This is a genomic window from Nonlabens dokdonensis DSW-6 (genome assembly GCF_000332115.1).
In the GTDB taxonomy this organism is placed as follows: Bacteria; Bacteroidota; Bacteroidia; order Flavobacteriales; family Flavobacteriaceae; genus Nonlabens; species Nonlabens dokdonensis.
The window spans coordinates 173,015-230,685 of sequence record NC_020156.1; the positions used below are offsets into that span (position 1 = coordinate 173,015).

Sequence of the window (57,671 nt, forward strand, 5' to 3'; positions counted from 1 at the left end):
CGCAGACGGTGTCTGATTTAGAACACTTACTTGATATTCCTTACACAAGTAAAAAAAGCTCTCCATATCTTTGACTTGCATTTTTGAAGGTACTATCAATTTTCCTGCATAAATTAAAGCTCCCCATAACTCCCATACACTAAAATCAAATACATAGGAATGGAATAATGTCCATGTATCTTGAGAATTAAATTTAAATTGATTTTCAGAACTAGTGAACAGCCTCATAACATTGGAATGAAGTTGCATTACTCCTTTAGGTTTCCCTGTGGTTCCTGAGGTATAAATTACATAAGCTAAATCTGTTGAAGTACTATACCTTGTCAAGTTTGAACTATCCTCATCCTTGTAAAAAGGAGCTGATAAATCTATATAAACAACTCTATCCTCTGGTAAGCTAGTAGATCTATCTTTAAATACCCCGCGTTGACTCAATACCAATGCCGCCTCTGTATCCTCTAATATATAATCGATCCTATCTTGGGGATAATCTGGGTCTATTGGTACATAAGCACCGCCTGCCTTTAAGACCCCCAAAATTCCTATGATCATCTCCAAACTCCTATCCAAACATAAAAGCTATCAAAGTATCGGGCTTTAAATCATTACCCGTTCTTTCCTTATAACTGCTTCGTATATGCCTGGCTAACTCATTACTACGCTCATTTAGCTCATTATAGGTTAACTCTTTATCCTCATAAACTAAAGCTATATTATCAGGCACATTTTCTACCTGAGATTCAAACATCTCATATATCGTCTTATCCCTTGGGTAATCCACATCGGTAGAATTCCATTGATGAACAAGTTGCTGGTATTCTTTTTCTCCTAACAAACTTATGGTCGCATAAGATTCCTCTGGACAAGATACTAACTGATCTAATAAATGAATATAATGCTCTATTAGCCTAACTATGGTTTCTTGTTTAAACAAACTCGTAGCATAACTAATCTGACCTACAAACTCTTCTCCTCCGTCATCTATAAAAATTGATAAATCAAATTTCTCTACACTATAAGAATCTGATAAATCATAAGGCTTCAAAAAATTATTTGATGACCCTGAAACTTGAAATTCTCCTCCAAAACTCTGTACTCCAAACATCACCTGAAAAATAGGATGTCGTGAAGAATCTCGAACTACATCCAATTCATCTATCAAACTCTCAAATGGTAAATCTTGATGCAATTGTGCTCCTACCTGATCCTTGTGTACAAAATCTATCAAAGATTCAAAACTCTGTGAGTCAGTTAAACGTGTACGATTCACTTGTGTATTAACAAAAAAACCAATCAAATCTCTAGTTTGTCTATGATGCCTATTCGCTGTAACACTACCTGTAACTATATCTTCTTGACCTGTATATTTACCCAATAGTATATTGATACTACTCAACAATACACTATTCATCGTAACACCACGTAACTTCGCTAAACGACGAAGCTTGCCACTCAAACCCTTGCTCAACGTAAACTCTTCTGACGACCCCTTATAATCTATTGTTGTTGGTCTTGCATAATCTGTTGGAAAATTCAAAGGCTGATAACCTGATAATTTATCCTTCCAATAACTTAATTGTTCTTCTAATACTGACCCCGTTAAATACTCGCGTTGCCATACAGCATAATCCTTATATTGTATCTCTAAATCTGGTAATCTAAAGCCTAAATCCTCACTCAAATAAGCTACATAATATGCTGAAAAATCACGTTGGAAAATCTCCAAAGACCAACCGTCTCCAGCTATATGATGAACATTAATTAATAAAAGTGTTTTTCCTAATGAAGCTACCTTGTATAATTTAACCTTTATTGGATATTCTTTACTTAAATTAAAAGGACTATTTATATCATCCTTTATTAATCGCTCATAGTCTGAATCTAATCCCAAACTTACTTCTTCTATTGCTAAAGGATAATCACAAACCTTTTGAATACCCTCATTATTCTCATCCTGAATAAGCGTACTACGCAAAACCTCATGCCTATTTATAACTTGTTGTAAACAATACTTTATACCGCCTAAATCTGCTTCATCTCCAACCTCAAATATAGATGGTATATGATAAGCATTAGTGCCTCCTTCATAGTGTTCTACAAACCATAAACGCTCCTGTGCATAGCTAAGAGGATAATTAGTTGAAATTTTATCTCTAAAAATTAATGTCTTTTGGAATTTTTCTTCCGAAAAAATATAATTATCCTTGAGAATTGTAATTATCTCATCCTTATTCCCTATAATGAAATTATCTACTTCTTCACTTTGAAAATTTAAAGGAGCTGAAAATTTTATCTTTTCTTTTTCTAACCAGATCGCTCCGTTATCAAATTTTAATTTTTCAAAAAAAACATATATGTCGTTATTCATTTTAATACTATTAAATTTGTAAGTCTGTTAACTTCTATAATTAAAAATTAATCTTAGCTAAAGAGGTTAAAATGCTAAAATTCCTTTATAATATTATTATTATCAACTCGAGTGATTAAGAAATTTTCTATTAACTCAGATATAGTAACATATTCAAAAATATCTGATACTTGAATATCTTTATGCGAAAACTCACTCATCCTATGAGACAGGGTAATACACAATATAGAATCACCACCTATTTTGAAAAAATCATCCGTAATTCCTACCCGCTCCAATCCTAATACTTCCTCCCATATTCTACACAAAGCCTTCTCTGTTTCTGTCGTTGGAGCTACATACAAATCATTAAGTGATCCAAACTCAACATCTGATAATGCTTTCTTATCCAACTTCCCATTAATTGTTAATGGAAAATTATCCATTTTGATTAGACTGCTAGGAACCATATATTCAGGCAAAGCTTTCGATAGTTCTTCTATAATAAATTCTTCTGATAGTTCGATATCTGGTTCTTCTAAAATATAATACCCTATTAAATGCTTACTAGTATTTGAATCTTTCACACTTTCTTTCACTAAAACACAACTCCGAGTTATCCCTTCAATACTCCTTAAAGCATACTCTATCTCGCCCAACTCAATGCGATACCCTCGTATCTTGACCTGATCGTCATTCCTACCTATATACTCTAAATTACCATCTGATAACCACCTAACTAAATCCCCTGTCCTATATAACCGCGTATACCCCTTCTCCCTATCTTCATCAGTAGCAAATGGATTTTCTATAAAACGCTCTTCTGTTAAATTTGGATTGTTCAAATAACCCCTTGACAAACCTGCACCCCCAATATATAACTCGCCTATAACTCCGATAGGAACTACTTGCTTGAATTTGTCTAATACGTAAACCCTAGTGTTGCTTATTGGTGAGCCTATAGAAACAGATTCATTATCGATTAACGAATCCTTATTAAAATCAATCTTATACAAAGTTGCATCTACGGTAAATTCAGTAGGTCCGTACGTATTTATAATTGAAATATCTTTGGAAATATTCTTATCTAAGAAATTAGATATAATACTAGGAGAGAGATTTTCTCCTCCAATATTTATAAATTTTAATTTTGAATTTTCGTAATTATTAAAAGGTAATATTAGATGTGAAAATAAAGTAGGAGTCATTTCAAACACCTCTATTTCATTCGCTATTAAATAATCATTAAATAGTGAAGGGTTTAATATCCGGTCCTTTGATAAAACATGTAAAGTATGACCAAATAAAATCGTATTAAATATTTGTTGAACTGAAAAATCAAAATTATAATTTGATACTAATGCAACTTGAGGATTAACAGACAATTGAGCATATTGTTTGTTATGAAAATTTATCAAGTTATTCACCCCTTTATTCTCAACCATTACTCCTTTAGGTTTTCCTGTGGTTCCTGAGGTATAAATTACATAAATTAAATCTGTTGAAGTACTATACCTTGTCAAGTTTGAACTATCCTCATCCTTGTAAAAAGGAGCTGATAAATCTATATAAACAACTCTACCCTCTGGTAAGCTAGTAGATCTATCTTTAAATACCCCGCGTTGACTCAATACCAATGCCGCCTCTGTATCCTCTAATATATAATCGATCCTATCTTGGGGATAATCTGGGTCTATTGGTACATAAGCACCGCCTGCCTTTAAGACCCCCAAAATTCCTATGATCATCTCCAAACTCCTATCCAAACATAAAGCTATCAAAGTATCGGGCTTTAAATCATTACCCGTTCTTTCCTTATAACTGCTTCGTATATGCCTGGCTAACTCATTACTACGCTCATTTAGCTCATTATAGGTTAACTCTTTATCCTCATAAACTAAAGCTATATTATCAGGCACATTTTCTACCTGAGATTCAAACATCTCATATATCGTCTTATCCCTTGGGTAATCCACATCGGTAGAATTCCATTGATGAATCACCTGATCGTACTCCGATGAATTCAATAAACTTATCTTACTATGTAACTGATCTGGTGTATTGATAACCTGATCAAGAATATCTTCTAGTCGGACTAAATGGCTATTGGCCTTCTCTTCTGTTAAATAATCACCATCATACTGTAACTCGATCGTAAGGACATCGCTATATTCATAAACCGTAATATTCAATGGATAATCTGATTTCTGAATAGCCCCACGCGTACTAAGCTTTGAAACTTCACTTGATGTTCCCTTGGGCATAGGGTAATTTTGGAAAATAAATAAACTATGAAATAATCGACCTTCTCCTTTTTGAAGTTTTGATAAGTCTGCAAAACTATTCGAATTCAATCCTGTGATCTGTTTTTGAATGTCGTGCAATTGTGATAGAATGCTATTGTCATTATCCCAATTTACAACCAAAGGTAATGTGTTGATAAACAAACCAACACTCTCTTCTATCCCTTCAATTGGTAAATCCCTACCCGATACAGTAGTCCCAACAATACTATGAGGTGAACTACTATACACTTGTAATAATTTATGCCAGATAAACTGTACAATAACATTTATAGTAACCCCTTCTCGCTGACTAAAACTCTTTAACTCCTCATAAACTGACCCTTTAATCTCTATTGCATTAGAACCCGGATTACCAACTATTCGATAACTTGTAAGGTCTATGGGATTACTCAATAAAGCATTTATATCATTGGCACCTTCTACTTCTGATAAGATCCCATCCCAGTAATTAGAAACAACAGACTTATGCGTATATATATACTCTTGAGTCTCTAAATAAGCAACATCTTCTTTAACGTCTATCGAATCCCCTACTATTAATGACTCATAATAACTATCCAAACTTTTCAACAGGGCAGGGCCACTCCAACCATCTCCAATACTATGATGATCTGTTTTTAATATCGTATATAAAGTCTCTGATTGCTTAATAATATGTAACCTAAAAAGACTTGGCTTGGTTAAATCAAAACCATGCCCCCTATCTAATAATTGGATAGACTTGATCTTTTCGTCTCTAGCTAACTGTGTCTTTAACTCACTAATGTCATGTAACTCATACTCCAAATCACCTCGATTATATACAACTTGGACTAGCTCCTCTTCCCAATTAAATGATGTCCTCAAAATAGGGTACTTCCTTATACAATACTCCCAAGCCTGTAGATACTTATCCACATCTAACTCATCATGGTAATCTAACAATAGCTGTACGCGATAGGCATCGTCATCTGGCTGGCTTATTGCATGATAGATAAACCCTTGTTGCAAGCTACTGGCAGGATAAATACCTGATATACTATTTTGAGTGCTACTTGCCGCTACTTGTAAATCATCTAATAAAGACTGACTAAGATCAACTGACTCAAAATCACTAGAAGTATAAAGACTTCCTGACTCAGCTAAACTTTCCTTACAATGATCTATAATGCTTATCAAATGTCTTTTAAAGTTTTTTCCAAAGTCTTCCGTAGCTATAGTCCCTAATTTACTATCTATTCGAAAACCTAACCTCCCTTTTTGAACCCCTCCGTTGATGTTTAAGATATTATGGTCCGTATTCAGAGAATCCACTTGTGAACCACTATCCTCCGAAGTAATAACATCCCAGTCCCTTAACTCTTCCCCAACTTCAAATTGACCTAAGTAATTAAAACTGATTGGTGCCAAATCACTAAAAGCACATGTACTATTACCTGATACTGCAAACGAACCAAAGCCTATTCCCTTATTAGGAACACGATGTAAAGTATCCTTTATAAACTGAATACTGCCCCTCAAGCTGTCCTTGAGCTCTAATTTAACAGGAAATATACTTGTAAACCAACCCAATGTATGACTATGGTCTATAGCAGGATCTATTGGCTCCCTTCCATGGCCCTCTAATGTTATCCCTTGGATATCTAATCCGTTGACATCTTTTAAAGCATATCCTAAAGCAGTTAACAATAAATCATTAATCTCTGTATAATAAGCTGTGGATATATCCTGCAATAAAATACGAGTAGTAGATTCTTCTAAATCAAAATAAAATGTACTTTGACTGGTGCCCAAAACCAACTGACTATAATCGGGAATACCCTTGAACCTAGATTCCCAATACAAACCCTCTTCAGGGGTGTCTTTAGCATAGTTCCTTATTCTAGAAACCCATTGACGATAACTGCTGCCTTTTTGACCTAAGGAATCCCCTAAATATAGACGCTTTAAATCATCCGCTAGAATACGCCAACTAACACCATCAACAAGCATATGATGCAAAGCAAAATAAATACGAGCACTACCATCTTCATAACCATGTAAATAACCAACCCGAAATAAAGGACCAGATTCTAAATCAAAATCACTTTGCCATTTAGTAAGTTCTAAATGAATCGCTTCTGCACTTAATAAACTAACATCTAAAGTCTTTAACTCTGGTATTAATACCTCTGATTCATAACGCTGATTTAACTCAAATGAATCGTCTTTAAAATCATAACAGACTCGAAGCATATCATGATGAGAAACCAAAACATCTAATATTGATCCCAACTTAATCACATCTAGTTCTGGTGTACGAACTAAAAAACTTTGATTCCAATGATTTGGAGAGACTAATAAATTAGCATTAGTACGCTCTAAAAACCATTGCTGAATCGGTAATAAAGAAAAATCCCCTTCCAATATCCCTTGCTCTTGCTCAACCATATCGTCTAGATCCTTCGATTCTATCCTTACAATTAGCCTTGATATGCTCCTACTCTCAAAAATATCACGAACATTACAACTCAATCCTATTTGTCGAATACGACTTGATACCTGAATACTTAATATAGAATCTCCTCCTATCCTGAAAAAATCATCCGTAATTCCTACCCGATCTAATCCTAATACTTCCTCCCATATTCTACACAAAACCTTCTCTGTTTCTGTCGTTGGAGCTACATACAAATCATCTGAAACGGTAAATTCTGGAGCTGGTAATCCTTTCTTATCCAACTTTCCATTAATCGTCAATGGAAAACTATCCATCTTAACTAAACTACTAGGAATCATATAATCTGGTAAGGCCAAAGATAGTGACTCTAATATAGATTCCTCTGATAGAGCTACATCTGAGACGTCTAATACATAATACCCTACTAAATACTTAATTGTTCCTGTTTCTGTTTCGCGCCCTTTGGCTATAACACAACTCTGAGTGATTCCTTCAATACTCCTTAAAGCATACTCTATCTCGCCCAACTCAATGCGATACCCTCGTATCTTGACCTGATCGTCATTCCTACCTATATACTCTAAATTACCATCTGATAACCACCTAACTAAATCCCCTGTCCTATATAACCGCGTATACCCCTTCTCCCTATCTTCATCAGTAGCAAATGGATTTTCTATAAAACGCTCTTCTGTTAAATTTGGATTGTTCAAATAACCCCTTGACAAACCTGCACCCCCAATATATAACTCGCCTATAACTCCGATAGGAACTACTTGCTTGAATTTATCTAATACGTAAACCCTAGTGTTGCTTATTGGTGAGCCTATATTAGTGTTTAAATCTTCTAGTAAATAATTATAGATTGTAGTACAAACTGTATTTTCAGTAGGGCCATACGCATTAATTAAAGTCCTTCCAACACTCCATTTTTTCATTACATCTGATGATGTTATTTCTCCAGCAACAATTAATGTTTTTAAATTAAACTGTTTTTTATACTTCATTACTCCTAATAAAGCTGGAGGTATTGTTGCAATGGTTATTTGATGTCTTTCTATATAATCACTTAATAATTGAGTGTCTTCTTTTACATTCTTAGATGCTATTAAAAGACTTGAACCAAAAGATAAAGCACTAAAAATTTCACATACAGAAGCATCAAAAACTAAAGATGCATATTGTAAAACTCTAGAGTTTTTGTCTAACTTAAATGTATCTTTTCGTGTAAAAACTAAATTATTTACCCCTTCATGCTCAACCATTACTCCTTTAGGTTTCCCTGTAGTTCCTGAGGTATAAATTACATAAGCTAAATCTGTTGGACGACTATACCTCGGTAAATTAGATGGTTGCTCTTTCTGGTAGAAGCCTTCAATCAAATCTATATAAACAACTCTATCCTCTGGTAAGCTAGTAGATCTATCTTTAAATACCCCGCGTTGACTCAATATCAATGCCGCCTCTGTATCCTCTAATATATAATCGATCCTATCTTGGGGATAATCTTGGTCTATTGGTACATAAGCACCGCCTGCCTTTAAGACCCCCAAAATTCCTATGATCATCTCCAAACTCCTATCCAAACATAAAGCTATCAAAGTATCGGGCTTTAAATCATTACCCGTTCTTTCCTTATAACTGCTTCGTATATGCCTGGCTAACTCATTACTACGCTCATTTAGCTCATTATAGGTTAACTCTTTATCCTCATAAACTAAAGCTATATTATCAGGCACATTTTCTACCTGAGATTCAAACATCTCATATATCGTCTTATCCCTTGGGTAATCCACATCGGTAGAATTCCATTGATGAATCACCTGATCGTACTCCGATGAATTCAATAAACTTATCTTACTATGTAACTGATCTGGTGTATTGATAACCTGATCAAGAATATCTTCTAGTCGGACTAAATGGCTATTGGCCTTCTCTTCTGTTAAATAATCACCATCATACTGTAACTCGATCGTAAGGACATCGCTATATTCATAAGCTTTAATACTCAATGGATAATCCACCTTCTCTATAGCATCACGAATACTAAGCTTTGAAACTTCACTTGATGTTCCCTTGGGCATAGGGTAATTTTCGAAAACAAATAAACTATGAAATAATCGACCTTCTCCTTTTTGAAGTTTTGATAAGTCTGCAAAACTATTCGAATTCAATCCTGTGATCTGTTTTTGAATGTCGTGCAATTGTGATAGAATGCTATTGTCATTATCCCAATTTACAACCAAAGGTAATGTGTTGATAAACAAACCAACACTCTCTTCTATCCCTTCAATTGGTAAATCCCTACCCGATACAGTAGTCCCAACAATACTATGAGGTGAACTACTATACACTTGTAATAATTTATGCCAGATAAACTGTACAATAACATTTATAGTAACCCCTTCTCGCTGACTAAAACTCTTTAACTCCTCATAAACTGACCCTTTAATCTCTATTGCATTAGAACCCGGATTACCAACTATTCGATAACTTGTAAGGTCTATGGGATTACTCAATAAAGCATTTATATCATTGGCACCTTCTACTTCTGATAAGATCCCATCCCAGTAATTAGAAACAACAGACTTATGCGTATATATATACTCTTGAGTCTCTAAATAAGCAACATCTTCTTTAACGTCTATCGAATCCCCTACTATTAATGACTCATAATAACTATCCAAACTTTTCAACAGGGCAGGGCCACTCCAACCATCTCCAATACTATGATGATCTGTTTTTAATATCGTATATAAAGTCTCTGATTGCTTAATAATATGTAACCTAAAAAGACTTGGCTTGGTTAAATCAAAACCATGCCCCCTATCTAATAATTGGATAGACTTGATCTTTTCGTCTCTAGCTAACTGTGTCTTTAACTCACTAATGTCATGTAACTCATACTCCAAATCACCTCGATTATATACAACTTGGACTAGCTCCTCTTCCCAATTAAATGATGTCCTCAAAATAGGGTACTTCCTTATACAATACTCCCAAGCCTGTAGATACTTATCCACATCTAACTCATCATGGTAATCTAACAATAGCTGTACGCGATAGGCATCGTCATCTGGCTGGCTTATTGCATGATAGATAAACCCTTGTTGCAAGCTACTGGCAGGATAAATACCTGATATACTATTTTGAGTGCTACTTGCCGCTACTTGTAAATCATCTAATAAAGACTGACTAAGATCAACTGACTCAAAATCACTAGAAGTATAAAGACTTCCTGACTCAGCTAAACTTTCCTTACAATGATCTATAATGCTTATCAAATGTCTTTTAAAGTTTTTTCCAAAGTCTTCCGTAGCTATAGTCCCTAATTTACTATCTATTCGAAAACCTAACCTCCCTTTTTGAACCCCTCCGTTGATGTTTAAGATATTATGGTCCGTATTCAGAGAATCCACTTGTGAACCACTATCCTCCGAAGTAATAACATCCCAGTCCCTTAACTCTTCCCCAACTTCAAATTGACCTAAGTAATTAAAACTGATTGGTGCCAAATCACTAAAAGCACATGTACTATTACCTGATACTGCAAACGAACCAAAGCCTATTCCCTTATTAGGAACACGATGTAAAGTATCCTTTATAAACTGAATACTGCCCCTCAAGCTGTCCTTGAGCTCTAATTTAACAGGAAATATACTTGTAAACCAACCCAATGTATGACTATGGTCTATAGCAGGATCTATTGGCTCCCTTCCATGGCCCTCTAATGTTATCCCTTGGATATCTAATCCGTTGACATCTTTTAAAGCATATCCTAAAGCAGTTAACAATAAATCATTAATCTCTGTATAATAAGCTGTGGATATATCCTGCAATAAAATACGAGTAGTAGATTCTTCTAAATCAAAATAAAATGTACTTTGACTGGTGCCCAAAACCAACTGACTATAATCGGGAATACCCTTGAACCTAGATTCCCAATACAAACCCTCTTCAGGGGTGTCTTTAGCATAGTTCCTTATTCTAGAAACCCATTGACGATAACTGCTGCCTTTTTGACCTAAGGAATCCCCTAAATATAGACGCTTTAAATCATCCGCTAGAATACGCCAACTAACACCATCAACAAGCATATGATGCAAAGCAAAATAAATACGAGCACTACCATCTTCATAACCATGTAAATAACCAACCCGAAATAAAGGACCAGATTCTAAATCAAAATCACTTTGCCATTTAGTAAGTTCTAAATGAATCGCTTCTGCACTTAATAAACTAACATCTAAAGTCTTTAACTCTGGTATTAATACCTCTGATTCATAACGCTGATTTAACTCAAATGAATCGTCTTTAAAATCATAACAGACTCGAAGCATATCATGATGAGAAACCAAAACATCTAATATTGATCCCAACTTAATCACATCTAGTTCTGGTGTACGAACTAAAAAACTTTGATTCCAATGATTTGGAGAGACTAATAAATTAGCATTAGTACGCTCTAAAAACCATTGCTGAATCGGTAATAAAGAAAAATCCCCTTCCAATATCCCTTGCTCTTGCTCAACCATATCGTCTAGATCCTTCGATTCTATCCTTACAATTAGCCTTGATATGCTCCTACTCTCAAAAATATCACGAACATTACAACTCAATCCTATTTGTCGAATACGACTTGATACCTGAATACTTAATATAGAATCTCCTCCTATCCTGAAAAAATCATCCGTAATTCCTACCCGATCTAATCCTAATACTTCCTCCCATATTCTACACAAAACCTTCTCTGTTTCTGTCGTTGGAGCTACATACAAATCATCTGAAACGGTAAATTCTGGAGCTGGTAATCCTTTCTTATCCAACTTTCCATTAATCGTCAATGGAAAACTATCCATCTTAACTAAACTACTAGGAATCATATAATCTGGTAAGGCCAAAGATAGTGACTCTAATATAGATTCCTCTGATAGAGCTACATCTGAGACGTCTAATACATAATACCCTACTAAATACTTAATTGTTCCTGTTTCTGTTTCGCGCCCTTTGGCTATAACACAACTCTGAGTGATTCCTTCCAATACTCCTTAAAGCATACTCTATCTCGCCCAACTCAATGCGATACCCTCGTATCTTGACCTGATCGTCATTCCTACCTATATACTCTAAATTACCATCTGATAACCACCTAACTAAATCCCCTGTCCTATATAACCGCGTATACCCCTTCTCCCTATCTTCATCAGTAGCAAATGGATTTTCTATAAAACGCTCTTCTGTTAAATTTGGATTGTTCAAATAACCCCTTGACAAACCTGCACCCCCAATATATAACTCGCCTATAACTCCGATAGGAACTACTTGCTTGAATTTATCTAATACGTAAACCCTAGTGTTGCTTATTGGTGAGCCTATATTAGTGTTTAAATCTTCTAGTAAATAATTATAGATTGTAGTACAAACTGTATTTTCAGTAGGGCCATACGCATTAATTAAAGTCCTTCCAACACTCCATTTTTTCATTACATCTGATGATGTTATTTCTCCAGCAACAATTAATGTTTTTAAATTAAACTGTTTTTTATACTTCATTACTCCTAATAAAGCTGGAGGTATTGTTGCAATGGTTATTTGATGTCTTTCTATATAATCACTTAATAATTGAGTGTCTTCTTTTACATTCTTAGATGCTATTAAAAGACTTGAACCAAAAGATAAAGCACTAAAAATTTCCCATACAGAGGCATCAAAAACTAAAGATGCATATTGTAAAACTTTAAAGTTTGTATCTAGTTTAAACGCTTCTTTCTGCATAAAAACTAGATTGACAACACTACTATGCTCAACCATTACTCCTTTAGGTTTCCCTGTGGTTCCTGAGGTATAAATTACATAAGCTAAATCTGTTGGACGACTATACCTCGGTAAATTAGATGGTTGCTCTTTCTGGTAGAAGCCTTCAATCAAATCTATATAAACAACTCTATCCTCTGGTAAGCTAGTAGATCTATCTTTAAATACCCCGCGTTGACTCAATACCAATGCCGCCTCTGTATCCTCTAATATATAATCGATCCTATCTTGGGGATAATCTGGGTCTATTGGTACATAAGCACCGCCTGCCTTTAAGACCCCCAAAATTCCTATGATCATCTCCAAACTCCTATCCAAACATAAAGCTATCAAAGTATCGGGCTTTAAATCATTACCCGTTCTTTCCTTATAACTGCTTCGTATATGCCTGGCTAACTCATTACTACGCTCATTTAGCTCATTATAGGTTAACTCTTTATCCTCATAAACTAAAGCTATATTATCAGGCACATTTTCTACCTGAGATTCAAACATCTCATATATCGTCTTATCCCTTGGGTAATCCACATCGGTAGAATTCCATTGATGAATCACCTGATCGTACTCCGATGAATTCAATAAACTTATCTTACTATGTAACTGATCTGGTGTATTGATAACCTGATCAAGAATATCTTCTAGTCGGACTAAATGGCTATTGGCCTTCTCTTCTGTTAAATAATCACCATCATACTGTAACTCGATCGTAAGGACATCGCTATATTCATAAGCTTTAATACTCAATGGATAATCCACCTTCTCTATAGCATCACGAATACTAAGCTTTGAAACTTCACTTGATGTTCCCTTGGGCATAGGGTAGTTCTCAAAACCAAATAAACTATGAAATAATCGACCCTCTCCTTTTTGAAGTTTTGATAAGTCTGCAAAACTATTCGAATTCAATCCTGTGATCTGTTTTTGAATGTCGTGCAATTGTGATAGAATGCTATTGTCATTATCCCAATTTACAACCAAAGGTAATGTGTTGATAAACAAACCAACACTCTCTTCTATCCCTTCAATTGGTAAATCCCTACCCGATACAGTAGTCCCAACAATACTATGAGGTGAACTACTATACACTTGTAATAATTTATGCCAGATAAACTGTACAATAACATTTATAGTAACCCCTTCTCGCTGACTAAAACTCTTTAACTCCTCATAAACTGACCCTTTAATCTCTATTGCATTAGAACCCGGATTACCAACTATTCGATAACTTGTAAGGTCTATGGGATTACTCAATAAAGCATTTATATCATTGGCACCTTCTACTTCTGATAAGATCCCATCCCAGTAATTAGAAACAACAGACTTATGCGTATATATATACTCTTGAGTCTCTAAATAAGCAACATCTTCTTTAACGTCTATCGAATCCCCTACTATTAATGACTCATAATAACTATCCAAACTTTTCAACAGGGCAGGGCCACTCCAACCATCTCCAATACTATGATGATCTGTTTTTAATATCGTATATAAAGTCTCTGATTGCTTAATAATATGTAACCTAAAAAGACTTGGCTTGGTTAAATCAAAACCATGCCCCCTATCTAATAATTGGATAGACTTGATCTTTTCGTCTCTAGCTAACTGTGTCTTTAACTCACTAATGTCATGTAACTCATACTCCAAATCACCTCGATTATATACAACTTGGACTAGCTCCTCTTCCCAATTAAATGATGTCCTCAAAATAGGGTACTTCCTTATACAATACTCCCAAGCCTGTAGATACTTATCCACATCTAACTCATCATGGTAATCTAACAATAGCTGTACGCGATAGGCATCGTCATCTGGCTGGCTTATTGCATGATAGATAAACCCTTGTTGCAAGCTACTGGCAGGATAAATACCTGATATACTGTTTTTCATTTTTTTATTTTTTTATTTAAGATTGTAATCGATCTAATAAAGACTGACTAAGATCAACTGACTCAAAATCACTAGAAGTATAAAGACTTCCTGACTCAGCTAAACTTTCCTTACAATGATCTATAATGCTTATCAAATGTCTTTTAAAGTTTTTTCCAAAGTCTTCCGTGGCTATAGTCCCTAATTTACTATCTATTCGAAAACCTAACCTCCCTTTTTGAACCCCTCCGTTGATGTTTAAGATATTATGGTCCGTATTCAGAGAATCCACTTGTGAACCACTATCCTCCGAAGTAATAACATCCCAGTCCCTTAACTCTTCCCCAACTTCAAATTGACCTAAGTAATTAAAACTGATTGGTGCCAAATCACTAAAAGCACATGTACTATTACCTGATACTGCAAACGAACCAAAGCCTATTCCCTTATTAGGAACACGATGTAAAGTATCCTTTATAAACTGAATACTGCCCCTCAAGCTGTCCTTGAGCTCTAATTTAACAGGAAATATACTTGTAAACCAACCCAATGTATGACTATGGTCTATAGCAGGATCTATTGGCTCCCTTCCATGGCCCTCTAATGTTATCCCTTGGATATCTAATCCGTTGACATCTTTTAAAGCATATCCCAAAGCAGTTAACAATAAATCATTAATCTCTGTATAATAAGCTGTGGATATATCCTGCAATAAAATACGAGTAGTAGATTCTTCTAAATCAAAATAAAATGTACTTTGACTGGTGCCCAAAACCAACTGACTATAATCGGGAATACCCTTGAACCTAGATTCCCAATACAAACCCCTCTTCAGGGGTGTCTTTAGCATAGTTCCTTATTCTAGAAACCCATTGACGATAACTGCTGCCTTTTTGACCTAAGGAATCCCCTAAATATAGACGCTTTAAATCATCCGCTAGAATACGCCAACTAACACCATCAACAAGCATATGATGCAAAGCAAAATAAATACGAGCACTACCATCTTCATAACCATGTAAATAACCAACCCGAAATAAAGGACCAGATTCTAAATCAAAATCACTTTGCCATTTAGTAAGTTCTAAATGAATCGCTTCTGCACTTAATAAACTAACATCTAAAGTCTTTAACTCTGGTATTAATACCTCTGATTCATAACGCTGATTTAACTCAAATGAATCGTCTTTAAAATCATAACAGACTCGAAGCATATCATGATGAGAAACCAAAACATCTAATATTGATCCCAACTTAATCACATCTAGTTCTGGTGTACGAACTAAAAAACTTTGATTCCAATGATTTGGAGAGACTAATAAATTAGCATTAGTACGCTCTAAAAACCATTGCTGAATCGGTAATAAAGAAAAATCCCCTTCCAATATCCCTTGCTCTTGCTCAACCATATCGTCTAGATCCTTCGATTCTATCCTTACAATTAGCCTTGATATGCTCCTACTCTCAAAAATATCACGAACATTACAACTCAATCCTATTTGTCGAATACGACTTGATACCTGAATACTTAATATAGAATCTCCTCCTATCCTGAAAAAATCATCCGTAATTCCTACCCGATCTAATCCTAATACTTCCTCCCATATTCTACACAAAACCTTCTCTGTTTCTGTCGTTGGAGCTACATACAAATCATCTGAAACGGTAAATTCTGGAGCTGGTAATCCTTTCTTATCCAACTTTCCATTAATCGTCAATGGAAAACTATCCATCTTAACTAAACTACTAGGAATCATATAATCTGGTAAGGCCAAAGATAGTGACTCTAATATAGATTCCTCTGATAGAGCTACATCTGAGACGTCTAATACATAATACCCTACTAAATACTTAATTGTTCCTGTTTCTGTTTCGCGCCCTTTGGCTATAACACAACTCTGAGTGATTCCTTCAATACTCCTTAAAGCATACTCTATCTCGCCCAACTCAATGCGATACCCTCGTATCTTGACCTGATCGTCATTCCTACCTATATACTCTAAATTACCATCTGATAACCACCTAACTAAATCCCCTGTCCTATATAACCGCGTATACCCCTTCTCCCTATCTTCATCAGTAGCAAATGGATTTTCTATAAAACGCTCTTCTGTTAAATTTGGATTGTTCAAATAACCCCTAGACAAACCTGCACCCCCAATATATAACTCGCCTATAACTCCGATAGGAACTACTTGCTTGAATTTGTCTAATACGTATGCTCTTTTGTTATTGATTAACCTCCCTATGGTATTAATTTTAGAGTTTTTATTCATTTCATAATAAGAACTTCCAACAATAGCTTCAGTTGGACCATACTCATTTATCAAATCTACATCTGAAGATATATTTAGAACTTTAGCATCTGCTAATTCACCAGAGATTATAAGTGTATCTAATACCTCCAAATTATTCATTGTAACTAATAAAGCAGGTGGAATATAAGCTATATGAATATTATAATCTTTATATATCTTACTAGATAATCTATTATTAGTATTCGTAATAATTAAAGTGTTTGAAAAGCATAATGCACCAAACACACATGATATTGAGGTATCAAAAGCATAAGAATGTAATAGATAAAATCTTTTCTTATTTGGTCTTTTTAAAAACTTATATTGAGAGTGAAGATAGTTAACAACTCCATCATTATCAACCATTACTCCTTTAGGTTTCCCTGTGGTTCCTGAGGTATAAATTACATAAGCTAAATCTGTTGGACGACTATACCTCGGTAAATTAGATGGTTGCTCTTTCTGGTAGAAGCCTTCAATCAAATCTATATAAACAACTCTATCCTCTGGTAAGCTAGTAGATCTATCTTTAAATACCCCGCGTTGACTCAATACCAATGCCGCCTCTGTATCCTCTAATATATAATCGATCCTATCTTGGGGATAATCTGGGTCTATTGGTACATAAGCACCGCCTGCCTTTAAGACCCCCAAAATTCCTATGATCATCTCCAAACTCCTATCCAAACATAAAGCTATCAAAGTATCGGGCTTTAAATCATTACCCGTTCTTTCCCTATAACTGCTTCGTATATGCCTGGCTAACTCATTACTACGCTCATTTAGCTCATTATAGGTTAACTCTTTATCCTCATAAACTAAAGCTATATTATCAGGCACATTTTCTACCTGAGATTCAAACATCTCATATATCGTCTTATCCCTTGGGTAATCCACATCGGTAGAATTCCATTCAAACAACAATTTATTTTGCTCACCCAGTGTCAAGTAATTAATGGTTCCAACTTCCTTTTCTGGAAAAGTCAAAACCTCGGATAACAAACTCTTATAATGAGATATAAATCCTTGAATTACATCTCTATCATATACATCTGAATTATAATCAATATTTAATAATAAATAATCACCAATCTCCTTAAAGGTAATATCAATATCGACTTTAGACATAATGAAGCCTTTATCTGATATTTGATTAACTTTTTCTTCTTCTAATTTATGACCAGTATCTTCTTCAAAAATATTTTCAATAGTTAACATAACATCAAAAATTGCATTTCGACTAATGTCTCTGGTTAAATTTAAATCCCTTACCAATTTATCAAATGGGTAACTCTGATATGAATATGCTTCTAATGTTGATTCTTTTATTTTTTTAAAAAAATCAATAAAACTCTCTTTAGGATCTACTTGATTTCTTAATACTAATGTATTTACATAAAATCCTATTTGATTTTCTAAATCAATATTCTCTCTTCCCGAAATAGGGGTTCCAATTATAATATCTTCTTCATTGGTATAGCGGTATAATAAAATTTTACATACAGCAAGTACTCCCATAAACAAGCTAGCATTATTCTCGTTACAAAAGCCTCTTAGCTGCTTAGTTGTTTCAGATGAAATATAAGTCTCTAAACTATTTCCTTTATAAGACATTATGCTAGGCCTTATCTTTGTACTTGGCAGATTAAGTATAGCTAATCCTCCTGATAATTTATCTAACCAGTATGCTTTATCAAATTGTAAAATTCCATTCGTTAATTGATTCGTTTGCCAAACAGCATAATCTTTATACTGTATTCTAAGTTTTGACAAAACGGGTGTATTACCTTTCTGAAGAGTCTGATAAAAGTTCATAACATCTTTAGAAAACACTTTAATTGATGATATATCTCCTATGATGTGATGAAAATTAAAATAAAAGATGAACTTATCTTCTGACAACTGAAGTAAACATGTCCTAATAAGTGGGCCTTTCTCTAAATCGAAAGGTAAATAAGAATCTTCTTTTATATATTTTTCTGCAAGCTCTTTATTATTATCATCCTTTCTATAATCCTTGTATTGCAATTTAAAATTGAAATCTTCTTTTGATAGTATTTTCTGGTTAACTTCACTATCATTATTCTGTATAAATACAGTTCGCAATATTTCATGTCGTTCAATTGTTAAATTTATTGCTTTTTCAAAATCATTTACATTATAATAACCTTCTAACAAAATGTTATTGGGAACATTATAAGCAATTGAACCATCTTCTAATTGGCTTAATACCCATATTCTCTTTTGAGATGAAGATAAAGGATATACACTACTAGTTGAGCTTACATTTTGTATAAACTGATTTCTCGTTTTTTGAAACTCATTTTTTCTTAAATAATTAATTAAGTTTTTCTTATTCTCTTTTATTTCCTTTATAAGATTATCTGACAAATTGGATTGCTCAAATTTTAACTTTAGATTTTCTCCATCTAAAGAAATATGAATTTTCTCTTTTTGTAATTTTTCAAGTAATTCCTTCATGACAAACTCTGCTTAGTCTTACACTTTATATCGATAACTCATTCATTCCTGTACTTTCTTCAGATAACCATTTCTTTTGATCAATTAATTTAGCTATCTTAAACACTGTACTATTTGTAAACAATTCTTGAACTGAGAGGCTTACATCAAATTTTTTTTCTATGCTTTGAAGTGTTCTAATTCCTTTTAATGAATCTCCTCCGAGTTCAAAAAAATCATCATTAATTCCAATACTATCAATTCCAAAAAGACCTTCCCACATTTTAGCCAGTACTTTTTCTGTTTCGGTTATTGCTTCAGCATAACCTATTGAGAGTTTAGGTCGTTCAATTTTAAACTCATCATTATTATTTTCTTCTTTTATAGATTTGTTTATTTCTTCTATGGCACTATCAAAATCCCTTACAGATATAAGAATTTGATTAACATTCATAAATAAAGATTTTTCAAAGACAGAAACTAGTTCTTCTCCGTTTATATATCGATCATCGGTAGAAACTATACCATCAAAATTAATTGTCATCCAATTTTTTAAATCATTTGCCCTTGATAAAATAAAAGTATCCATAAAATGATTAGCAGCAGAATAAGCTCCATATGTCAATCCGCCAAGTATAGTAGAGAGGCTCGATATAGCTCTAACAAACTTCATGTCTTGTTCTTTGAATATTTCATAGAGATTTAAAATACCTTTTCCTTTAGAATCAAATTGATTATTAAAAGACGCTTTATCGGTTTTATAAATAGTTTTATAAGATGTAATATCTGTATTTCCAGCGGCATGAATTATTCCTGTGATATTCCCATGTTCATTCTGCCATTGATCTATTTCCTTTGATAATAAATCAAAATCAGAAACATCACATTTACTATAAGCTACACTTCCATAAGTTTCTAAAGTATGTAACCGTTTTAACGCTTCAGCAGAAACATTTGATAAACTTTTTCTTCCAGTTAATAATATAGTTGCATTATAAGTTTTCATTAAATATTCTGCCAAAATAAAACCGACATAACCCAAACCTCCTGTAATTAAAACATTTAATTCACTTAATAAATTTGTATCTAATTCATCAATATTTTCAATACTAATATTATTATAACTAGTACTCCAACGTTTGTTATTTCTATATGAAACTTTGGTATCACTTTCATTATGTATTATTTCCTTATAAACAGAAGAAATCAAATTGTCATTCACAGATGTTTCATCAAAATCTATGAAGCTTGAAAAAACATTAGTGTTTTCTTGTGCTAAAACATTTAATAAACTATAAGATGCAGCAGTTTCTGTACTAAGATTATATGTATTTACGATATTAAGCTCATTACTAGAGAAATAAACAATTTTTTTCCTGGTCTCTGAATCTACAATATTCAGTGTTTTTACAATTATTAAAATATTTTTGACATTTGCTGAGGAATCAAAAATGTCTTTATCATAATGGTTCTTTTCATTTATAAAAGTATTTGAAGCTATACTCCAATTATATAACAATACATCAATTTCGAATTTCGTAGTCCTTAAATGCTCTTCAAGTAAATCATAGTCTTCTGAAATATTAGTATTTATCTCAATTTGTGAACTATCATTAATCTTAAAATGATTGCCTTGAATGACTTCAATGACATTTTTCCCTTCTTTAATTAATTTCTCTTTTAATAAATGGGAAAAATCATCTGCATTTGAGAACATAATATAATTCTCTTTTTTCACTGTTAATGGTTTTGTTTCCTGTAAAAATGTTTGTTTCCAACCTGGAAGATAAAACCACTCTGAAACTTCTCTTTTATGTTCTGTTATTAAATGTCCTTTACCATTTAATGCATTATAAGGATCTACTTTAAATGGAAATGAATAGCTTTCAAAAGGATAGGTTGGTATTGATAATTTTCTTCTTTTTATGTTTCCGTAGTATATTTCCCAATTTATTTCAATACCATTATTCCAGAGTATTCCAAAAGTACTTAAGAGATGCTCATAATCATTAACATTTTTTTTAATGTGTCTAACAGAGTTAACAATAACATGATTTTGTTTAAGGTTTTTTGCAGATTGTCTACAAAGTGTTGCTAATGTATTTCCTGGTCCAATTTCTATAAAAACGAATTTATTGAGTTTAAGAAGGTTATTTATTCCTTTATGAAATTCTACAGTTTGAAGTAAATGTTTAATCCAATATTTAGGTGAAGTAACTTCATTAACTTCTATAAGGTTGCCTGTTACATTAGAAATAAAAGGAATAGAAGGTTTTGAGAAATTAACTAAGTTCAATTCATTAAGGTATTCATCAACAATTTCGTTCATCATTTCAGAATGAAAAGCATGTGATGTTTTTAAAATAATACTAGTAATGTTTTTTTTATCTAATTTTTTCTTGTGGGATTCAATAATTTCTTTTGTTCCTGAGACTACAAATGAACTAGAAGAGTTAATTGCTGCTACAGAAGTTTGTTTCAATATGTCATGATCAAATGTATCATAAGATTGATGAATACTTAACATACTTCCATGGGGAACTTTACTCATTAGATCCGCTCTTCTTGATATTAAACGAAGTCCCTCTTCAAAAGTAAATACATTACTTATACATGCAGCTGCATATTCCCCTAAACTATGGCCAATCATGTATTCTGGTTTTATTCCATAAGCCATTAATTGTTTCGCTAAGGCATATTCAAATAAGAACAATAATGGTTGTGTATATTTAGTATTATTTATTTTATTCTTATCCTCTTCTGAATTTCCAAATAAGATTTTTCTATAATCTTCTTTGGAATGCTCAAGTAAAAAATCAAACCCTTTATCCATTATATTTCTAAATGTAGGCTCTTCTTCATACAATTGTTTCCCCATCGATAAATACTGACTTCCTTGACCAGAAAACATAAAAACAATTTGTTTATCGTTTTCTAACTTATCTTTAACTAGGTCTTCATTGAATAGCTTATCAATAGCTTCATTACGATCTTTACAAACTATAAACCCTCTGTAATCCAAGTGTTTCCTACCTGTTTGAAGCGTGTAAATAAAATCTGCAAAATTTACAGTATCGCTTTTCTTTAAAAAATCTAATAAATTATTTCTATAACGTTCTAAAGCTTCATCACTTTTAGCTGAAAAATATAATAATGAATGTGATTTCATATTTAAGTTACTACTCTCTAGAACTGGTGCTTCTTCTAAAACCATATGTACATTGGTTCCTCCAACTCCAAATGAATTTATACCTGCCCTAAGAGGTGTGTCTAATTCATTTTGCCATTTCTTGGATTTGTTATTTACATAAAAAGGACCTTCGGAAAAATTTATTAATGGATTAGGTTTTTTAAAGTGTATATTAGCTGGCAATTCTTTTTTATGAAGTGCCATTGTTGTTTTTATTAATCCAGCAATACCAGCGGCTTCATCTAAATGTCCCATATTCGTTTTCACAGAGCCTATTGCACAATTTTTGTTTAAATTATTATTAAATGCTTTATTCAGTGCTTCTACTTCGATAGGATCCCCTATTGCAGTTCCTGTACCATGTGCTTCAATGTATGTAACAGAATCTGCCGTTATGTTTGCTATTCGATGCGCCATTTTTATACATTCTACTTGTCCTTCAACGCTGGGCATTGTATAACCTGCTTTCCTATTACCATCATTATTTATTGCACTTCCTTTAATAACAGCATAGATATTATCTCCATCTTCAATAGCTTCATTTAACCTTTTCATAACAACAACACCAACACCTTCTCCTCCAATAATCCCAGAAGAATCAATATCAAAAGCTCTACAACTACCATCTTTAGACATAATAGTTCCATCATGATGAATATATCCTCTACTTTTTGTAGAAAATAATTTAACTCCTCCTGCTATTGCCATAGAACATTCATTCATCAATAAACTTCTACATGCCATATGCGAAGCTGTTAATGAGGTTGAACAAGCTGTGTCAGAAAAATAGCAAGGACCTCTTAAGTTTAAATTATAAGCGACCAAAGAACTCATATAATTAGGGTTAGACAATTTACTTTGATAAAAAGCATCTACATTTTTATGTGGGTTCATTGCAGAATATACACTCCAGTTTATATCATTATTTGCACCTGCATATACCCCAATCTTTTTATTATAATTATTAATGTTACACCCTGCATCCTCTATGGCCGACCATACATGCTGATGAAACAGTCTTGTTTGGGGATTCATAATCTTAGCTTCATCAGGTGTATATCCAAAAAAAGCAAAGTCAAAATCTCCTGTATCATCAATAAAAGCATCTACTTTTATATAGTTTTCCATTTTTATCATTCTACCACTAACACCTAGTTCAGTTAATTCATTATCGGAATAAAAATGGCTTAGTTCTTTTTCTTCCATTAAGTTATTCCAAAACTCATGAATATTAGTGGACTTAGGGAATTTACCCGAAATTCCAATGATAGCTATATCCCTTTTACTTACATTTCTTTTCATTTTCAAAAAATTATAATTCTTGCATAAAATCAATCATATCATCCAAAGATTCACCTTCATCCAACTCTTCAACATATACTTTGTTTAAATCCGTTTCTTTTTTTAAATATTTTGCCATTTGTCTTATTGTAGGATATTGGAAAAATGATAAGATTTGCAAATCTGTTTTTAATTTAGAATTAATGATTGGCAAGATTTGAAACACTTTTATTGAATTCCCCCCTATCTCAAAGAAGTTATCGTTAATATCTATTTGACTTACTTTCAAAAAATTACCCCATATTTCTGTTAATTGCCCTTCCATTTCATCTCTTGGCGCTGCAAACTCTTTTTTCCTTATTTCTTTATTGCTTAAAGCTTGTAGTTTTTTTAAATCTATTTTACCATTAGGCGTTTTAGGAAATTCATTGATTATAACTAAACTATTAGGTATCATGTAATTTGGCAAACGTAATATTAAAAACTCCTTGATTACATCTTCACCAATATCATAAAGTAATTTTATATATGCGGTTAATATTAATTCTTTGTTGCGTTCGCAACTTAATACAACACATCCGCTCACAGCTTCATGATTGAATATAACATTCTCTATTTCCTTTAGTTCTATTCTATAGCCTTTAATTTTCACCTGATTATCAATTCTACCTTGATGCTCTAACTCTCCATCTGGTAACCAACAAGCTAAATCGCCTGTTTTATAGATTTTTTCGTTGTTTTTAAAAGGACTATCTATAAATTTTAATTTTGTTAAATCATCTCTATTTAGATATCCTAAAGAAACACCATCTCCAGCTATACATAACTCCCCAGAAACACCAACAGGACACAAATTATTATATACATCTAGTATGTAAATTTTTGTATTTACAATAGGTTTACCTATGGTAATTTTATCATTTATTTTAATTTCTTTAACTGAAGACCAAATGGTAGTTTCTGTGGGTCCGTACATGTTATAAATTTTATTACCAGATTCAGAAATTAATGCTTCCGCAAGTGATTTTTTTAATGGCTCACCTCCTACTAGAAGTGTATTTATTTTTTGAATTGCCCTTCTTCCATTTTCTTCTAGTAAAAACTCCTCATAAAATGAAGGGGTAGATTGTATGTGTGTAACATCAAATTGGTTAATTAAATAGGAAGTTTCCTCATATTGAGTTAATTTCTCCATTCTTTGAACAATAAAATCATACTGAAATCTAGACCTTTTAATTATTTCTTTCAGCTTTGTTAAATGTTCTAAATTCTCCAATACAATTTCTTCTTCAACTCCAAAATCAATTAAGCAAGCTATTTCATCAATATCTACCTCAAAAACTTTATTAATTATGTTAAGGCACGACTCTGGAGTCCCAAAAAGGCTACTCGTTTTATAATATCTTAGAAATCCGATATCCAATAACGTATCTAAGTCGTTATTTAGATTTAATCCAAGTTCTTCAGCAATTGGTTTTAAAAGATTTAATGAATTTTTTAAATAATTTTTAAATGGTTCATTAACAATATTTTTTACTTTTTTTACATCATCACTTACGAAAGTATGCATCATTAATGCTACTTTTCCTTTCTCTTGATTAAAACCATTTTCTTCAAGTGTTTTTCTGTATATTTTTATTTTCTCACCTAATTCTTCGATACTTTGCCCTAACAAATGAGTTAAAATGTTAGCTCCTATACTTCCCGCATATTTAAATGTCTCAATATTTCCTGCAGCTGTTATCCATATAGGCAGATTCTCTTGTATAGGTTTAGGATGAATTGTGAACTCAAAATCTTTTCCTATTCCATTTTTTCTTGTTAATGATTCACCTACCCACAAACTTTTAAGTGTGGTAATTTTATTTCTCATTAATTCATGTCTATTCTCGTAATCATCAGGTGCTAAAACAAAATCATTAGGATGCCATCCTGAAGCTATTGATAACTCTACTCTTCCTTCTGATAAATTATCAATCATAGACCATTCTTCTGCAACTCTAACAGGATCATGAAGAGGAAGAACAACACTCCCTGATCGAAGTTTAATATTCTTTGTTATTGTAGAAACAGCTGCGGCAGCTACAGATGGATTTGGAAATTGATCTCCAAAAGTATGAAAATGTCTTTCGGGTACCCAAATGGCTTTAAATGCATTTTTATCTGCAAACTTTGCTCCCTCTAATAATAATTTATACTTATTAGGTCCTGTATTCATCCCTGTTGGAAAGTAGAATAAGCTAAAATCTACCAAAGGCTTTGTTTTTACAGTTATAGGGCGTTCTAGATGTATAATTACCTTTTCTCCCCTAGTTAGTGTCCATAATAATTCTAAAATAGAAATATCAAAACTTATACTAGTCATCGCTAACCAAACTCCTTGTTCATTTTTATTTGCAAAATTCTGATTCATTCCAATCATAAAATTCATCAAATTTTGATGGGAGACTTTTACTCCTTTTGGTTTTCCTGTTGATCCTGAAGTATAAATAACATAAGCTAGTGAGAGACTCTCTATTTTGGGTAGCAGTACATTTTCTAATTGATTGAATCTTGATTCTTCTACTACAACTGTATGTATGTTTTTAGGTATTATTTCTTTAGTTTCCTTATCTACTAAAACAATCTTAGTAGCGCTATCTTCTATGATATAATCAATCCTATTTAAAGGATAAAATGGATCTATTGGCAAATATGAAGCTCCTGATTTTAATACTCCCAAAATAGCCACTACCATTTCAAGAGAACGCCCCATGCAAATACAAACAGTAGTATTTGGTAGTACACCCTGTTCTATAAGATAGTATGCTAATGCCTTAGATTTTTTATTAAGTTCGTCATAAGTCATTTCATTTCCTTCACAGATTAAAGCAACTTTTTCGGAACTTTTAGAAGATTGATTTTGAAATATAGAAATAATATTTTCATTATTATTATAATGAAAGTCTGTTGTATTAAAAATGTTAATTACTGTATCTATTTGTATATCGTCCAAAAATGATATTTTCTTGATTTCGAGTTCTGGATTACAAATACTTTGTAATATAAAATTTTCAAAATTATCAGCTAGACTCTTTATAAAACGTTTTTCAAAAAGATCTGTGTTATAAGCTACAGAAAGACTTAGTCGATTTTTCTCTTCAAAAAAAGAAAAAGTCAAATCATATTTAGTACTTGTATTTTCAAAATTATGCAGAGTACATTTTAATCCATCAAATCCTGATTCTAAATTAAATTTTTCATTTTGCTGTTGATGCGTTACGAGTATATCAAATAAAGGTGAGCGACTTAAATTTCTTTCTAAATTTAACTCATTTATGATATCTGCAAATGAAAAATTTGCATTCGCATATGCTTCATTTAATGTTCTTTTTTGTTTGTTAAAAAGCATGAAAAAAGAATCATCCTGACTAAATCTCATACGTATTGGTAACGTATTAATATATAAACCTATCTGATTTCTAAGTTCAGTAGAATTTCTTCCGGAGATTGGAATTCCTAATATAATATCTGTTTGAGATGTATACCTATACAGCAGCCCATTAATAGCCGCCATCAATGAAACAAAAATAGTTCCTCCATTATCAATGGAAAACTTTCTTATTTTATCTAAACTTTTTTTACTTAAAACATGAGTATGGTTTGCCCCATTATAGGTTTTAATAGAAGGCCTTAATTTATAGGTTGGTAAATTTATGATAGGGATTTCATCTGAATATTTTTCTAGCCAATATTCTTTTTCGTTTTTTATATTTATTTCATCGTTAATCCATTCAGAATAATCTTTAAATTGTATTCTCAACTCCGGTAAATCAATCTGACTATTTGAATTAAGACTGTTATAAATTCTACTTAAATCGAAAAGCATTGTTTCCAAAGAACTACCATCTGATATTATATGGTGCATATTAATACACAAATAATGTTCTTCGTTGGTCATATTTATTACAAATATTTTAAATAAATTACTTTCTTCTAATAGAAACGGTTCATTTATAAACTCAATTATTACTTCATTTATTCTTTCTTTTTGTTTGATATCATGAGTTTTTATTTCATAATCTAATTCATCTAAAACCCTTTGTTTCACAATACTGTTCTTATCTACAGCAAAATGAGTTCTTAAAATTTCATGTCTTTTAACTAGTTCATTAACAGACTTTCTCAAAATCATTAAATCTAAGAAACCCTTCATTTTTAAAATCAAGGGTAAATTATATGCTCGATTTATATTCTCAAATTGACAAAGAATCCAAAACTGCATTTGTAAAGACGTTATAAAATAAAATTCCTTCTTTTTTGTTAGCGGAATGGAATTCTTGTCTTTACTAAAAGAAAAAGATTTCAAATATTCTATTATATCTTGCTTATTTTCCTTAATCAATTCTATTAAAGAATCTTCAATTTCTTCTTTGTAATAAGTAAGCTCAATATTGTCATCCGATAACGTAATTCCAATTCCTTTAATCCTTAAATCCTTTATTAATTGGGCTACTTTCATAATTAAATAATAATTTTCTTCTTATCTGTTTGTTCTGAATTATCAACCCATAAAAAATTTTCAATATGGAGACCTAAACCTTTAATTGTTGAAGACCTGAAAAACTCTTCCCAGCTGATTCTAATACCATATTCAACTTTTATTTCATTTAACAACGTATTAGCATTCAAACTATGACCACCCAACTCAAAGAAATTATCAGTAACCCCAACTTTATCTAATCCTAATAACTCTTCCCAAATCTGTACAAGCTTCCTTTCTATTTCATTACTCGGAGCTACATATGCCCTATCACCAAGTCCTTCAACAGAGAGTTGTGATAAGGCTCTTCTATCAACCTTCCCGTTTGAAGTCAATGGCAATGCTTCCAACTCCATAAAATACTGGGGAATCATATAAGTTGGTAGATGAGAACGAAGTGATTCTTTTAATGTCGCTTGATCAATATTGTTCTCTGTCACAAGATAAGCAACCAAGTGCTTGTCTTGCCCCTTTTCTTGCGCAACAATAACACTCGATACAACTCCGCTTTGCTTATTCAAAACATATTCTATCTCTCCCAGTTCTATTCGATATCCCCTAATCTTTACTTGATGGTCTTTCCTGCCTATAAACTCAATGTTCCCGTCAGGTAACCATCTCGCTAAATCACCCGTTTTGTACAAACGTTCACCTTCTATAAATGGATGGTCAATAAATTTCTCTGCGGTCAATTTTGGTTGGTTCAAATAGCCTCGTGATAAGCCAGCACCTGACACACATAGCTCTCCAATGACCCCTTTGGGCTGTAATGCATAATCTTCTGAAAGAATAAACACTTGAGTATTGTCTATTGGTACTCCAATTGAGATTGACCTACCAAAGGAGGCTTCACGTAACTTAAAATAGGTACTATAAGTAGTATCTTCAGATGGACCGTATAAATTATATACATCCATAGTGGATAGAGGTAATGCTTCTGCGAACTTTGAAGGAATAATTTCACCTGCCATGTTCAAAACTTTCATAAAATTGAAATTTGTTCCTTGATCTAATAAAAATTGTACAACCGATGGTACGGTATTGATTAATACATTATTGTCTTCTTCAAGATATTGCGGAATTTGTGTTCCATTCTCTATTATTCGAACTTTCTTACCGGAACATAGAGGGTAAAACACTTCATATACCGAGAGATCAAAACTGAAAGAAGTTGTAAAATAGACAATATCAACATCAGTCCTGTCGTATATGCTTTTAGACCATTGGATAAAGAATGCAGCACTCTTATGTTCAATCAACACCCCTTTAGGCTTACCTGTAGAACCTGAGGTGTAGATTACATAAGCCAATTGATTGGAATCCAGTGTTACCTTTGGTGCTTTGGTAATTTTCTCTACGGACTGGAAAACCTCTAAATATGATGCATCAATAATGAATACACAAGCGCTATCTTCTTTTATAAAATCCTTTCGCTGCTCTGGATAAGTCGGGTCGATTGGAACATACGCTCCACCTGTCTTCAAAATGGCCAATAAACTCACTACCAACCATTCGCTTCTCTCCAACTCTACACCAATCAGTGCATCTTTCTCAATATCAATGCGAGATAATAAGTCGTTCGCCATTGCATTGGACAAATCTTCTAACTCCTGATAGCTTAATTCTTTGCCTTCATAGATAATAGCCGTAGCTTCTGGTCTCTTTAAGACTTGTCCCCTAAATAAATCTATAATTGTTTTGTCTTCTGGATAATCTACATTGGTATCATTAAATGACTCTAACAATTCTATCTCCTCTGCTCTGGATAAAAGGGTTAAAGACTCTATACTCTCTTCCTGATCTTGTAAAGCCGAAGTTATGAATCGCTCTAAGTGACCGTATAATTGATCGATCAGTGAAACATCATAGATATCACTGTTATATTCTAACTGTAAGTGGATGCCTTCAGTATCTTCTGTAAAAGAAAAGGTCATATCAAACTTACTTACTTCTCTTTCATTCTCATTGTAAGGAGTGATGTTCAACCCTTCTAAAGTGATTGCCGTTTCTTGTTGGTTTTGTAACACTACCATCACATCAAATAGTGCTGATCTTGAAGTGTCTCTTTTTAGTTTGAGCTTCTCAACCAGTGAATCAAATGGATAGTCTTGATTCGTATATGCATCTAGTAAAGTCTCTTTTTGGATTTGTATTAATTCTTTGAAACTATTAACACCCTCAAATTCAGTTCTGATGGCCAGTGTGTTTAGATACAATCCTACCTGGTTTTCTAACGCCTCATGGGAACGACCTGCAATCGGGGTTCCGATGATAATATCACTTTGATTCGTATATCTATATAAAAGTCCATTGACTCCTGCCAGTAGGGTCATATACAAAGTAACTCCTTGTCCTTTGCTGAACTGGTTGAGTTTATCACTCAATTCTTTACCAAAACTATAGTGCTTGGTACTTCCATTGTAGGTCTTTACTAGAGGCCGTTTGCTGTAACTTGGCAGTTCCAATATCGGAATCTCTCCCTTGAACTTATCTAACCAATAATCTTCTTGCTTTTGAATAACATCTTGTTGCTCCTCACTTTGAATCCATATTACATAATCTTGGTATTGGATACTTAGTTTAGGAAGACTTACTTCTTCTCGATTGATTATATGCTTGTAGACCTGCATCAGTTCTTTAGTCAGTACTTCCATTGACCAGCCATCACCGATAATATGGTGAATGGAGAATAATAAGTAGTATTCATCTGCTGATACTTGCAATAAATTTGCACTTAGCAGTGGTGCTTTACTTAGATTAAACTCTTCTTGGTAGAAGGATTCTATTTTACTATCTACTTGCTCTTGCTGAATCTGTTCGTTTTCTAGTGTAAAGTTCAACTCTTCAGCTAGAAGTATCTTTTGATAGACTTCACCGTCCTTCTCCACAAAATACATTCGTAGACTATCGTGTCGCTCTATTAAAAAGCGGAAAGATGATGCCAAAGCATTAGCATCTAAACTTCCTTCCATCTTTAAAACTCCTGGAATGTTATAGGCTTGTCCGCCCCCTTCAAACTGGCTTAAAACCCAAAGTCTACGTTGTGAAGACGTTAATGAATAAAACTCTTGAATAGGAGCTCTCAGGATGGATTGGTAATTGGTATCGGTAATTTCTTTGCTAAGTCCTTTGATTGTTGGTAAAACAAAAACTTGTTTTACCGTTAGATTGCTTTGTAGTTCTTTGTTGATCTTGTTTATCAGTTGAGTTACTTTCAAACTATGACCTCCTAACTCAAAGAAATTATCAGTAACACCAACTTGTGCTACTCCCAAAACTTCTTGCCAGATTGAAGCCATTACTTTTTCTGTTTCTGTTTCTGGTGCGACATATACGCTTTCGCCCAAACCTTCTATCGAAACTTTTGGGAGTGCTTTTCTATCAATCTTACCATTAGAAGTTAGTGGCAATGCTTCCAATTTCATAAAATACTGGGGAATCATATAAGTTGGTAGATGAGAACGAAGTGATTCTTTTAATGTCGCTTGATCAATATTACTCTCTGTCACAAGGTAAGCAACCAAGTGCTTGTCTTGCCCCTTTTCTTGCGCAACAACAACACTCGATACAACTCCGCTTTGCTTATTCAAAACATATTCTATCTCTCCCAGTTCTATTCGATATCCCCTAATCTTTACTTGATGGTCTTTCCTGCCTATAAACTCAATATTCCCGTCAGGTAACCATCTCGCTAAATCACCCGTTTTGTACAAACGTTCACCTTCTATAAATGGATGGTCAATAAATTTCTCTGCGGTCAATTTTGGTTGGTTCAAATAGCCTCGTGATAAGCCAGCACCTGACACACATAGCTCTCCAATGACCCCTTTGGGCTGTAATGCATAATTCTGTGATAATATATATGCTTTTGAATTTTCTATTGGTTTCCCTATAGGAATTATTCTAGAATCCTCTTCTTTAGTAATTCTATATGTAGTTGAGAAAGTAGTGTTTTCAGTCGGACCATATCCATTTATTATAGTCTTAGTATTGATGTCTATAATATTATTTATAAATTTTTGTGATACAACATCTCCGCCTACGGCCAAATTAGCTATACTATTAAATATACTGGAATCTTCATTTATCAAATAATTAAACAAAGATGATATTACCCACATCGAGTTTACCTTATTCTTTAGTATTTCTTTTTTTAAAATTTTTGGAGACAAGATTTTCTCTTTTGAAATAATAACAAGACTACCTCCATTCATTAAACTTCCGTAATATTCTAGAGTACTCGCATCAAAAGAAACTGATCCTGTTGACAATATTCGACTTCTGCTATCAAGTGAAAAATATATTCCAGGTTTAATTAATCGAACCACATTCTTATGTTCAATCAACACCCCTTTAGGCTTACCTGTAGAACCTGAGGTGTAGATTACATAAGCCAATTGATTGGAATCCAGTGTTACCTTTGGTGCTTTGGTAATTTTCTCTACGGACTGGAAAACCTCTAAATATGATGCATCAATAATGAATACACAAGCGCTATCTTCTTTTATAAAATCCTTTCGCTGCTCTGGATAAGTCGGGTCGATTGGAACATACGCTCCACCTGTCTTCAAAATGGCCAATAAACTCACTACCAACCATTCGCTTCTCTCCAACTCTACACCAATCAGTGCATCTTTCTCAATATCAATGCGAGATAATAAGTCGTTCGCCATTGCATTGGACAAATCTTCTAACTCCTGATAGCTTAATTCTTTGCCTTCATAGATAATAGCCGTAGCTTCTGGTCTCTTTAAGACTTGTCCCCTAAATAAATCTATAATTGTTTTGTCTTCTGGATAATCTACATTGGTATCATTAAATGACTCTAACAATTCTATCTCCTCTGCTCTGGATAAAAGGGTTAAAGACTCTATACTCTCTTCCTGATCTTGTAAAGCCGAAGTTATGAATCGCTCTAAGTGACCGTATAATTGATCGATCAGTGAAACATCATAGATATCACTGTTATATTCTAACTGTAAGTGGATGCCTTCAGTATCTTCTGTAAAAGAAAAGGTCATATCAAACTTACTTACTTCTCTTTCATTCTCATTGTAAGGAGTGATGTTCAACCCTTCTAAAGTGATTGCCGTTTCTTGTTGGTTTTGTAACACTACCATCACATCAAATAGTGCTGATCTTGAAGTGTCTCTTTTTAGTTTGAGCTTCTCAACCAGTGAATCAAATGGATAGTCTTGATTCGTATATGCATCTAGTAAAGTCTCTTTTTGGATTTGTATTAATTCTTTGAAACTATTAACACCCTCAAATTCAGTTCTGATGGCCAGTGTGTTTAGATACAATCCTACCTGGTTTTCTAACGCCTCATGGGAACGACCTGCAATCGGGGTTCCGATGATAATATCACTTTGATTCGTATATCTATATAAAAGTCCATTGACTCCTGCCAGTAGGGTCATATACAAAGTAACTCCTTGTCCTTTGCTGAACTGGTTGAGTTTATCACTCAATTCTTTACCAAAACTATAGTGCTTGGTACTTCCATTGTAGGTCTTTACTAGAGGCCGTTTGCTGTAACTTGGCAGTTCCAATATCGGAATCTCTCCCTTGAACTTATCTAACCAATAATCTTCTTGCTTTTGAATAACATCTTGTTGCTCCTCACTTTGAATCCATATTACATAATCTTGGTATTGGATACTTAGTTTAGGAAGACTTACTTCTTCTCGATTGATTATATGCTTGTAGACCTGCATCAGTTCTTTAGTCAGTACTTCCATTGACCAGCCATCACCGATAATATGGTGAATGGAGAATAATAAGTAGTATTCATCTGCTGATACTTGCAATAAATTTGCACTTAGCAGTGGTGCTTTACTTAGATTAAACTCTTCTTGGTAGAAGGATTCTATTTTACTATCTACTTGCTCTTGCTGAATCTGTTCGTTTTCTAGTGTAAAGTTCAACTCTTCAGCTAGAAGTATCTTTTGATAGACTTCACCGTCCTTCTCCACAAAATACATTCGTAGACTATCGTGTCGCTCTATTAAAAAGCGGAAAGATGATGCCAAAGCATTAGCATCTAAACTTCCTTCCATCTTTAAAACTCCTGGAATGTTATAGGCTTGTCCGCCCCCTTCAAACTGGCTTAAAACCCAAAGTCTACGTTGTGAAGACGTTAATGAATAAAACTCTTGAATAGGAGCTCTCAGGATGGATTGGTAATTGGTATGTATAAGTAACCTCAAAAGTTGTTGTTTTTCTGCTTTGATACGATTAATCAATTCAGGTGTTAAAGCTCCTTTTGGAGCAGCAACTTTAAGTTCACCATTTTCTTCTCGAAGTTGGACTCCGAGTTCACTAAGTTGAGTTATTAATTCCAATATTATTTAAAAAGTTTTAGATGGTAATTTCTTCATAATCTCCTTCCATATTCACATTTGAGGAGAGCATTTTGATGACTTCAGATATGCTTTGTATTGTTGGCTTGTTAAAGAACATTTTCACTTGAAGTTCAATATCAAACTCTTGTTTGATTCGATTTTTTATGGCAATTATTTTTAAACTATGTCCACCGAGTTCAAAGAAATTATCTGTAACTCCTACTTTTTCTATTCCCAAAATTTCTTGCCAGATAGCTGCTAATTTAAACTCTGTTTCATTATTCGGAGCCACATACTCTCTTTCTCCCAATCCTTCTATCGAAATTTGTGGTAGTGCTTTTCTATCGATCTTACCATTAGAAGTTAGTGGTAAGAATTCCAATTCCATAAAATACTGTGGAATCATGTATTCTGGAAGATGTGATCTAAGGGAAGCTTTAAGTTCACTTTGGTCTATTCTATCTTCTGCCACAACATAGGCAACCAAATAAGCATCTTCATTGTGATAAGAAATGATCACCACTGCTCGAGAAATGGTCACTACATTTGTCAATGCGTGTTCTATCTCTCCCAATTCAATTCGATAGCCTCTTAGTTTTACCTGAGTATCTTTTCTTCCAATATACTCGATATCTCCATTAGGCAACCAACGAGCTAAATCACCAGATCTGTACAATCGTTCACCTTCTATAAATGGATGAGCAATGAATTTCTCTGAAGTGAGTTCGGCCTGGTTCAAATAACCACGTGATAAGCCAGCTCCTGAAACGCACAATTCTCCAATAATTCCCGTAGGTTGTAACTTTAATGAGTTGTTGAGTATGTAGGTATTTAGTGTAGGGATTGCTTTTCCAATATTGCTTGCTTTATTTGCGATCTCTAGAGTTCCTATTTCTTTGTAGGTTACATGAACTGTGGTCTCCGTAATTCCGTACATATTGATCAGTTTACAATGCGGATATTCAAGATTCCAATCGGATAACATTTGTGGTGATAGTGCTTCACCACCAAAAATGACATAGCGCAAAGAATTTGCTTGATTTTCTCCTAATAAGAACTCATTGAGTGCATAAAAACTTGATGGTGTCTGATTTAATACAGTGACTTCATGTGTGCGAATACAATTGGCAAATGCATCAAGATCTTTGGTTTGCTCCGAACCAATGATTACTAATCTTCCACCGAAGAGTAAGGCTCCGTACATCTCCCAAACAGAGAAGTCAAAGTTATATGCATGAAACATGGTCCAAACATCAGTTTTATTAAAATCGAAAAGTGCTTTCTCGCTGAAAAATAAACGAACCACATTTTTATGCTCAATTATTACTCCCTTCGGTTGTCCAGTTGATCCTGAAGTAAAAATCGCGTAAGCCAATTGATTTGCATCTATTGTTACTTCTGGTGCTTTATTGACCTGTGTTACAGATTGGAATGTCTCCAAGTAATATTCATCAATGGTATAAATACAGGTCGCATCTTGTTTGATAAACTCCTTGCGTTGATCAGGATTAGATGGATCAATAGGAACATAAGCTCCACCTGTCTTCAAAATGGCCAATAAACTCACTACCAACCATTCGCTTCTCTCCAACTCTACACCAATCAGTGCATCTTTCTCAATATCAATGCGAGATAATAAGTCGTTCGCCATTGCATTGGACAAATCTTCTAACTCCTGATAGCTTAATTCTTTGCCTTCATAGATAATAGCCGTAGCTTCTGGTCTCTTTAAGACTTGTCCCCTAAATAAATCTATAATTGTTTTGTCTTCTGGATAATCTACATTGGTATCATTAAATGACTCTAACAATTCTATCTCCTCTGCTCTGGATAAAAGGGTTAAAGACTCTATACTCTCTTCCTGATCTTGTAAAGCCGAAGTTATGAATCGCTCTAAGTGACCGTATAATTGATCGATCAGTGAAACATCATAGATATCACTGTTATATTCTAACTGTAAGTGGATGCCTTCAGTATCTTCTGTAAAAGAAAAGGTCATATCAAACTTACTTACTTCTCTTTCATTCTCATTGTAAGGAGTGATGTTCAACCCTTCTAAAGTGATTGCCGTTTCTTGTTGGTTTTGTAACACTACCATCACATCAAATAGTGCTGATCTTGAAGTGTCTCTTTTTAGTTTGAGCTTCTCAACCAGTGAATCAAATGGATAGTCTTGATTCGTATATGCATCTAGTAAAGTCTCTTTTTGGATTTGTATTAATTCTTTGAAACTATTAACACCCTCAAATTCAGTTCTGATGGCCAGTGTGTTTAGATACAATCCTACCTGGTTTTCTAACGCCTCATGGGAACGACCTGCAATCGGGGTTCCGATGATAATATCACTTTGATTCGTATATCTATATAAAAGTCCATTGACTCCTGCCAGTAGGGTCATATACAAAGTAACTCCTTGTCCTTTGCTGAACTGGTTGAGTTTATCACTCAATTCTTTACCAAAACTATAGTGCTTGGTACTTCCATTGTAGGTCTTTACTAGAGGCCGTTTGCTGTAACTTGGCAGTTCCAATATCGGAATCTCTCCCTTGAACTTATCTAACCAATAATCTTCTTGCTTTTGAATAACATCTTGTTGCTCCTCACTTTGAATCCATATTACATAATCTTGGTATTGGATACTTAGTTTAGGAAGACTTACTTCTTCTCGATTGATTATATGCTTGTAGACCTGCATCAGTTCTTTAGTCAGTACTTCCATTGACCAGCCATCACCGATAATATGGTGAATGGAGAATAATAAGTAGTATTCATCTGCTGATACTTGCAATAAATTTGCACTTAGCAGTGGTGCTTTACTTAGATTAAACTCTTCTTGGTAGAAGGATTCTATTTTACTATCTACTTGCTCTTGCTGAATCTGTTCGTTTTCTAGTGTAAAGTTCAACTCTTCAGCTAGAAGTATCTTTTGATAGACTTCACCGTCCTTCTCCACAAAATACATTCGTAGACTATCGTGTCGCTCTATTAAAAAGCGGAAAGATGATGCCAAAGCATTAGCATCTAAACTTCCTTCCATCTTTAAAACTCCTGGAATGTTATAGGCTTGTCCGCCCCCTTCAAACTGGCTTAAAACCCAAAGTCTACGTTGTGAAGACGTTAATGAATAAAACTCTTGAATAGGAGCTCTCAGGATGGATTGGTAATTGGTATCGGTAATTTCTTTGCTAAGTCCTTTGATTGTTGGTAAAACAAAAACTTGTTTTACCGTTAGATTGCTTTGTAGTTCTTTGTTGATCTTGTTTATCAGTTGAGTTACTTTCAAACTATGACCTCCTAACTCAAAGAAATTATCAGTAACACCAACTTGTGCTACTCCCAAAACTTCTTGCCAGATTGAAGCCATTACTTTTTCTGTTTCTGTTTCTGGTGCGACATATACGCTTTCGCCCAAACCTTCTATCGAAACTTTTGGGAGTGCTTTTCTATCAATCTTACCATTAGAAGTTAGTGGCAATGCTTCCAATTTCATAAAATACTGGGGAATCATATAAGTTGGTAGATGAGAACGAAGTGATTCTTTTAATGTCGCTTGATCAATATTACTCTCTGTCACAAGGTAAGCAACCAAGTGCTTGTCTTGCCCCTTTTCTTGCGCAACAACAACACTCGATACAACTCCGCTTTGCTTATTCAAAACATATTCTATCTCTCCCAGTTCTATTCGATATCCCCTAATCTTTACTTGATGGTCTTTCCTGCCTATAAACTCAATATTCCCGTCAGGTAACCATCTCGCTAAATCACCCGTTTTGTACAAACGTTCACCTTCTATAAATGGATGGTCAATAAATTTCTCTGCGGTCAATTTTGGTTGGTTCAAATAGCCTCGTGATAAGCCAGCACCTGACACACATAGCTCTCCAATGACCCCTTTGGGCTGTAATGCATAATTCTGTGATAATATGCATACCTGTTCATTATTTAGAGGTTTACCTATTGTGACTTTACTACCTTTTAATTCATGATTGAAAGTACTCCATATCGTTGTTTCAGTAGGTCCATAAACATTAATAAATTCGATATGATCATTATTCATTAAAAATATATCCTTAAGATTTTGAGATAAAATTTCTCCGCCAACTAAAACTACTTTCAAACTTTTCGGGAATATTTTATTTACTAATATGAGTTGTTCCAACCTAGAAGGAGTTAGTTGTAAGAAATCAATTTTATCTAACTCTAATTTATCCATAAAACTTACAGGATCCAGAAGTTGGGTTTCTTCAAATAAGACGATTTTTTTACCTAAACTTAAAACCCCTAATAATTCTATAACCGATATATCGAAAGTAAAACTAGTTGTGGCAGCTATACTGAAAACATTCTTCATTTCAAAATTCTTATAAAAATTTGATATAAAGCTAGCTAAACTTTTATTCCTTATCATTACCCCTTTAGGCTTACCTGTAGAACCTGAGGTGTAGATTACATAAGCCAATTGATTGGAATCCAGTGTTACCTTTGGTGCTTTGGTAATTTTCTCTACGGACTGGAAAACCTCTAAATATGATGCATCAATAATGAATACACAAGCGCTATCTTCTTTTATAAAATCCTTTCGCTGCTCTGGATAAGTCGGGTCGATTGGAACATACGCTCCACCTGTCTTCAAAATGGCCAATAAACTCACTACCAACCATTCGCTTCTCTCCAACTCTACACCAATCAGTGCATCTTTCTCAATATCAATGCGAGATAATAAGTCGTTCGCCATTGCATTGGACAAATCTTCTAACTCCTGATAGCTTAATTCTTTGCCTTCATAGATAATAGCCGTAGCTTCTGGTCTCTTTAAGACTTGTCCCCTAAATAAATCTATAATTGTTTTGTCTTCTGGATAATCTACATTGGTATCATTAAATGACTCTAACAATTCTATCTCCTCTGCTCTGGATAAAAGGGTTAAAGACTCTATACTCTCTTCCTGATCTTGTAAAGCCGAAGTTATGAATCGCTCTAAGTGACCGTATAATTGATCGATCAGTGAAACATCATAGATATCACTGTTATATTCTAACTGTAAGTGGATGCCTTCAGTATCTTCTGTAAAAGAAAAGGTCATATCAAACTTACTTACTTCTCTTTCATTCTCATTGTAAGGAGTGATGTTCAACCCTTCTAAAGTGATTGCCGTTTCTTGTTGGTTTTGTAACACTACCATCACATCAAATAGTGCTGATCTTGAAGTGTCTCTTTTTAGTTTGAGCTTCTCAACCAGTGAATCAAATGGATAGTCTTGATTCGTATATGCATCTAGTAAAGTCTCTTTTTGGATTTGTATTAATTCTTTGAAACTATTAACACCCTCAAATTCAGTTCTGATGGCCAGTGTGTTTAGATACAATCCTACCTGGTTTTCTAACGCCTCATGGGAACGACCTGCAATCGGGGTTCCGATGATAATATCACTTTGATTCGTATATCTATATAAAAGTCCATTGACTCCTGCCAGTAGGGTCATATACAAAGTAACTCCTTGTCCTTTGCTGAACTGGTTGAGTTTATCACTCAATTCTTTACCAAAACTATAGTGCTTGGTACTTCCATTGTAGGTCTTTACTAGAGGCCGTTTGCTGTAACTTGGCAGTTCCAATATCGGAATCTCTCCCTTGAACTTATCTAACCAATAATCTTCTTGCTTTTGAATAACATCTTGTTGCTCCTCACTTTGAATCCATATTACATAATCTTGGTATTGGATACTTAGTTTAGGAAGACTTACTTCTTCTCGATTGATTATATGCTTGTAGACCTGCATCAGTTCTTTAGTCAGTACTTCCATTGACCAGCCATCACCGATAATATGGTGAATGGAGAATAATAAGTAGTATTCATCTGCTGATACTTGCAATAAATTTGCACTTAGCAGTGGTGCTTTACTTAGATTAAACTCTTCTTGGTAGAAGGATTCTATTTTACTATCTACTTGCTCTTGCTGAATCTGTTCGTTTTCTAGTGTAAAGTTCAACTCTTCAGCTAGAAGTATCTTTTGATAGACTTCACCGTCCTTCTCCACAAAATACATTCGTAGACTATCGTGTCGCTCTATTAAAAAGCGGAAAGATGATGCCAAAGCATTAGCATCTAAACTTCCTTCCATCTTTAAAACTCCTGGAATGTTATAGGCTTGTCCCGCCCCCTTCAAACTGGCTTAAAACCCAAAGTCTACGTTGTGAAGACGTTAATGAATAAAACTCTTGAATAGGAGCTCTCAGGATGGATTGGTAATTGGTATCGGTAATTTCTTTGCTAAGTCCTTTGATTGTTGGTAAAACAAAAACTTGTTTTACCGTTAGATTGCTTTGTAGTTCTTTGTTGATCTTGTTTATCAGTTGAGTTACTTTCAAACTATGACCTCCTAACTCAAAGAAATTATCAGTAACACCAACTTGTGCTACTCCCAAAACTTCTTGCCAGATTGAAGCCATTACTTTTTCTGTTTCTGTTTCTGGTGCGACATATACGCTTTCGCCCAAACCTTCTATCGAAACTTTTGGGAGTGCTTTTCTATCAATCTTACCATTAGAAGTTAGTGGCAATGCTTCCAATTTCATAAAATACTGGGGAATCATATAAGTTGGTAGATGAGAACGAAGTGATTCTTTTAATGTCGCTTGATCAATATTACTCTCTGTCACAAGGTAAGCAACCAAGTGCTTGTCTTGCCCCTTTTCTTGCGCAACAACAACACTCGATACAACTCCGCTTTGCTTATTCAAAACATATTCTATCTCTCCCAGTTCTATTCGATATCCCCTAATCTTTACTTGATGGTCTTTCCTGCCTATAAACTCAATATTCCCGTCAGGTAACCATCTCGCTAAATCACCCGTTTTGTACAAACGTTCACCTTCTATAAATGGATGGTCAATAAATTTCTCTGCGGTCAATTTTGGTTGGTTCAAATAGCCTCGTGATAAGCCAGCACCTGACACACATAGCTCTCCAATGACCCCTTTGGGCTGTAATGCATTGCTAAAAGAATCTAAAATATAAGCTTGATAATTATTCAGTGGTGTTCCAATTGGAATGTAAGGAGTTTTGATAGCTTTAAGACTATCAATTTTAAGATTCGTTGCACAAATAGTACTTTCTGTTGGACCATAAGCATTGATGATTTCTACATTATTTTTATGATACCATTCAATTACTAATGGTTGAATTCCTTCAACCCCAATTAATATCTTTTTTAAATAAATATTATCATAAGTAGCCAATTGATTGGATACTTCTTTCAGGTGCATTGGATGAATATAACAATGTGAGATTTTGTTCTGGTATAGAAAACCCGTATATTCCTTCGGATTATAAACAATTTCTTCATTTGGAATAAACAATGTGCTTCCAGAAGTTATAGAACCCATAATCTCAAATACAGAGACATCAAAAATAGTATTACATGTAAGTGAGGTATTTGATTTTTCAAGTTGATAATCGTCTAAGAAGTTCACTAAACTCTTATGCTCAATCATTACACCTTTTGATTGACCTGTAGAACCCGAAGTATAAATGATATAAGCAAGTTGATTAGATGTAATTTCATTTTCTAATACTTCCGAATTTTTATTAGATGATTGAAAATTTTCTAAGAAATTTTCGTCAATAACAATTTCGCAATTGCTATCCTCTTTGATATATTCAATTCGTTTATTTGGAAATAACGGATCAATAGATAGATAAGCACATCCAGCCTTGAGTACAGCAAGCATACTAATCACAATCCATTCACTTCGGTTTAATAAAATTCCGATTATGTTTTCTTTTTCTACTGTTCCTTGCGATATAATAAAATTTGCTATTTCATTGGAGCGTTCATCTAATTCTCTATAAGTAATTTTTCGATTTTCATACACTACGGCTATGGTATCAGCAGTCTTTTCAACCTGAATCTTGAATAAGTCAACAACGGTTTTATTTCGTATTGGTTCTGCTGTGTTATTAAAATCTATTAAAAGCTCTTTTTCTTGCTCCTGATTCATACACGGAATCTGCTTATAAGAAACTTTTGGAGTGGTAACCATCGCTTCTAAAATCTCAAAATAAGAATCAAGCATTTGCCACATGGTATCTTCTGCATATATATCACTATTGTATTCCCATTCCACAATAATAGTTCTGTCTGTTTCCTCCATACCTTCCAGCAATGCTTGCTCGTAAGGCGTAACTACTACTACATTGATATCAAACTTGGCTGATAAATTATGTGAATCTAAAATTTCAAGATCAATATCTGGTAAGAACAAATTTCTTGAAGGTGTGTTCATGAAACTAAAGATGTACTGGAACAATGGCATTAACCCTAAACTCCTATTTGGAGAAACATGCTCTACTACTTTTCCAAATGGTGTATCTTCATAGGTATAGGCTTCAAAGCATGTTTCTTTTACTTTTTCAAGAGCATCCGCAAAAGTATCTGAATCTTTAAGTTTTGTTCTTAAGGTAATGGTATTGATTACCATTCCTAATATATTCTCAATGGATGCCAATCGTCTGTTAGCTACAGCAGTTCCAACGCAGATATCTGTTTCATTACTAAATCGACTTAAGGTCAGTTTAAAGGCTGTCATCATGGTAATAAACAAAGTAGAACAACTGGTTTTACTGTAATCACGTATTTTGTCAGATAACTCAGCATCTATCGTTTTAATTAATAATTTTCCATTTCCTGTGATTAGTTTCGGTCTTTTTGCTTTTTGAGGCAATGGCAATACAGGAATATGACCTTCTAACTTTTGCTTCCAAAAGCTCATGTGTTGTGTCAACCTTTGATCATCAAAAAAGGCTTTCTGCCAATAAGAGAAATCTTTAAACTGTAATTCTGGGACTGTCACTTGATAGTTTTCATCTTCCATTAATTCAGTATAAATATCAATATACTCTCTCAACAAAATTCCTTGTGTCCAACCATCATGGATTAAGTGATGCTGACACAGCACTAATACTTGATCTTCTTCGGATCTTTTTAGAATGGTAATTCGCAACAATGGCCCTTTTTCTAAATCAAAAAACGTGTTTCCTTCTTCAAAAATGAATTCCTTTAATGCTTTATCCTGTTCTTCTAGAGATAAATGCACTAAAGAGATGAGAGGAACTTGGAATTCAAATGGGTCTAAAATTTTCTGATAAGGAATACCATCAATTACAGGAAAAACAGTTCTTAAAACTTCATGCTTTTCTGTCAAAAGTGTAAATGCTCTTCGGATTCGCTGAATATTCAACTTTCCTGTCATTTTAATGGCTCTTGGAACGTAGTATGACTTGTTCTCTTGGTTAAGCTGATCCAAGAACCACAATCGCTCTTGCGGATAGGATAATGGATATAACTCTTGTTCGGGAGCCTTTCCTAATTGGAATATGTTGGAAACCTCTTTTGATTCTATTATTTTAACAGTTTCATGTATTGTTGGAGATTCATAAAATTCTTTAAGTGAAATATCTTGCTTTCTGGTCTCCCTTATAATCCCAATAAATTGGTTCGCAAGTAAAGAATGACCGCCTAACTCAAAAAAGTTTGTATAAATACCGACTTTGCCAATATTTAAAAGCACTTTCCAAATATCTGCTATTTCATTTTCTATTGTTGTTGAAGGAAGAATAATTTTCTTCTTTATAGAAGAATTCTTAGGTAAGGGTAAACGTTTAATATCAACTTTTCCACTTGTGTTCAGTGGTAATTTATCAAGAGTCACTATATGATTTGGAATCATATATGAAGGTAGTATCTTCTTGATTTTGTTTATCAAATAACTATTGTCTAGCTCATTATTACCAGCTAAATAAGCTATAAGTGAGGGTAAACCTTGTAACTCTTTTATTGCAACATGACAATTCTTAATTGAGGTATCAATAGATTTTATTATTTGTTCAATTTCACTGACTTCGATTCGATATCCTCTAAAGTTTAGTTGCGTATCTTTTCTTCCATAAAAAAGGAGCTCGCCTTGTTGATTCCATTGGCCTATATCTCCAGTTTTATATACACGTTCACCATCAATTTCAATAAATAATGACATTGTTAATACTTCATTATTTATATAACCGTCTGTCAATCCTTTTCCGCCTAAAACGATTTCTCCAAGCGTTCCTTTTGGCAACAGTTGATCATCTTTTACAACAAATACTTTTCTATTAGAGATGGGCTTACCAATAGGAATTATACCATCTTCTTTTGTAACTTTATGATAAGTCGCACAAACGGTACTTTCGGTTGGTCCATATGTATTGTATATATCAACCGTGTCTAGTAAGTTATGTACTTGCTCTTTTTTAAGCACATCACCACCGCTTATAAGGGTTTTCAGTGAAAGCGTATAGTTTTTTTGATTATCATTTAAATAATTGACTACAAATGGATTCGTACTCAGAAGCGTTACTTTATAAATACTACATTCTTGTAATAATTTATGGAAATCTTTAGGGTTTTCTGAAATAACTAATGTTCCTCCGATACTCAGTATAGGGAAAATTTCTTCTATAGAGGTATCAAATACAAAAGAGGATTGTTGAATCACACAATCAGATGCATCTAAGGTAAAATACTCTGAAAAAGTAGTTGTATAATCGATTAACGATTCGTGCTTAATAGATACACCTTTAGGTTTTCCAGTAGAACCAGAAGTGTAAATTATATATGCCTCATCTTCAGGAAAAATTATAACCTCTTCAGATATTTCTAGTATTTTGTTTTCAAGAATAGTTTGAATCAAAACAGAATCGCAAGAATATTGAGCCTCAGGACTGTCTGTAAGCAACAATTTAATGTCACTATCTTCAATAATAAATTTCTTTCTCTCATTAGGAAAAGTTTTATCTATTGGAACATAAGTAGCCCCTGATTGCAATATTCCTAGGATTACAGGAATAAGATTTATAGATCGATTTGATAAGACACCTACGCGATTTCCCTTTTTTATTCCTTGTTCTTGAAGATAATTAGAAATGGTCGTTATCTTTTTGTCAATCTCGTTATAGCTTAATTTTTCATCTTGATAAACCAAGGCTTTATTTGATGAAAATTGTTCAATATTTTCTTTCCATAATTCTGGAAAACTTCTATTGTTAAGAAGCCTAATTTTACCTGTTGAAATACTTTTTACTTCTTCTATTTGCTCAGAAGTAGTAATAGAAACAGTTTTTAATTTCTCACCCAATAAAATATTAACATTTTTTAAAATATACTTCAAAGACTTTATAAACTCATCTGCAATATATTCTGGTACATGGTTACCATTAATATCAAAACGGAATTTTAACCCTTCATTATTATAGTCCATAACATGAACAGACATAGGGTCTTCTTCACTGTAATTTGATAGAGCTATAATTTCAGCCTCGAAATCAGAAAAGGTTTTCTGATAATCAAAACTCTCATAAGAAATCCTAACATCGTATAGCCTATTTCCTTTATAAGATAAAGCTTTAAGAATTTCTGCTTGCTGAAACTTTTGATGCCTAAGCATACTAAAAGATTCACTCTTTATTCGTTTAACAAACTCTTTAAAAGAAATATCTTCATCTAGTTTTATCTGTAATGGAAGTAAATTAATAAAAGGTCCAAACACTTCTCTGTCTGCCCTGCTAAGTCTATTAAGAATAGGAGTGCCTAGATTTATCTCTTCTGTGTAATAAAATCTTGAAAGAACAATCGAAAAGCTCGCTAACAAAATATGAAATACACTTACCCCTTCTTGTTTAGAGAGTAATTGTATCTTCTGAAAATACTCCTTAGATAAATATAGTTCTTTGTCATAGAACTTTTTATCTTGATATTGCTTGCTATATATCAGTTCTGGAAAAGCAGTGTATTTACTCTCCCAATATTTTTTATCTTTTAAAAAGTCTTTTGATTTATAATATTCTTCTTCTTCTTTAATATGTTGCTTAAACTCCTTAAGGTCATTATTATCTTGAAGAATAAATTCTCTTGTTAACGATTTATAATTATTACTAACCCCATTAAATAATAATTGAAAAGAATAACCATCAGCTATTAAGTGATGTAATTTAGTGTACCAAATAAACGTATTAGGGCTCGTTTTTATAAGCCATATATTAAATAGCCTTTCATCTATATCAAGATTAAAAGGCTTTTTAAAATCTTTTTGAATTAAATCTATAGCTTCCTCTATGCTGTCTTTTTCAAAATAAAGGACTCCTTCTTTTAAAGATTTTTCATTTAATAGAATATTAGGATTCCCCTTATCTTCACGAAAAATACTCTTTAAAATAGTATGCTTTTTTGAAAAGATAGATGTCGCTTTCTTAAATACGTAAAAATCTACATTCCCTTTTATAACAGCATACCCACCTATATTATATTTAGGGGATTCTGTAGTTAATTTTTGATCAAGCCAAATGTATTTCTGAAGAGAAGAAATTTTATTCTTGCTCATATAATAGATACTTTTGATAAAACATAAGAAGGTATCGTTGCCATTATACTCTGCTGCAATGAGTCAATTCTAACAATAATTTTATTGTGGTTGTCTGCTTTAATAATTTCACAATCCAATCCGTTTAGAGGATCATAAGTATTTTTTTTAATTTCACCGATTTTAGGAAGCACCACATTAGTCTCTATATCTGAAATGTTCTTATCTCCAGTAAGTAACTCTATTTGGTTGGTTTCTTTTTCAGTTACCTTAGCATATTCTTTTCTAAATCGGATATATGCACAAGCCCCATTAACAGATAGTGCTTTATGGAATTCTAAAGAAGAATTAATATTTACAAAAACATAAGATGAAAATAGAGGTTTAAGAATTGTTTTCTTTCTATCACTCCACTGTTTTACTGTTGTAATTTGTGGTAAAAAGGATTCTAAAGAAATATCTTTTAACGACTCATATACTTTTTTCTCCCAACGAGATTTTACATACAGAGCATACCAACCAATGGCAAAATTCATAGCAATACAGATTTAAGTTTAGAGCGAAGCTCCGCTAAGCTCACTCACATGAAGTTATTTTAATAAGTCAATTTTTAGAGGAGTACAATATATAATCACAAACAAATTCCTCAATAATCTAATAGCCTATTAATTTTCTTTAAAAATGATGCTTTTTTTCTTATTTACAAAATTTTAACAAAAAAAGCGTCTAATAATCAGAATCTTTTAATGACTTCTAAAACACTTTATCCTTTTAAATTACTCTAATTTATAGTTTTCATATATTTATGAACAGCAGTATCCGATTAAAATTTTTATTTTTTTTAATCAAAATTCTTGTTTTAACACCACTAGAATTAGGAAGTTTTAATTCTTTCAAATACTTTTTATTATCAATATTTTATTTCTACCTAAACATTTGAGAGTTCTTCTAGTCATTACATATTTTATAGTAGCCACCCATCCCTTCTACCTTATAAACTTCCTATTCTATAAAAACCCAAAAGACATCTTTTGAATTCAAAATTCATTGTATTTTTTTTATAATTGTGATGAAGTAAAAACAAAAAATAGAAGAGGTTAAAAGATTATTTAGTTGTTGTGAAACCGAAATAATTATTATTTGCTAATAATCCTAGTAAAGATAGATTGCATTTACCCGTTGTGCATTTTAAATGATGCTAATTTTAAAATTATTAATATTTCTATCGAAAATAAATTTGTTGATATACTGAACTGTTGTTAACGCAGTTATTTTAAACTGTGTGGCTATTTCTAAAGCGACCTTCTTATAGGAATCGAATAACACATATTCGTCTTTCTCTGCTTTTTCTTTGCCACGATAGGAAATCGTAACGTAACTGAATTTGCTTTTGTCAATGTTTTCTAAGGACGGCTCAAAGGATGGATAAAGATTTACCGTTTTCCAATCGTCGCCACGAGAAAATGTATCTCTTAAGGAAGTAGCAAAACTTTTGTAGGCTGGATGTGCATCTGCATACCAGATGTTTCTCTTCTTTAAAACCTCGCGAAAGCCTATTTCTACTAGGAAGGTCGAAAACTTTTTGGGTAAATTTTCACTGAATAGCAATTCTATTCCTCCTTTTTCTTCGTTCTCTGTAATCGTTAATTGCATCTGTATCCTGAATAGGAAAACTCATCGCTATAGGAAGCTCGTTTTCTCTTTGATTTAGGATAAATATAGATTTGTGAAGAATGGATTTGATTGTGAGGGAATGTACTTTGGTACGCTGGGAATATTTTAAAAAAGACTTAAAATGACTGAACGTAGTAATGATAAGGAATTTGAATTTATAGGTGGGATAAATTGAATGATTGTGGAAGGTACTCTAAAGTAAATTCCCTGAACTTTCATTTTAAGTTCAGGGATATTGATTGACTAAATATATAAGGAAGTTATTTTATCAATAGCTGTCGTTGTAAAGGTGTTATTATTCCAGATGTTCTTAATGAGATTAGAAGAAAAGTTATTCTCTTTGTCATAATTTACAAATGTTTCAAGAGCTTCCAACCAATCTAGAACTTCACTTGCTAAAAATCCGCTTTCTCCATCAGTAATCCATTTCTTAACAGGATGCTGCATAGAAGCAATCACAGGAATCCCAAATACCGAAAGTTCCATAAAAAGCTGATGGTTTTGATGCCTATTAAAAAGACCTTCTATAGCAGGTAGCAAAACTACATCGAGTTTTAAACTGTTCAACTTTTCAAAATATTCTAAGAATGAAACGGTAGGATGGATTTCTACTTTATATTCTTCAAAAAGTTTTTCTATTTCCCATACAGAATGGGGCTTGCCGAAGTAAATAAACTCAATTCTATCCCCAAAAGTTTTTCTCATTTCAAAAACTACTTCCTTAAGAGATAGCAAATCTTCTTCACTTGTTTTTATCAATCCTATGCGTAGTTTCTCAGTTGTGTTTTTAGATAGCGGTGGCATTTCTTCATAACCGAATCTGGACACCAAACTAGGTTGATATTGCACTAGTGTATTTGCATTTGGTAAGCGGTCATCTATAAAACGTTGTAGGAATTTTTGAAACGTTTCGTTTGCTACAGTCACTAAATCGACAAGTCCTAAGTTGTGTTCTAGTTGCTTTAGCCTTTCTTGTGTCAGCTTTCGCGAAAGCGGAATACTATCAGGCATCGCAAAATAATTTCTATCTATATCCATAACCAATTGTACCGATGGATTGAGTGTTTTAATGGCCTGAAACAGATAATTCACATCACTAAATAGTGACGGAAAAATGATATAATCTGCCCAAGTAATCAATCGCTCGTCCAGCTGATGTAACATTTCAGTCAGATTGCTGGAGAAGTTGTTGTTTTCAATACTCGTGAGTATGGCTTTGTGAGTTGTTGTTCTACTTATTTCTAAAGCAGGCGTAATCATCCTGTATTAGCCCGTCGCATTCATCTTAGGACTCACGTAGAGCAAATGAATTTTATCATCTGGCTCAATGTTGTACTTATTCTCAAAACTATTTTTAGGATGCAGTTTTGCTCGTAGTTCTTTGATGGTTCTCATTGTAAATCGTTTGGAAGTTCTTTTTCTATTCCCTCGTAAAATTTAGCAATGCGTTGTCCTGTTGCTTTATCATAAATTTCAATCGTACCTGCTAATGGTCCATATTGTTTTATCTTTTTTCGGAAGCGTTCTAGTCCAGTTTCCTTACTTCGTGTTCTGGATAATTTATGTCTCCAGTCTATCGAATACATTGTCCTGACGTTACCATCTTTAAACCAGACAATCATTTTTGTAAATGAGTCCTGGCCGAGTTTCCATCCTTTTTTTTGTGTCATTATTTGAAGAATTTAATTAGTGATTTAAGTGATATTTGTTTGATGAATTCTTCATCTTGAAAAGCTCTAACCTGTACTTGGTTGTCCTTTACGTGAATCCAAATGCGTACATTTTCTTCATCAATACGGTTTGCAGCAGCAAATTCTTTGAGGTATTGCTTGATACTAAAAGCCACCTTGTTTTGATAATCGCCTAATTGGGCTATTTGCTCTTCCAAGAAGAAATAGGTAAGTTCGCCAGTAGGTATTGTCGTAATGGGTTTGCTCTGGTCGTAGAGGAATGATTTTATGGCGTGGTCTTTCTGAAAAACCCTGATATAGAGCCGTTCTGTAGGGGTTTCAAGACGTTTTGAAATGTAATCTGTACGATGTGTGATGTTCTTTGTGACCATCTTTTCATAACCGAAAATATCTACGGATAAATCGGTCAGCGCTCCTTTGAGTTTTCTACTCAACGAGCTGTCTTTTTTCTTAAATGGATTCATTTTTAAGTATTGAATTGTAAAAATTTATGTGTGCTGTGGTTTAAAACTGATGCGTGAAACTCACGAACTAAGTGCGGTTGTCCAAGCTTTCCAAGCCGTGTTTCACAAGCTTTAAAAAGGGCTAATCGTGGTTGTTGTTTTGCAGTTTCTTTTTTCTCATTATTAAGGAATCGACGAATCTGAGAGTGTAAAATGAGCTTCATTTGTACATTCAATTCTCGTTTCTTTTGCTGATAGTACCAGGCTCGTGTACCTGTAAAACCAGAAGGGTTGTCTGGATTAAAGTATTTGTCTGGTAGCTGGACATAGCGGCTTTTAGGGTCTTTTGCTATGTATTTCTGGACGATACCCAGACGTTCAACATAGACCTGATGCACGTCTGCCAGTTTTTTATCAGGCACTGGGTCGTACCATTTAAAAAGCAGCTCTTTTGCTTTTTTCTCCTGACTTTTAGTGAGATAGTGCTCTTTGTAAATCGTATTTCGCGCAAGCTTCCATAGCGCATTGACATAAAAGGAAAGGGAAACGGAACGAGCCACATCAGACTCCAAAATTTCGGCGCCAGTTTGCTCTGTGACTCGAGTGTTCCGTGCTGTTTCCCCTGCATTTTTATATTTTTTTGGGGCTATTTCCCCTGTGTATCTTGTAAAACTGTTTCCAGTAGCGTTGCGTGACTTTGAAGATAAAGTGAGTGGTAATGAGCTCGTATCTGTCTTCCACTTATCAACCGCTATTATTATATTATTTATGTAACCATTGTTACTAGTATCTCTATGAGGACAAATTGTCGTTTTATTTTTAGCAATTACCTGATTATCAATAACAACCTTATTTGACTTATTTCTGTCCGGATTTAGGTTTTCAACAGGTTTAGCTTTGGTTATACACAGTATCTCGGTCAAAATGTGAATATCATAACTCGCTCTAGAACCACGCCACTTTTTATGAGTAATTATTCCTGCCCGTTGCAATCTCTTAATATGTCTTTGTATCGTTCGACCGCTAGTGTTACTTATCGTTGCTAGATGTTTATTATTGGTCCGTAATGGTGGTAACGGCATCAGTGGATTGTACTTGATTTTTAAAAGTTCTAGACCATAGATTCGTATTAAATCTTTGGCGGTAGAAATAGTGGATTGCTTCAGCTTTTCGGCTACGCTTGTGCACTGCGAATTATAATTTTTAATGTATGTATCTAAAGCCTTGAGCGATTCAGAGTAAGGAATAATGAACATTCAATCCTATGATGTTAAAACCTCAGTTATTTTCTGTCAGCCTTAGGGTATGAGAAGTTTGCTTTAATTGCAATTTTCAAACGTCAATAAGATGGTAAAACTACATTTTAAAATCGGCAATGACAACCATAATCACCTATTAAACAAATTGTTAAACATCAGTCAATAAAATATAAATCTAATGTAAACATATAGTAAATCTACTGTAAAAAATAAGTAGATACTTTTACAATTGATCAATAATATGATTATTATGTATTATAATAAATACATAGTTGTATATTTGAGCAACTATAATAGCCAATGAAAAACAATCCTTCTGAAATAAATATTAAAGAACTGCTTCAAGAAGAAGCTTATACGGGCAAGTTCATTGTCGGTTTGCGACGCGCTTTATTATCACAATGGCAGCGTGATGGTTTTATAAGAGACCGCCGTGATAACCACGAGACTTGGGCGCGATTCAGTTTGTTGGAGATTTTGTGGTTGGAAATCATTCAGGAATTGAGAGCATTTGGTTTAAAAAGTGAAGCAATACAAACGGTTGGCGAGTACGCTTTCGCGAAAGCGGAACAAAAATTATTAAATGCTACCACAGCAATTTTATCAGAAGATACCAGCTATGTACTTAAGGTGCAGAAAAATGGTGTTTCTGATATTAAGAAACCAGTAGATTCTAATCAGATTTTTCAAGAACAAAAACCAGAAAATCATATTATCATCTACTTAAACGATATGGTCAACCGTAGCATTAGATGGTTGTTCAATCAGCCAAATACTGAATGGTCGCAAGGCTTGACGAGAGATGAAGTACAAGCGGTTTTGATATTAATGAATCAAAAATATGATTCCTTTAAATGCAAAGGGAAATCAGATATAGAAATTAATGAAAACGCAGCTCAGGTTGCAGAATTAATACAGCATCGAGACTATAGACGTCTTGAAATTATACTTGATGATAAAAGTATTTTTAGCGTGGCACGTAAAACGAAAGCTAGTTAAACGCTGGCGATTTTACAGTTAACATAAAGGACTCTATAAAAGAGCCGAATGTTTATCGCTTAACAATGTCATTTAAAGATAGTGAGAGTAAACAATTACAATTAGAAAAAACAAAGATGACCGCCGCTCGTCTCAAAACGTTTAAAGGATTTGAGCATTATAACGACTCGCAGGCAACATCTACTTTAAGAATTATGGAAGAGTTTGCACACCTATTATGCAACCACATCCAAAATAGAAATTAAAATGAAAGACTTAGCCATATTTGAAAAATTTGCCAAAACAGGTAAGGGACAAAAATTACGAACTGATGGAAAAGCAGTTATTTACACACGCGTTTCTACAAAGGAACAAGCAGAAAATAATGCAAGTCTTGAAACTCAACTGAAATATTGTAAACAGCTAGCTGATAAGAAAGGTCTTGAAGTTATTGAGTATTTTGGTGGAACCTATGAGTCGGCTAAAAGTGATGAGCGCAAGGAATTTCAAAAGATGCTTAACTATGTCAAGCGAAGAAGCAACGTAGGATATATTATAGTTTACTCTTATGATAGGTTTTCAAGAACTGGAGCAAATGGCGCTTACATAAGTGACCAACTTAAAAAGCAAGGAATAGTCACCATATCGGCTACTCAAGAGGTAGACACCTCTACAAGTGCAGGTTCCTTCCAGCAAAACCTTTATTATATGTTTTCTCAGTTTGATAACGAATTAAGAAGAGATAAGTCTGTTTCTGGAATGCAAGAGAAACTTCGCAAAGGACATTGGACAGGCGCATATCCGTTTGGCTACACAAATGCCAATCCAGGAAAAGGTAAAATACCCAATTTTGTTATTACAGAAGAAGGAAGGCTTCTGAAACAAGCATTCTTATGGAAAGCAAATAGAAATATGTCTCACGTGGATATTGCTAAAAAACTACAGAAAAAAGGTCTTAACATCAACGATAAGCGATTGAGTGATTTGTTTAGAAATCCGTTTTATTGTGGCCTCATAGTAAATAGTCTTATTCCTGGAGAAATTATCGAAGGATTGCATCCGCCTTTAATCAGTAGAGAAGTATTTCTCAAGATTCATAATCTACTCAATGCTGGAGCAGAAACAAGAAAATATTCCTTTGATGATGAAAACCTACCTTTAAAAACCTTCCTTAAATCAACAGTTTGCGGAACACCTTATACAGGTTTTGTAGTAAAGAAAAAGGGATTGTACTATTACAAGAACAGACGTAAAGGAAGCAACGAGAATAGAAGTGCAAAAAAGCTACACCAAGAGTTTTTAGAGCTGTTAAAAACTTATACTTTAAAAGATGAAAAATTCATCGCTCCATTAAGAGAAATGCTTCACTATACATTTGTAAGTATGAACAAAGAAGCCATAGAAGATTCTGAAAGACTTACAAAAGAAGTAAACGCTATCGAATTAAAGCTGGATCGTATAGAAGAGCGATATGTTTTTGAAGAGATCAATAAGTCGCAATACGATAAATTTAGAACCAAGCTACTCACTGAAGTCAACGAAAAGAAGAAGAATTTAACTCAAAATACTTTTGATAGTTCAAACCTCAAAAAAGCGATTGACCGAGGTTTAAAATATGCGCTCAATCTACCATTATTGTGGAGTTCTGGAGATATTGAAACCAAAAGAAAACTTCAATATATGGTCTTTCCAGACGGTTTAGGGTATGACTTCAAAAACAAGAGAGTTCAAACTTTTAGAGTGAACTCTATTTTTGCTCAAATCGCCTGTTTATCAGATAAGTTAGGAGCAAATAAAAAAGGGAACTTTCAAAATAAAATTGAAAATTCCCTTTCAGTGACCTCGGCAGGATTCAAACCTGCAACCTCCACAGCCGTAATGTGGTGCACTATTCAGTTATGCTACGAGGCCTAAAAAACATAAGCATGTTGCTTAAGCGGCTGCAAATATAATTCTTTTTAAAAAAATGCCAACTATATTTCTAAATAAAGTTACCTAATATTTATAGGTGTACCTAATTCAAGTAATATTATTATTAAACTCTCATATTACCGTCTTAAAAAGCACAGCCTTATTTATATTTGACTATGAATGATCCTTTTTTAGAAAAACATATCCATGACATTCCAGATTTTCCAAAACCTGGAATCGTTTTCAAAGATATCTCTCCGCTCCTAGCTTCTACTGAGGCGCGAATTAAAATGACCGAAAGCTTAGTTCAAAAATTTAAAAAAGACAATATCAACGTGGTCGTAGGCATAGAATCTCGCGGTTTTTTATTTGGTATGCTTATGGCAAATGCTCTTAATGCCAAGTTTGTCATGGTTCGTAAACCTGGTAAATTACCTGGAGAGTTGATAGATCAAGAATATGAGTTAGAATATGGAACAGACACAATTGAAATTCAACAAAATGCCATCCAGTCTAATGACAACGTACTTATTCACGATGATGTACTTGCTACTGGTGGTACTGCAGCGGCTGCTCATTCCCTAATCTCAAAACTAGGAGCTGAAATTGCTGGATACAGTTTTATGATCGAACTGGACTTTCTCAAAGGCAGAGAAAAATTACCTGCTTCAAAAACACACTCTGTATTGCATTTCTAGGAACTTTAGAATTTACTTTGATTTATATTCCGCTTTCGCAAAAGCGGAATAATAATTACTCAAATTTTTCTAACAGGTGAACTGCCCAGTTAATAGCATCTTCTACAGTTGAAACTACCATAAAATCCTTAGAGTAAAATTTACTTTCAAAGATGGCGGTTTTTTTACCAATTTCGGTATTGGTAACAATGACCATTCCTTTTAAATTAGAAATCTTTGAAGTTTCTATATAGGTCATAGGACTAACGTTGTATTCAAAAACTCGATTGGATATGTAAACAAAGTTTTTTCCTGCAAAATGCCTTTGTGCTATTTTATTTAGTTCGTCATTATTTTCAGGCTCGAGTATCGTGCCATTTTTTACTTGAGCAATCATGTATTTAGGGAATACAAATAGCTCCACATACGACAAGTCGTAATAGGTAATGGATAACATATAGGGGTTTCATAATTCGCTGCAAAATTAATTTAATAATTCTGAATAATGAATTATGTGAAGCGAATTAGTAGGATTGTTGATAAGTATATTTACTAACTTTTATTCTTTTCAATCACTCGATCCATGCAATTAATACCGTCTATTGCTGCACTTATTATTCCGCCAGCATAACCTGCACCTTCGGCACATGGATATAAACCATTGATTTCTATATGCTCAAGAGTCACTGCGTCTCTAGGTATTTGAACCGGTGAGCTAGTTCTACTTTCTGGAGCGTGTAGCACAGCCTCGTTTGTATAGTAACCTTTCATTTTTTTACCAAAAGTTTTTAAAGCAACTCGCAACCTGCTAGAAAGCATTTCTGGTAAGACTTGATTCAAATCTACACTTACTAGACCGGGAAAATAGGACGTTTTAGGTAAATCCTCAGAAACTTTTCCTTTTACAAAATCGATCATACGTTGCGCAGGAACTTGTTGCGTTTTTCCTGCAGCAATCCAGCAGTCTTGTTCTACCTTTTTTTGAAAATTTAAAGATACGAATGGATCTCGTGGATCATAGTTAGGTAAATCTTCTGGAGAAACACTTACTACAATACCACTATTTGCATACGGATTATTACGCTTGCTAGGACTCCAGCCGTTAGTTACTACCTCATCTGTATTTGTAGCACATGGGGCGATTATTCCTCCAGGACACATACAAAATGAATAAACACCCATGCCGTCCACCTGTTCTACAAGACTATAACTTGCTGGCGGCAAATAAGGGTTTTGATCATCGCCGTGATACTGAATTTGATTAATTAAATCTTGCTGGTGCTCAATACGAACTCCTATAGCAAAAGGTTTTGCTTGAACTTTTATACCTCTTTTATGAAGCAAATAAAATATATCTCGTGCGCTATGTCCAGTTGCTAGAATAACATTATCGTACTCTTTCCAGTCTTGACCTTCTATTTGAATTGCTTTAATTCTATGATCTTCATGACGTATATCGATCAGCTTTGAGGAAAAGTGAACTTCGCCTCCAGCCTTTTCAATGGCCTCTCGCATAGAAGTAATGATTTGCGGTAATTTGTTTGTTCCGATATGTGGATGAGCGTCTACTAGAATATCTGGCGTGGCACCAAAATCTACAAACCATTCCATCGCTTTAAGCACGTTACCACGTTTTTTAGATCGTGTGTATAATTTACCATCACTATAAGTACCAGCACCACCTTCTCCAAAACAATAGTTAGATTCTGGGTTAACTATTTGCTCTTTATTTAAAGCAGCTAGGTCTCTTCTTCTGGAACGTACATCTTTACCTCGTTCATAAACGATGGGCTTCATTCC

23 protein-coding genes, 1 tRNA gene and 1 pseudogene (2 of these 25 running past the window's edge) are annotated in these 57,671 nt (G+C 33.7%); 4 read left to right on the forward strand and 21 right to left on the reverse strand.

The window, feature by feature from the left end; all coding sequences use genetic code 11:
- The 18 genes from DDD_RS00745 to DDD_RS00825 form a co-directional block, all read right to left on the reverse strand.
- Window positions 1-552 carry the 5' end (the start) of a non-ribosomal peptide synthetase gene (locus DDD_RS00745; RefSeq protein ID WP_015360781.1) on the reverse strand. It extends 8,811 nt beyond the left edge of the window, so only the first 552 of its 9,363 coding nucleotides appear in the window; the start codon lies at window positions 550-552; its stop codon lies beyond the left edge, outside the window.
- Window positions 553-562: 10 nt separating this feature from the next.
- Window positions 563-2,368, reverse strand: coding sequence for a condensation domain-containing protein (locus tag DDD_RS00750; RefSeq protein ID WP_015360782.1), 1,806 nt, complete (start codon window positions 2,366-2,368; stop codon window positions 563-565).
- A 74-nt stretch (window positions 2,369-2,442) separates the two neighbouring features.
- Window positions 2,443-12,114 carry a non-ribosomal peptide synthetase gene (locus DDD_RS00755; RefSeq protein WP_041566817.1) on the reverse strand — a complete coding sequence of 3,224 codons (9,672 nt, stop codon included), beginning with the start codon at window positions 12,112-12,114 and terminating at the stop codon, window positions 2,443-2,445.
- A complete protein-coding gene (locus tag DDD_RS00760; protein ID WP_015360784.1) occupies window positions 12,050-14,773 on the reverse strand; it encodes a non-ribosomal peptide synthetase in 2,724 nt (907 codons plus the stop codon). Before DDD_RS00760 ends, DDD_RS00755 begins: the two co-directional genes overlap by 65 nt.
- 16 nt (window positions 14,774-14,789) lie before the next feature.
- Window positions 14,790-15,602 carry a condensation domain-containing protein gene (locus DDD_RS18300; protein WP_015360785.1) on the reverse strand — a complete coding sequence of 271 codons (813 nt, stop codon included), beginning with the start codon at window positions 15,600-15,602 and terminating at the stop codon, window positions 14,790-14,792.
- Window positions 15,559-19,530 carry a non-ribosomal peptide synthetase gene (locus DDD_RS18190; protein WP_015360786.1) on the reverse strand — a complete coding sequence of 1,324 codons (3,972 nt, stop codon included), beginning with the start codon at window positions 19,528-19,530 and terminating at the stop codon, window positions 15,559-15,561. Before DDD_RS18190 ends, DDD_RS18300 begins: the two co-directional genes overlap by 44 nt.
- A 25-nt stretch (window positions 19,531-19,555) precedes the next feature.
- A complete protein-coding gene (locus tag DDD_RS00775; RefSeq protein ID WP_041566819.1) occupies window positions 19,556-24,001 on the reverse strand; it encodes a type I polyketide synthase in 4,446 nt (1,481 codons plus the stop codon).
- A 10-nt stretch (window positions 24,002-24,011) separates the two neighbouring features.
- On the reverse strand, window positions 24,012-28,481 hold the full coding sequence (locus tag DDD_RS00780; protein ID WP_015360788.1) for a MupA/Atu3671 family FMN-dependent luciferase-like monooxygenase: 4,470 nt from the start codon (window positions 28,479-28,481) through the stop codon (window positions 24,012-24,014).
- A gap of 2 nt (window positions 28,482-28,483) precedes the next feature.
- Entirely contained in the window at window positions 28,484-34,846 is a 6,363-nt protein-coding gene (locus DDD_RS00785) for a non-ribosomal peptide synthetase (protein ID WP_015360789.1), read from the reverse strand.
- A 16-nt stretch (window positions 34,847-34,862) separates the two neighbouring features.
- Entirely contained in the window at window positions 34,863-40,967 is a 6,105-nt protein-coding gene (locus tag DDD_RS17175) for a non-ribosomal peptide synthetase (protein WP_015360790.1), read from the reverse strand.
- A gap of 19 nt (window positions 40,968-40,986) precedes the next feature.
- Complete coding sequence (locus DDD_RS00795; RefSeq protein ID WP_015360791.1) at window positions 40,987-47,259, reverse strand: non-ribosomal peptide synthetase; 6,273 nt, start codon at window positions 47,257-47,259, stop codon at window positions 40,987-40,989.
- A complete protein-coding gene (locus DDD_RS00800; RefSeq protein WP_015360792.1) occupies window positions 47,256-47,774 on the reverse strand; it encodes a UpxY family transcription antiterminator in 519 nt (172 codons plus the stop codon). Before DDD_RS00800 ends, DDD_RS00795 begins: the two co-directional genes overlap by 4 nt.
- A gap of 652 nt (window positions 47,775-48,426) precedes the next feature.
- Window positions 48,427-48,891, reverse strand: coding sequence for a hypothetical protein (locus DDD_RS18195; protein WP_015360793.1), 465 nt, complete (start codon window positions 48,889-48,891; stop codon window positions 48,427-48,429).
- Window positions 48,892-49,155: 264 nt separating this feature from the next.
- Window positions 49,156-50,172 (reverse strand): glycosyl transferase family 2, encoded by a 1,017-nt coding sequence (locus DDD_RS00810; protein WP_015360794.1) that lies wholly within the window; start codon window positions 50,170-50,172, stop codon window positions 49,156-49,158.
- 6 nt (window positions 50,173-50,178) lie between these two features.
- Window positions 50,179-50,307 carry a hypothetical protein gene (locus DDD_RS18305; protein ID WP_015360795.1) on the reverse strand — a complete coding sequence of 43 codons (129 nt, stop codon included), beginning with the start codon at window positions 50,305-50,307 and terminating at the stop codon, window positions 50,179-50,181.
- Window positions 50,304-50,582, reverse strand: a complete 279-nt coding sequence (locus tag DDD_RS00815; protein ID WP_041566820.1) for a hypothetical protein — start codon at window positions 50,580-50,582, stop codon at window positions 50,304-50,306. The genes DDD_RS18305 and DDD_RS00815 overlap by 4 nt, the downstream gene beginning before the upstream one ends.
- Window positions 50,582-51,067 carry a hypothetical protein gene (locus tag DDD_RS00820; protein ID WP_015360797.1) on the reverse strand — a complete coding sequence of 162 codons (486 nt, stop codon included), beginning with the start codon at window positions 51,065-51,067 and terminating at the stop codon, window positions 50,582-50,584. Before DDD_RS00820 ends, DDD_RS00815 begins: the two co-directional genes overlap by 1 nt.
- Window positions 51,068-51,069: 2 nt before the next feature.
- Window positions 51,070-52,302, reverse strand: a complete 1,233-nt coding sequence (locus tag DDD_RS00825; RefSeq protein ID WP_015360798.1) for a winged helix-turn-helix domain-containing protein — start codon at window positions 52,300-52,302, stop codon at window positions 51,070-51,072.
- Window positions 52,303-52,605: 303 nt separating this feature from the next.
- Between DDD_RS00825 and DDD_RS00830 the strand changes: the two genes are divergently transcribed.
- From DDD_RS00830 to DDD_RS18200, 3 genes and pseudogenes are all read left to right on the forward strand, one after another.
- Window positions 52,606-53,304 (forward strand): MerR family transcriptional regulator, encoded by a 699-nt coding sequence (locus DDD_RS00830; RefSeq protein WP_015360799.1) that lies wholly within the window; start codon window positions 52,606-52,608, stop codon window positions 53,302-53,304.
- 65 nt (window positions 53,305-53,369) lie between these two features.
- Window positions 53,370-53,549, forward strand: coding sequence for a hypothetical protein (locus tag DDD_RS00835; RefSeq protein WP_041566821.1), 180 nt, complete (start codon window positions 53,370-53,372; stop codon window positions 53,547-53,549).
- A gap of 1 nt (window position 53,550) precedes the next feature.
- Window positions 53,551-54,378, forward strand: a pseudogene (locus DDD_RS18200) (recombinase family protein); the annotation flags it as partial.
- Between the two features lie 742 nt (window positions 54,379-55,120).
- Here DDD_RS18200 and DDD_RS00840 read toward each other — a convergent pair.
- Window positions 55,121-55,194 (reverse strand) — tRNA-Arg (locus DDD_RS00840).
- A 176-nt stretch (window positions 55,195-55,370) separates the two neighbouring features.
- Here DDD_RS00840 and DDD_RS00845 point away from each other — a divergent pair.
- Window positions 55,371-55,892: an adenine phosphoribosyltransferase gene (locus tag DDD_RS00845; RefSeq protein WP_015360802.1), complete on the forward strand. Its 522-nt coding sequence runs from the start codon at window positions 55,371-55,373 to the stop codon at window positions 55,890-55,892.
- 55 nt (window positions 55,893-55,947) lie between these two features.
- Here DDD_RS00845 and DDD_RS00850 read toward each other — a convergent pair whose 3' ends face one another.
- Both DDD_RS00850 and DDD_RS00855 read right to left on the reverse strand, forming a co-directional pair.
- Window positions 55,948-56,328: a hypothetical protein gene (locus DDD_RS00850; protein ID WP_015360803.1), complete on the reverse strand. Its 381-nt coding sequence runs from the start codon at window positions 56,326-56,328 to the stop codon at window positions 55,948-55,950.
- Window positions 56,329-56,423: 95 nt separating this feature from the next.
- On the reverse strand, window positions 56,424-57,671 hold the 3' portion of the coding sequence (locus DDD_RS00855; RefSeq protein ID WP_015360804.1) for an NAD(P)/FAD-dependent oxidoreductase. It continues 309 nt past the right edge of the window; only the last 1,248 of its 1,557 coding nucleotides appear in the window; the start codon falls outside the window, past its right edge; the stop codon is at window positions 56,424-56,426.

Coding starts and splice junctions, on each gene's coding strand:
- DDD_RS00780 (WP_015360788.1), bottom strand. CDS start 28,481: ATGAAAGTAGCCCAATTAATAAAGGATTTAAGGATTAAAGGAATTGGA.
- DDD_RS00835 (WP_041566821.1), top strand. CDS start 53,370: ATGTCATTTAAAGATAGTGAGAGTAAACAATTACAATTAGAAAAAACA.
- DDD_RS18300 (WP_015360785.1), bottom strand. CDS start 15,602: ATGCTAAAGACACCCCTGAAGAGGGGTTTGTATTGGGAATCTAGGTTC.
- DDD_RS00760 (WP_015360784.1), bottom strand. CDS start 14,773: ATGAAAAACAGTATATCAGGTATTTATCCTGCCAGTAGCTTGCAACAA.
- DDD_RS00815 (WP_041566820.1), bottom strand. CDS start 50,582: ATGACACAAAAAAAAGGATGGAAACTCGGCCAGGACTCATTTACAAAA.
- DDD_RS00775 (WP_041566819.1), bottom strand. CDS start 24,001: ATGAAAAGAAATGTAAGTAAAAGGGATATAGCTATCATTGGAATTTCG.
- DDD_RS00810 (WP_015360794.1), bottom strand. CDS start 50,172: ATGATTACGCCTGCTTTAGAAATAAGTAGAACAACAACTCACAAAGCC.
- DDD_RS17175 (WP_015360790.1), bottom strand. CDS start 40,967: ATGGAAGGAAGTTTAGATGCTAATGCTTTGGCATCATCTTTCCGCTTT.
- DDD_RS00830 (WP_015360799.1), top strand. CDS start 52,606: ATGAAAAACAATCCTTCTGAAATAAATATTAAAGAACTGCTTCAAGAA.
- DDD_RS18195 (WP_015360793.1), bottom strand. CDS start 48,891: ATGCAATTAACGATTACAGAGAACGAAGAAAAAGGAGGAATAGAATTG.
- DDD_RS00750 (WP_015360782.1), bottom strand. CDS start 2,368: ATGAATAACGACATATATGTTTTTTTTGAAAAATTAAAATTTGATAAC.
- DDD_RS18190 (WP_015360786.1), bottom strand. CDS start 19,530: ATGAAGGAATTACTTGAAAAATTACAAAAAGAGAAAATTCATATTTCT.
- DDD_RS00825 (WP_015360798.1), bottom strand. CDS start 52,302: ATGTTCATTATTCCTTACTCTGAATCGCTCAAGGCTTTAGATACATAC.
- DDD_RS00820 (WP_015360797.1), bottom strand. CDS start 51,067: ATGAATCCATTTAAGAAAAAAGACAGCTCGTTGAGTAGAAAACTCAAA.
- DDD_RS18305 (WP_015360795.1), bottom strand. CDS start 50,307: ATGAGAACCATCAAAGAACTACGAGCAAAACTGCATCCTAAAAATAGT.
- DDD_RS00845 (WP_015360802.1), top strand. CDS start 55,371: ATGAATGATCCTTTTTTAGAAAAACATATCCATGACATTCCAGATTTT.
- DDD_RS00800 (WP_015360792.1), bottom strand. CDS start 47,774: ATGAATTTTGCCATTGGTTGGTATGCTCTGTATGTAAAATCTCGTTGG.
- DDD_RS00850 (WP_015360803.1), bottom strand. CDS start 56,328: ATGTTATCCATTACCTATTACGACTTGTCGTATGTGGAGCTATTTGTA.
- DDD_RS00795 (WP_015360791.1), bottom strand. CDS start 47,259: ATGAGCAAGAATAAAATTTCTTCTCTTCAGAAATACATTTGGCTTGAT.